The sequence below is a fragment of the Aeromonas mytilicola subsp. aquatica genome (genome assembly GCF_044336385.1).
GTDB classification, from domain to species: Bacteria; Pseudomonadota; Gammaproteobacteria; order Enterobacterales; family Aeromonadaceae; genus Aeromonas; species Aeromonas rivipollensis.
On the sequence record NZ_CP172298.1, the window covers coordinates 4,337,501 to 4,393,941 of the forward strand.

Annotated in this window: 54 protein-coding genes and 3 tRNA genes (2 of these 57 running past the window's edge); 12 read left to right on the plus strand and 45 right to left on the minus strand. The window is 60.1% G+C overall.

Translation table 11 applies throughout. The features are described 5' to 3' along the window. The 22 genes from gmhB to ACFWHB_RS20000 all read right to left on the minus strand — a co-directional run. Positions 1-202: the 5' end (the start) of a D-glycero-beta-D-manno-heptose 1,7-bisphosphate 7-phosphatase gene (gene gmhB, locus ACFWHB_RS19895; RefSeq protein WP_111913571.1), read on the minus strand. The gene continues 341 nt to the left of window position 1, outside the view; 202 of the gene's 543 nt are visible here — the first part of the coding sequence; its start codon is at positions 200-202; the stop codon falls past the left edge of the window. Positions 203-316: 114 nt separating this feature from the next. Further along, positions 317-1,501: an elongation factor Tu gene (tuf, locus tag ACFWHB_RS19900; protein ID WP_106885567.1), complete on the minus strand. Its 1,185-nt coding sequence runs from the start codon at positions 1,499-1,501 to the stop codon at positions 317-319. Between the two features lie 54 nt (positions 1,502-1,555). After that, a complete protein-coding gene (gene fusA / locus ACFWHB_RS19905) occupies positions 1,556-3,661 on the minus strand; it encodes an elongation factor G (protein WP_106885572.1) in 2,106 nt (701 codons plus the stop codon). Positions 3,662-3,736: 75 nt separating this feature from the next. Further along, positions 3,737-4,207 carry a 30S ribosomal protein S7 gene (gene rpsG, locus ACFWHB_RS19910; RefSeq protein ID WP_010675949.1) on the minus strand — a complete coding sequence of 157 codons (471 nt, stop codon included), beginning with the start codon at positions 4,205-4,207 and terminating at the stop codon, positions 3,737-3,739. A gap of 93 nt (positions 4,208-4,300) precedes the next feature. Then, positions 4,301-4,675, minus strand: a complete 375-nt coding sequence (rpsL, locus tag ACFWHB_RS19915; RefSeq protein WP_005306278.1) for a 30S ribosomal protein S12 — start codon at positions 4,673-4,675, stop codon at positions 4,301-4,303. A 182-nt stretch (positions 4,676-4,857) separates the two neighbouring features. Continuing rightward, positions 4,858-5,136 carry a sulfurtransferase complex subunit TusB gene (tusB, locus tag ACFWHB_RS19920; RefSeq protein WP_111913573.1) on the minus strand — a complete coding sequence of 93 codons (279 nt, stop codon included), beginning with the start codon at positions 5,134-5,136 and terminating at the stop codon, positions 4,858-4,860. A 7-nt stretch (positions 5,137-5,143) separates the two neighbouring features. Continuing rightward, on the minus strand, positions 5,144-5,500 hold the full coding sequence (gene tusC, locus ACFWHB_RS19925) for a sulfurtransferase complex subunit TusC (protein WP_395949118.1): 357 nt from the start codon (positions 5,498-5,500) through the stop codon (positions 5,144-5,146). A gap of 9 nt (positions 5,501-5,509) precedes the next feature. Next, complete coding sequence (tusD, locus tag ACFWHB_RS19930) at positions 5,510-5,902, minus strand: sulfurtransferase complex subunit TusD (protein WP_042650612.1); 393 nt, start codon at positions 5,900-5,902, stop codon at positions 5,510-5,512. Between the two features lie 86 nt (positions 5,903-5,988). Next, the gene (locus tag ACFWHB_RS19935) at positions 5,989-6,369 is read right to left on the minus strand and encodes a RidA family protein (protein ID WP_106885569.1); all 381 of its coding nucleotides are present in this window, start codon (positions 6,367-6,369) and stop codon (positions 5,989-5,991) included. Positions 6,370-6,395: 26 nt separating this feature from the next. Further along, on the minus strand, positions 6,396-7,112 hold the full coding sequence (locus ACFWHB_RS19940) for a helix-turn-helix transcriptional regulator (protein WP_025328613.1): 717 nt from the start codon (positions 7,110-7,112) through the stop codon (positions 6,396-6,398). Positions 7,113-7,308: 196 nt separating this feature from the next. Then, positions 7,309-11,613: a DNA-directed RNA polymerase subunit beta' gene (rpoC, locus tag ACFWHB_RS19945; RefSeq protein WP_005325063.1), complete on the minus strand. Its 4,305-nt coding sequence runs from the start codon at positions 11,611-11,613 to the stop codon at positions 7,309-7,311. 90 nt (positions 11,614-11,703) lie between these two features. After that, positions 11,704-15,732, minus strand: a complete 4,029-nt coding sequence (gene rpoB / locus ACFWHB_RS19950) for a DNA-directed RNA polymerase subunit beta (RefSeq protein WP_025328615.1) — start codon at positions 15,730-15,732, stop codon at positions 11,704-11,706. Between the two features lie 222 nt (positions 15,733-15,954). After that, positions 15,955-16,317 (minus strand): 50S ribosomal protein L7/L12, encoded by a 363-nt coding sequence (rplL, locus tag ACFWHB_RS19955; RefSeq protein WP_025328616.1) that lies wholly within the window; start codon positions 16,315-16,317, stop codon positions 15,955-15,957. A gap of 51 nt (positions 16,318-16,368) precedes the next feature. Continuing rightward, complete coding sequence (gene rplJ, locus ACFWHB_RS19960) at positions 16,369-16,869, minus strand: 50S ribosomal protein L10 (RefSeq protein ID WP_025328617.1); 501 nt, start codon at positions 16,867-16,869, stop codon at positions 16,369-16,371. Positions 16,870-17,126: 257 nt separating this feature from the next. Continuing rightward, positions 17,127-17,828 carry a 50S ribosomal protein L1 gene (rplA, locus tag ACFWHB_RS19965; protein WP_041206544.1) on the minus strand — a complete coding sequence of 234 codons (702 nt, stop codon included), beginning with the start codon at positions 17,826-17,828 and terminating at the stop codon, positions 17,127-17,129. A gap of 4 nt (positions 17,829-17,832) precedes the next feature. Next, complete coding sequence (gene rplK, locus ACFWHB_RS19970) at positions 17,833-18,261, minus strand: 50S ribosomal protein L11 (protein WP_016352267.1); 429 nt, start codon at positions 18,259-18,261, stop codon at positions 17,833-17,835. Between the two features lie 134 nt (positions 18,262-18,395). Beyond that, positions 18,396-18,923, minus strand: coding sequence for a transcription termination/antitermination protein NusG (nusG, locus tag ACFWHB_RS19975; RefSeq protein ID WP_197066239.1), 528 nt, complete (start codon positions 18,921-18,923; stop codon positions 18,396-18,398). Between the two features lie 33 nt (positions 18,924-18,956). Then, complete coding sequence (gene secE / locus ACFWHB_RS19980) at positions 18,957-19,328, minus strand: preprotein translocase subunit SecE (RefSeq protein WP_042650611.1); 372 nt, start codon at positions 19,326-19,328, stop codon at positions 18,957-18,959. Between the two features lie 60 nt (positions 19,329-19,388). Continuing rightward, positions 19,389-19,465, minus strand: a tRNA-Trp gene (locus tag ACFWHB_RS19985). Between the two features lie 52 nt (positions 19,466-19,517). Beyond that, the gene (gene tuf, locus ACFWHB_RS19990) at positions 19,518-20,702 is read right to left on the minus strand and encodes an elongation factor Tu (protein WP_106885567.1); all 1,185 of its coding nucleotides are present in this window, start codon (positions 20,700-20,702) and stop codon (positions 19,518-19,520) included. Positions 20,703-20,873: 171 nt separating this feature from the next. Then, positions 20,874-20,948 (minus strand) — tRNA-Gly (locus ACFWHB_RS19995). 38 nt (positions 20,949-20,986) lie between these two features. Continuing rightward, positions 20,987-21,071 (minus strand) — tRNA-Tyr (locus ACFWHB_RS20000). A 263-nt stretch (positions 21,072-21,334) separates the two neighbouring features. Between ACFWHB_RS20000 and coaA the strand changes: the two genes are divergently transcribed. Beyond that, the gene (coaA, locus tag ACFWHB_RS20005) at positions 21,335-22,273 is read left to right on the plus strand and encodes a type I pantothenate kinase (RefSeq protein ID WP_106885566.1); all 939 of its coding nucleotides are present in this window, start codon (positions 21,335-21,337) and stop codon (positions 22,271-22,273) included. Between the two features lie 77 nt (positions 22,274-22,350). On the opposite strand, the gene birA is transcribed toward coaA, so the two are convergent. Beyond that, the gene (birA, locus tag ACFWHB_RS20010) at positions 22,351-23,316 is read right to left on the minus strand and encodes a bifunctional biotin--[acetyl-CoA-carboxylase] ligase/biotin operon repressor BirA (protein ID WP_395949119.1); all 966 of its coding nucleotides are present in this window, start codon (positions 23,314-23,316) and stop codon (positions 22,351-22,353) included. After that, positions 23,313-24,350, minus strand: a complete 1,038-nt coding sequence (murB, locus tag ACFWHB_RS20015; RefSeq protein ID WP_395949120.1) for a UDP-N-acetylmuramate dehydrogenase — start codon at positions 24,348-24,350, stop codon at positions 23,313-23,315. The genes birA and murB overlap by 4 nt, the downstream gene beginning before the upstream one ends. Before the next feature lie 125 nt (positions 24,351-24,475). Between murB and ACFWHB_RS20020 the strand changes: the two genes are divergently transcribed. Beyond that, positions 24,476-25,129 carry a potassium channel family protein gene (locus tag ACFWHB_RS20020; protein WP_106885563.1) on the plus strand — a complete coding sequence of 218 codons (654 nt, stop codon included), beginning with the start codon at positions 24,476-24,478 and terminating at the stop codon, positions 25,127-25,129. Then, a complete protein-coding gene (locus ACFWHB_RS20025) occupies positions 25,126-26,481 on the plus strand; it encodes a TrkH family potassium uptake protein (RefSeq protein WP_395949121.1) in 1,356 nt (451 codons plus the stop codon). The genes ACFWHB_RS20020 and ACFWHB_RS20025 overlap by 4 nt, the downstream gene beginning before the upstream one ends. 63 nt (positions 26,482-26,544) lie before the next feature. Here the strand turns inward: ACFWHB_RS20025 and ACFWHB_RS20030 are convergent, their stop codons facing one another. Continuing rightward, positions 26,545-28,548: a DNA topoisomerase III gene (locus ACFWHB_RS20030; protein WP_163157802.1), complete on the minus strand. Its 2,004-nt coding sequence runs from the start codon at positions 28,546-28,548 to the stop codon at positions 26,545-26,547. Positions 28,549-28,896: 348 nt separating this feature from the next. Between ACFWHB_RS20030 and ACFWHB_RS20035 the strand changes: the two genes are divergently transcribed. Further along, positions 28,897-30,027, plus strand: a complete 1,131-nt coding sequence (locus tag ACFWHB_RS20035; protein ID WP_395949122.1) for a NapC/NirT family cytochrome c — start codon at positions 28,897-28,899, stop codon at positions 30,025-30,027. Between the two features lie 22 nt (positions 30,028-30,049). Further along, complete coding sequence (torA, locus tag ACFWHB_RS20040; protein WP_139743794.1) at positions 30,050-32,530, plus strand: trimethylamine-N-oxide reductase TorA; 2,481 nt, start codon at positions 30,050-30,052, stop codon at positions 32,528-32,530. Positions 32,531-32,670: 140 nt separating this feature from the next. Here the strand turns inward: torA and ACFWHB_RS20045 are convergent, their stop codons facing one another. From ACFWHB_RS20045 to ACFWHB_RS20060, 4 genes are all read right to left on the minus strand, one after another. Then, positions 32,671-33,132, minus strand: coding sequence for a hypothetical protein (locus ACFWHB_RS20045; protein WP_171275252.1), 462 nt, complete (start codon positions 33,130-33,132; stop codon positions 32,671-32,673). A gap of 122 nt (positions 33,133-33,254) precedes the next feature. Then, positions 33,255-34,604, minus strand: coding sequence for a sensor histidine kinase (locus ACFWHB_RS20050; protein WP_025328629.1), 1,350 nt, complete (start codon positions 34,602-34,604; stop codon positions 33,255-33,257). 37 nt (positions 34,605-34,641) lie between these two features. Continuing rightward, positions 34,642-35,298, minus strand: a complete 657-nt coding sequence (locus ACFWHB_RS20055; RefSeq protein ID WP_025328630.1) for a response regulator transcription factor — start codon at positions 35,296-35,298, stop codon at positions 34,642-34,644. An 81-nt stretch (positions 35,299-35,379) separates the two neighbouring features. Next, positions 35,380-35,712, minus strand: a complete 333-nt coding sequence (locus tag ACFWHB_RS20060; protein WP_025328631.1) for a PepSY domain-containing protein — start codon at positions 35,710-35,712, stop codon at positions 35,380-35,382. A 63-nt stretch (positions 35,713-35,775) separates the two neighbouring features. Between ACFWHB_RS20060 and ACFWHB_RS20065 the strand changes: the two genes are divergently transcribed. Further along, positions 35,776-36,024, plus strand: a complete 249-nt coding sequence (locus ACFWHB_RS20065; RefSeq protein WP_111910906.1) for a PepSY domain-containing protein — start codon at positions 35,776-35,778, stop codon at positions 36,022-36,024. On the opposite strand, the gene msrQ is transcribed toward ACFWHB_RS20065, so the two are convergent. After that, complete coding sequence (msrQ, locus tag ACFWHB_RS20070) at positions 36,021-36,659, minus strand: protein-methionine-sulfoxide reductase heme-binding subunit MsrQ (RefSeq protein ID WP_395949123.1); 639 nt, start codon at positions 36,657-36,659, stop codon at positions 36,021-36,023. The two genes, ACFWHB_RS20065 and msrQ, sit on opposite strands and share 4 nt — an antisense overlap. A gap of 97 nt (positions 36,660-36,756) precedes the next feature. Continuing rightward, on the minus strand, positions 36,757-37,761 hold the full coding sequence (gene msrP / locus ACFWHB_RS20075; protein WP_234690739.1) for a protein-methionine-sulfoxide reductase catalytic subunit MsrP: 1,005 nt from the start codon (positions 37,759-37,761) through the stop codon (positions 36,757-36,759). A 370-nt stretch (positions 37,762-38,131) separates the two neighbouring features. On the opposite strand from msrP, the gene ACFWHB_RS20080 reads away from it, so the two are divergent. Next, entirely contained in the window at positions 38,132-38,614 is a 483-nt protein-coding gene (locus tag ACFWHB_RS20080; protein WP_234568784.1) for a DUF1097 domain-containing protein, read from the plus strand. A 43-nt stretch (positions 38,615-38,657) separates the two neighbouring features. On the opposite strand, the gene ACFWHB_RS20085 is transcribed toward ACFWHB_RS20080, so the two are convergent. The 4 genes from ACFWHB_RS20085 to ACFWHB_RS20100 form a co-directional block, all read right to left on the minus strand. Beyond that, positions 38,658-39,938 (minus strand): sigma 54-interacting transcriptional regulator, encoded by a 1,281-nt coding sequence (locus ACFWHB_RS20085; RefSeq protein WP_025328635.1) that lies wholly within the window; start codon positions 39,936-39,938, stop codon positions 38,658-38,660. A gap of 61 nt (positions 39,939-39,999) precedes the next feature. Further along, entirely contained in the window at positions 40,000-40,509 is a 510-nt protein-coding gene (locus ACFWHB_RS20090; RefSeq protein ID WP_025328636.1) for a hypothetical protein, read from the minus strand. Between the two features lie 8 nt (positions 40,510-40,517). Then, on the minus strand, positions 40,518-41,918 hold the full coding sequence (locus ACFWHB_RS20095; protein WP_106885552.1) for a sensor histidine kinase: 1,401 nt from the start codon (positions 41,916-41,918) through the stop codon (positions 40,518-40,520). Between the two features lie 102 nt (positions 41,919-42,020). Further along, positions 42,021-42,113, minus strand: coding sequence for a cytochrome bd-I oxidase subunit CydH (locus ACFWHB_RS20100; RefSeq protein ID WP_106885551.1), 93 nt, complete (start codon positions 42,111-42,113; stop codon positions 42,021-42,023). A gap of 125 nt (positions 42,114-42,238) precedes the next feature. Between ACFWHB_RS20100 and ACFWHB_RS20105 the strand changes: the two genes are divergently transcribed. Further along, a complete protein-coding gene (locus tag ACFWHB_RS20105) occupies positions 42,239-42,787 on the plus strand; it encodes a 2-amino-4-hydroxy-6-hydroxymethyldihydropteridine diphosphokinase (protein ID WP_234676329.1) in 549 nt (182 codons plus the stop codon). 71 nt (positions 42,788-42,858) lie between these two features. Here the strand turns inward: ACFWHB_RS20105 and ACFWHB_RS20110 are convergent, their stop codons facing one another. Then, positions 42,859-43,563: an SDR family oxidoreductase gene (locus tag ACFWHB_RS20110; RefSeq protein WP_111910901.1), complete on the minus strand. Its 705-nt coding sequence runs from the start codon at positions 43,561-43,563 to the stop codon at positions 42,859-42,861. Positions 43,564-43,692: 129 nt separating this feature from the next. Between ACFWHB_RS20110 and ACFWHB_RS20115 the strand changes: the two genes are divergently transcribed. Next, on the plus strand, positions 43,693-44,097 hold the full coding sequence (locus tag ACFWHB_RS20115; protein WP_106885548.1) for a CBS domain-containing protein: 405 nt from the start codon (positions 43,693-43,695) through the stop codon (positions 44,095-44,097). Here the strand turns inward: ACFWHB_RS20115 and ACFWHB_RS20120 are convergent. After that, on the minus strand, positions 44,094-44,630 hold the full coding sequence (locus tag ACFWHB_RS20120) for a DUF2301 domain-containing membrane protein (RefSeq protein ID WP_234568774.1): 537 nt from the start codon (positions 44,628-44,630) through the stop codon (positions 44,094-44,096). The genes ACFWHB_RS20115 and ACFWHB_RS20120 overlap by 4 nt on opposite strands. A gap of 83 nt (positions 44,631-44,713) precedes the next feature. Here ACFWHB_RS20120 and ACFWHB_RS20125 point away from each other — a divergent pair, with 83 nt between their 5' ends. Further along, positions 44,714-45,478 (plus strand): substrate-binding periplasmic protein, encoded by a 765-nt coding sequence (locus ACFWHB_RS20125; protein ID WP_395949124.1) that lies wholly within the window; start codon positions 44,714-44,716, stop codon positions 45,476-45,478. A gap of 196 nt (positions 45,479-45,674) precedes the next feature. Here ACFWHB_RS20125 and asnC read toward each other — a convergent pair whose 3' ends face one another. Beyond that, positions 45,675-46,136, minus strand: a complete 462-nt coding sequence (gene asnC, locus ACFWHB_RS20130; protein ID WP_005324409.1) for a transcriptional regulator AsnC — start codon at positions 46,134-46,136, stop codon at positions 45,675-45,677. A 153-nt stretch (positions 46,137-46,289) separates the two neighbouring features. Between asnC and asnA the strand changes: the two genes are divergently transcribed. Beyond that, the gene (gene asnA, locus ACFWHB_RS20135; RefSeq protein WP_395949125.1) at positions 46,290-47,282 is read left to right on the plus strand and encodes an aspartate--ammonia ligase; all 993 of its coding nucleotides are present in this window, start codon (positions 46,290-46,292) and stop codon (positions 47,280-47,282) included. A gap of 273 nt (positions 47,283-47,555) precedes the next feature. Here asnA and ACFWHB_RS20140 read toward each other — a convergent pair whose 3' ends face one another. The 6 genes from ACFWHB_RS20140 to rluD form a co-directional block, all read right to left on the minus strand. After that, positions 47,556-48,470 carry a c-type cytochrome gene (locus tag ACFWHB_RS20140; protein ID WP_111910898.1) on the minus strand — a complete coding sequence of 305 codons (915 nt, stop codon included), beginning with the start codon at positions 48,468-48,470 and terminating at the stop codon, positions 47,556-47,558. Then, on the minus strand, positions 48,467-49,090 hold the full coding sequence (locus tag ACFWHB_RS20145; protein ID WP_163137528.1) for a c-type cytochrome: 624 nt from the start codon (positions 49,088-49,090) through the stop codon (positions 48,467-48,469). The genes ACFWHB_RS20140 and ACFWHB_RS20145 overlap by 4 nt, the downstream gene beginning before the upstream one ends. 212 nt (positions 49,091-49,302) lie before the next feature. Beyond that, the gene (locus ACFWHB_RS20150) at positions 49,303-50,124 is read right to left on the minus strand and encodes an MBL fold metallo-hydrolase (protein ID WP_395949126.1); all 822 of its coding nucleotides are present in this window, start codon (positions 50,122-50,124) and stop codon (positions 49,303-49,305) included. A 60-nt stretch (positions 50,125-50,184) separates the two neighbouring features. Further along, positions 50,185-52,761, minus strand: coding sequence for an ATP-dependent chaperone ClpB (clpB, locus tag ACFWHB_RS20155; RefSeq protein WP_262112631.1), 2,577 nt, complete (start codon positions 52,759-52,761; stop codon positions 50,185-50,187). A gap of 186 nt (positions 52,762-52,947) precedes the next feature. Then, on the minus strand, positions 52,948-53,685 hold the full coding sequence (gene pgeF / locus ACFWHB_RS20160; protein ID WP_395949127.1) for a peptidoglycan editing factor PgeF: 738 nt from the start codon (positions 53,683-53,685) through the stop codon (positions 52,948-52,950). A gap of 109 nt (positions 53,686-53,794) precedes the next feature. After that, the gene (gene rluD, locus ACFWHB_RS20165) at positions 53,795-54,775 is read right to left on the minus strand and encodes a 23S rRNA pseudouridine(1911/1915/1917) synthase RluD (protein ID WP_005324417.1); all 981 of its coding nucleotides are present in this window, start codon (positions 54,773-54,775) and stop codon (positions 53,795-53,797) included. 116 nt (positions 54,776-54,891) lie between these two features. Between rluD and ACFWHB_RS20170 the strand changes: the two genes are divergently transcribed. Further along, positions 54,892-55,647: an outer membrane protein assembly factor BamD gene (locus tag ACFWHB_RS20170; protein WP_163137524.1), complete on the plus strand. Its 756-nt coding sequence runs from the start codon at positions 54,892-54,894 to the stop codon at positions 55,645-55,647. A gap of 91 nt (positions 55,648-55,738) precedes the next feature. Here ACFWHB_RS20170 and ACFWHB_RS20175 read toward each other — a convergent pair whose 3' ends face one another. Then, positions 55,739-56,441 carry the 3' portion of a CoA-disulfide reductase gene (locus ACFWHB_RS20175; RefSeq protein ID WP_395949128.1) on the minus strand. Its footprint extends 626 nt past the window's final position, so 703 of the gene's 1,329 nt are visible here — the last part of the coding sequence; the start codon falls outside the window, past its right edge — the gene reads right to left on this strand; it ends in the stop codon at positions 55,739-55,741.

Consider the following 56,441-nt stretch of genomic DNA (forward strand, 5'->3'; position numbering starts at 1 on the left):
TCATGAAGTCGTCTTCACTAAAGTAGCCGCGGGCGATGCCGGACTGGTTGGTGACGACGATCAACAGATAGCCCTTCTTCTTCAGCAGCTGCAGGGCTTCGATCACCCCGGGCAGGAAATGGAAGTCATCGACCTGGCTGACATAACCGGTGTCTTCGTTGATGACTCCGTCACGATCCAGAAAAATGGCGGGTTTACTCACGGGCACTACCTCGGTAATAGATGTTTTAAAAGTGTCTCACTGGGGGAATAGCGCCCCAAAAAATAAAAGGGGCAGCCGAAGCCACCCCTTTCATGTGTGCATTTAAAGTATCGATTAAGCGATAACTTTAGCTACAACACCAGCACCTACGGTACGGCCACCTTCACGGATAGCGAAACGCAGGCCGTCGTCCATCGCGATCGGGGCGATCAGGGTAACAACCATTTTGATGTTGTCGCCTGGCATTACCATCTCTACGCCTTCCGGCAGTTCGATGGTACCGGTCACGTCGGTAGTACGGAAGTAGAACTGCGGACGGTAGCCCTTGAAGAACGGGGTATGACGACCACCTTCTTCTTTGGACAGCACGTACACTTCAGATTCGAACTTGGTGTGCGGCTTGATGGAGCCCGGCTTGGCCAGTACTTGACCACGCTCAACTTCTTCACGCTTCACGCCACGCAGCAGGGCGCCAACGTTCTCACCAGCACGACCTTCGTCCAGCAGTTTGCGGAACATTTCAACACCGGTACAGGTGGTAGAAACGGTGTCTTTGATACCGACGATTTCTACAGTCTCACCGACTTTAACGATACCGCGCTCTACACGACCGGTAACAACGGTACCACGGCCAGCGATGGAGAAGACGTCTTCGATAGGCATCAGGAACGGCAGGTCAATGGCGCGCTCCGGCTCCGGGATGTAGGTATCCAGGTGGTGAGCCAGCTCGATGATCTTCTCTTCCCATGCAGCGTCGCCTTCCAGCGCTTTCAGCGCGGAACCACGAACTACCGGCAGGTCATCACCCGGGAAGTCGTACTCGGTCAGCAGTTCACGAACTTCCATCTCGACCAGTTCGAGCAGCTCTTCGTCGTCTACCATGTCGCACTTGTTCATGAACACGATCATGTACGGGATGCCAACCTGGCGACCCAGCAGGATGTGCTCACGAGTTTGCGGCATCGGGCCGTCAGTCGCGGCAACTACCAGGATCGCGCCGTCCATCTGGGCAGCACCGGTGATCATGTTCTTAACGTAGTCGGCGTGACCCGGGCAATCTACGTGGGCGTAGTGACGGATAGCGGTGTCGTATTCTACGTGGGAGGTGTTGATGGTGATACCACGCTCACGCTCTTCCGGCGCCTTGTCGATCTGGTCGAAGGCGAAAGCTTTACCACCGAAGTGCTTGGCCAGCACGTTGGTGATGGCGGCGGTCAGGGTGGTTTTACCGTGGTCAACGTGGCCGATGGTGCCGACGTTTACGTGCGGTTTGTTACGCTCAAATTTTTCTTTAGACACGACGTAGTCCTTCTAGGTTAAACCCGCCTACCGTCGTAGGCGGGGAATCATAAATTACTTGGATTTGCGCTCTTCGATCACGGCCTGGGCGACGTTAGTCGGGGCATCGTGATACTTGGCGAATTCCATGGCGTAGGAAGCGCGACCCTGGGTAGCGGAACGCAGGGCAGTCGCATAACCGAACATCTCGGCCAGCGGCACGAGAGCACGAACGATCTTGCCGGACGGGCCGTCTTCCATACCTTCGATCAGGCCACGACGACGGTTCAGGTCACCGATCACGTCGCCCATGTAATCTTCCGGAGTCTCAACTTCTACTTTCATGATCGGTTCGAGCAGAACCGGGTTGGCCTTCATGAAGCCAGCCTTAAAGGCCATGGAAGCAGCGATTTTGAACGCCAGTTCGGAGGAGTCGACATCGTGGTAGGAACCGAAGTGCAGACGCACGCCCAGATCCATTACCGGATAGCCTGCCAGCGGGCCGGACTTCAGCTGCTCACGGATACCCTTGTCAACACCCGGGATGAACTCACCAGGAATCACGCCGCCCTTGATGTCGTTAACGAACTCGTAGGCTTTGCCTTCTTCCAGCGGGTACATGTCGATCACAACGTGACCGTACTGACCACGACCACCGGACTGCTTGGCATGCTTGCCTTCGATGTCCTTGACGGTATTGCGGATGGTTTCACGGTAGGCAACCTGCGGCTTACCTACGTTCGCTTCAACCTTGAACTCGCGACGCATACGGTCAACGATGATGTCCAGGTGCAGCTCACCCATACCGGCGATGATGGTTTGGCCAGATTCTTCGTCAGTCCATACGCGGAAAGACGGATCTTCCTGCGCCAGACGGCCGAGTGCCAGACCCATCTTCTCTTGGTCAGCCTTGGTTTTCGGCTCAACCGCGATGGAGATTACCGGCTCCGGGAATTCCATACGCTCGAGGATGATCGGCGATTTTTCGTCACACAGGGTGTCACCAGTGGTCACGTCTTTCAGACCGATGGCAGCGGCGATGTCGCCTGCGCGAACTTCTTTGATCTCTTCACGCTTGTTGGCGTGCATCTGAACGATACGGCCAAAACGCTCGCGCTTCTCTTTGACAGAGTTCAGCACGGAGTCACCGGAGTTAACCACACCGGAGTAAACGCGGAAGAAGGTCAGGTTGCCAACGAACGGGTCGGTAGCAATCTTGAATGCCAGAGCAGAGAACGGCTCGTCATCGGAAGCGTGACGCTCGTCTTTGGTGACGCCATCCAGCTTCAGACCGTCGATGGCTGCTACGTCGGTCGGAGCCGGCAGATAGTCAACCACGGCATCCAGCATGGCCTGTACGCCCTTGTTCTTGAACGCGGAGCCACAGGTAACCAGGATGATTTCGTTGTTCAGAACACGCTGACGAAGAGCTTTCTTGATCTCTTCTTCGGTCAGTTCTTCACCACCCAGGTATTTTTCCATCAGGTCTTCAGACGCTTCAGCAGCGGCTTCAACCAGGTTCATGCGCATTTCTTGCGCTTGTTCCAGCAGCTCGGCCGGGACGTCTTCGTAATCGAAAGACACGCCCTGGTCAGCTTCGCTCCAGTTGATGGCTTTCATCTTGACCAGGTCGATAACGCCCTTGAAGTTCTCTTCTGCACCGATGTTCAGTTGCAGCGGAACCGGGGTACCTTTCAGACGGGTCTTGATGTGCTCAACGCAGCGCAGATAGTTGGCGCCGGTACGGTCCATCTTGTTGACGAACGCGATACGGGGAACCTTGTACTTGTTAGCCTGACGCCATACGGTCTCAGACTGTGGCTGTACGCCACCTACGGCACAGTACACCATCACGGCGCCGTCCAGAACACGCATTGAACGCTCTACTTCGATAGTAAAGTCAACGTGGCCCGGGGTATCGATGATGTTGATACGGTGCGGTTGGAACTGTTTACCCATACCGGACCAGAAAGCGGTGGTCGCGGCGGAGGTGATGGTGATACCACGCTCTTGTTCCTGTTCCATCCAGTCCATGGTGGCGGCGCCATCGTGAACTTCACCGATCTTGTGACTTACACCGGTGTAAAACAGAACGCGCTCGGTAGTAGTAGTCTTACCGGCGTCGATGTGAGCAGAGATACCGATGTTACGATAACGCTCAATGGGGGTTGTACGAGCCATTGTCATCCTCTTACTAGGGCACTTGTCCCCAGATAATTAAAGGTGCGCAGAGCCAGAAGACCCTGCGCAAGCGGATTACCAGCGGAAGTGAGCGAAGGCCTTGTTCGCTTCAGCCATACGGTGAACGTCTTCACGTTTCTTGACAGACGAACCCTTATTGTCAGCGGCATCCAGCAGCTCGCCAGCCAAACGCTGAGCCATTGATTTTTCACCACGTTTACGAGCGGCATCAACCAACCAGCGCATTGCCAGGGCATTGCGACGAACCGGACGAACTTCTACCGGTACCTGATAGGTTGCACCACCGACGCGACGAGATTTAACCTCGACCGCCGGACGAATGTTGTCCAGAGCGACTTCGAACAGGGCCAGGTGCTCTTTGCCAGATTTGGTGGCAATGATGTCCAGGGCGCCATAAACGATGGCTTCTGCAACAGATTTCTTACCGTCAACCATTACTACGTTGACAAATTTAGCCAGCAGCTCTGATCCGAACTTGGGATCCGGCAGGATTTTACGCTGACCAACAACACGACGTCTTGGCATTTCAAATTCTCCGTAACTTCAGGGGTTACCCAAAACTAGAAAGTTATCTAACTAGAAACGAATTAACGTTTGGCCTTACTTAACGGAGAACCATTAAGCTTTCGGACGCTTCACGCCATACTTGGAGCGAGCCTGCTTACGGTCTTTAACACCGGCACAGTCCAACGCACCACGAACGGTGTGATAACGAACACCTGGCAAATCCTTGACACGACCGCCACGGATCAGAACAACGGAGTGCTCCTGCAGGTTGTGACCTTCACCGCCGATGTAGGAGGTGACTTCGAAGCCGTTGGTCAGACGTACACGGCACACTTTACGCAGTGCAGAGTTAGGCTTCTTGGGGGTGGTGGTGTATACACGGGTGCATACGCCACGCTTCTGAGGGCACGCTTCCAGCGCCGGCACGTTGCTTTTCACAACGAGCTTGATGCGTGGCTTGCGAACCAACTGGTTAATAGTTGCCATCAAAAGGCTCCTGATAATGACTTCATAAACGTGTGAAAAATCCTCCCCGCAGATACGGGGACGCGAAATTTTATGCCCTGTTGTCTGGGGAGTCAAGATTTATACAATTCGTGCGCCAAAAGGGCAAATGACATCCCGCCATTATTGTGATAACCACCTGAGCTAACAGGCAAAAATCAAAACTAGCCGGCCCAGGTCTGCGGTGATCCCTGTTCGGCGATCAGCTTGATCAGGCCGGCCATGTCGAGTTCCATCCCGATCCTGGGGGACAAGCCCCTCGCCTTCAGGTCTTCCCCCATCACATAGAGGGGGATCCCGTTCAATCGTTCGCACCACTGCGGGGCCGTCGTCGCCACCACGGCGTCCTGCATCAGTACCAGCAGATCCGCGTCCTGACGATAACGCAGCACCTGCTCGAGGTCCTGGCTGAGAAAGGGAGAGTTCAATACCAGCTGTATCATGGGCACCTCAAAAGCTGATGTGGGTGGTGAAGTTGTCCCACTGGTGGCTGATCTCGGCAGGGCTCAGTACTGTCACGGGGATCAGCAGATCCTCTGCCGTCAGACCACGTTCGGCCAGCGACGCCGCACAGACATAGACCTCCTCGACATCGTACAGTTCCAGCATCTTGAAGGTCGGGGCGTAGTGGCGCTGCAATATCCCCTGTGGCGACTGCTCCCTGAGCAATTGCAGCACACCGTCACCGATGAGGAACAGCGCCAGTGATTCCGTCAGCGCAGAGGTGGCCAGCAAGGCATCCAGTCCCTCTCGTCCACTCGCCGTACCGTGGGGACCACGCCGGCAGATAAAGGCTATCTTGGTCATTTCATCCCCCTAGAACTGGACGAAGCGGTCGGCGGTCAGACTGGCCTCGGCTAGCTGACCCAGCCCGCTTAAACGAAACGGGGCCTGCAGATTGAACTGGGTCTTGCCTACCCCCTTAGCCTCGGCTTCATCGAGCACCCCGCGGCGCATGGCGGCGGCGACACACACATCGATGGCAATGCCCTGCGCCAGAGCCAGATCGCGCCACAGCGCCACCAGGTCGGTCTCATCGCTGGCCGGGGCATGCAGACCATTGCCGTTATGGACCCCATCCTGATAGAAGAACAGGTGAGACAGCTGATGTCCCTGCTCGATGAGGCTCAGGGCGAAGCGATAGGCGGTGCTGGCCGTCTGGGTACCATAGGCGGGCCCGGTGACCAGCAGGGCAAAATTCAGACTCATATCCGGACTCCTGCACAGATGTGCATCCATTCTACCTCAAAGACGAAAAAGCCCCTCCTGGGAGGGGCTCTTCCGATGACTCAGACTCAGACATGAGCAATGGCTTCGACTTCGACCAGCACATCCTTGGGCAGGCGAGCCACTTCCACGCAGGAGCGCGCCGGCGCAGCATCACCGAAGTAGCGGGCATAGACCTGGTTGAAGGCCACGAAGTTGTTCATGTCACTCAGGAAACAGGTGGTCTTCAGCACCTTGCTGGTATCGGCACCGGCCGCCTTCAATACTGCAACCAGGTTCTTCATCACCTGCTCGGCCTGCGCCTCGATGCCACCGGCAACTATGTCCATGGTGGCCGGATCGAGCGGGATCTGCCCGGAGGTGAACACCAGGTCACCCAGCTTGGTAGCCTGAACATAAGGACCAATTGCGGCGGGCGCCTTGTCGGTTGCAATCACTTCTTTAGCCATTGTTATCTATCCCCTATCTATGGCGCTTACTCGCTCTCTTCTTCACCCTGCTTGCGCTGTCGGATGTAGAGATACACGGTATGTTTGGAAATATTCAGCTTGTCGGCGACCAGGTTGATCGAGTCCTTGATATCAAATATGCCCTTCTCGAACAACTGGGTCACGATAAAACGATTCTTGGCGTTGTTGGCCACGGAGGGATCGCGGTTGATCTCGTCGATGGTGTTGTCCACCGTCTGGGCAACCAGCTCCTCCACGCTGTTGGCGAAGGTCTCCGGCGATTGACGCTCCACTTGCTGGGGCGTCGGGAAGAATTCGGCCACGAACTCGTGGAAAGGCGCATTGATGTGCAAGTTGATGCAGATAAGACCTATCACCTGCTTGTCGCGGTTGCGGATGGCGATGGTGCTCGACTTCATCAGCGCACCGGTCCGGCTGCGGGCGAAGTAGCTCTGGGTATGATCCTGACCCGTGCTCTCGATGTCCTTGAGCATGCGCAGGGCCAGATCGGTGATCGGCGCTCCCAGGGTCCGCCCCGTGTTGAATCCGTTCGCTATCTTGATCACTGACTCATGCAGATTTTCCAGGGAATGCAGCACCACTTCGCAGTGCTTGCCGAACAGATCGGCCAGGCCCTCGATGAGGCCCTCATATGAACGCAACAATTCCCTGTCTTCGTCTGTAAAAGCGCGACCGCTCAGTTGCTCTTCGGGAAGCAGTACTTCCTCGATACCGACAGCCATGTTCTACCCCTGTAATAACCATTCAACTTTCCCGAGTTTTCAATTGCGGGGGATCAATGTCAACTTTTTTTGATTTTTTGCTCTATAACCTTGCACTGGATCATCCCCTGCCCCAGCCCGGTGCAGCGCACTGCTGGCGGGCGGGCAACAAAAAGGGCCCCTTGAAGGAGCCCTTTTTAATCACTGCAGCTGAAGATTACTCTTCGTCAAAACTGCCGGCTGCGTTGAGCAGATCCGCCAGATTTTGCTGAGCCTCATCGGCAGTCACCTGCGGTACACCGACAGCACGGGCTGCGGCGGCACGCTGGTTGATCCGGGCATGGTGGTAGGCAAAGCCGGTACCAGCCGGGATCAGACGACCCACGATCACGTTCTCTTTCAGGCCACGCAGTTCATCACGCTTGCCGCCAACGGCCGCTTCGGTCAGAACGCGAGTGGTTTCCTGGAAGGAAGCCGCGGAGATGAAGGACTCGGTGCTCAGGGATGCCTTGGTAATACCCATCAGGATGTGACGGAAGGTGGCCGGAGTCTTACCCTCGGCAACCAGCTTACGGTTGGCAATCTTCACACGAGCCACTTCAACCTGCTCGCCTTCGATCAGGTCGGTGTCGCCGGCGCTCAGGATCTCGCACTTACGCAGCATCTGACGAACGATGACTTCGATGTGCTTGTCGTTGATCTTAACGCCTTGCAGACGGTAAACGTCCTGCACTTCGTTGGCGATGTAGTTGGCGACCGGGCTGATACCGCGCAGACGCAGGATGTCGTGAGCAGACTCAGGACCGTCTGCCAGCACTTCACCCTTCTCAACTTTTTCACCTTCAAACACGTTCAGGTGACGCCACTTCGGAATCATCTCTTCGTAGATGTCGCCACCGTCGGTCGGGGTGATGACCAGACGGCGCTTGCCCTTGGTCTCTTTCCCGAAGGAGATGGTACCGGAGATCTCGGCCAGGATAGCCGGTTCCTTCGGTTGACGTGCTTCGAACAGATCCGCAACGCGCGGCAGACCACCGGTGATGTCCTTGGTACCGCTGGACTCTTGCGGGATACGCGCGACCGCGTCACCCACGCCCACGTTGGCACCATCCTCCAGGTTCACGATCGCCTTGCCCGGCAGGAAGTACTGGGCGGCTACATCGGTACCCGGGATCATGACATCCTTGCCGTTCTGGTCGACCAGCTTCACGGTCGGACGCATCTCTTTACCGGCGCTCGGACGTTCGTTGACATCCAGCACGACGATAGAGGAGAGACCGGTCAGCTCGTCGGTCTGACGAGTGATGGTCACACCGTCGATCATGTGTTCGAAGTCCAGGCGACCTGCTACTTCGGTGATGATCGGGTGGGTGTGCGGATCCCAGTTGGCGACGGTATCACCGGCACTCACGGCCTGGCCATCTTTCACTTCCAGGACGGAACCGTAAGGCAGCTTGTGGCTTTCCTTGGTACGGCCCATCTCGTCCATGATGGTCAGTTCGGTAGAACGGGAGGTGATAACCAGCTTGTCTGCACTGTTGGTAACAAACTTGGCGTTCTGCAGCTTGATGCTACCGGTGTTCTTGACCTGGATGCTGCTCTCGGCAGCAGCTCGGGATGCGGCACCACCGATGTGGAAGGTACGCATCGTCAGCTGGGTACCCGGCTCACCGATGGACTGGGCGGCGATAACACCGACAGCCTCACCCTTGTTCACCAGGTGACCACGGGCCAGATCACGGCCGTAGCAGTGGGCACAGTTACCGAAGTCGGTCTCACAGGTGATGGCAGAACGTACCTTCACGCGGTCGACGGAGTTACGCTCCAGCAGGTCACACAGATACTCGTCGAGCAGCGTATTGCGCGCGACCAGGATCTCGCTTTCAGTACCCGGCTTGATCACGTCTTCGGCGACCACACGACCCAGCACGCGCTCACGCAGCGGCTCGACCACGTCACCACCTTCGATCAGCGGAGTCATCCACAGACCTTCGGTCGTACCGCAATCGTCCTCGGTGATCACCATGTCCTGAGCCACGTCAACCAGACGACGAGTCAGGTAACCGGAGTTCGCCGTCTTCAGTGCGGTATCCGCCAGACCCTTACGAGCACCGTGAGTGGAGATGAAGTACTGGAGTACGTTCAGACCTTCACGGAAGTTCGCCACGATCGGCGTTTCGATGATGGAACCATCCGGCTTGGCCATCAGGCCACGCATACCGGCCAGCTGACGGATCTGGGCGGCGGAGCCCCGCGCACCAGAGTCGGCCATCATGAAGATGCTGTTGAAGGAGGCCTGCTCTTCTTCTTCACCCAAGGAGTTGACGTTCCGCTCCTTGGAGAGGTTATCCATCATGGCCTTGGAGACACGATCGTTCGCGCTGGCCCAGATATCGATAACCTTGTTGTAGCGTTCGCCCGCGGTCACCAGACCGGACAGGAACTGGTCCTGGATCTCGGCGACTTCGGCTTCGGCTGCCGCAATGATGTCTTTCTTGGCATCCGGGATGACCATGTCATCGATACCAACGGAAGCACCGGACAGGGCCGCGTAATGGAAACCGGTATACATCAGCTGGTCAGCGAAGATGACGGTGTCCTTCAGGCCCTGCTTGCGATAGCAGGTGTTCAGCAGACGGGAGATGAGCTTTTTGCCCAGCGCCTTGTTGGATACGGATTTGATCCAGTTCTGCGGATTGGCATCCAGATCGGCCTGCTCGGCGGCAGTCAGCACCTTGGGTTCGTCGATCAGCGCGTATTCCATGCCTTTGGGCAGGATCAGGCTCAGGATCGCACGACCAACTGTGGTGTTCTTCATCTCGGTGTGCGGCAGCAGGGAACCGTCTTCCTGACGCAGGTATTCGGTAATGCGCACTTTCACACGAGCATGGAGATCGGCCAGACCGGCGCGATAGACCTTCTCGGCTTCTTTCGGGCCGGCCAGCACCATACCTTCGCCCTTGGCGTTGATACGGGCACGGGTCATGTAGTACAGACCCAAGACCACGTCCTGGGAAGGAACGATGATCGGCTCACCGGAGGCAGGCGACAGGATGTTGTTGGTAGACATCATCAGGGCGCGCGCTTCCAGCTGGGCTTCCAGGGTCAGCGGTACGTGGACCGCCATCTGGTCACCATCGAAGTCCGCGTTATAGGCGGCACAGACGAGCGGGTGCAGCTGGATGGCCTTGCCTTCGATCAGGGTCGGTTCAAACGCCTGGATACCCAGACGGTGCAGGGTCGGTGCACGGTTCAGCAGGACCGGGTGTTCGCGGATCACTTCGTCCAGGATGTCCCAAACGACGGCTTCTTCGCGCTCCACCATTTTCTTGGCGGCCTTGATGGTGGTCGCCAGACCACGGGATTCCAGCTTGCCATAGATGAAGGGCTTGAACAGCTCGAGCGCCATCTTCTTCGGCAGACCGCACTGATGCAGACGCAGGGTCGGACCTACGGTGATAACGGAACGACCGGAGTAGTCGACACGTTTACCCAGCAAGTTCTGACGGAAACGACCTTGCTTACCCTTGATCATGTCGGCCAAGGATTTCAGCGGGCGCTTGTTGGAACCTGTGATGGCACGACCACGACGGCCGTTATCCAGCAGGGCATCCACGGACTCTTGCAGCATGCGCTTTTCGTTGCGCACGATGATGTCCGGCGCCGCCAGATCCAGCAGACGCTTCAGGCGGTTGTTACGGTTGATCACGCGACGGTACAGATCGTTCAGATCGGAAGTCGCGAAACGGCCGCCGTCCAGCGGTACCAGCGGACGCAGGTCCGGCGGCAGCACAGGCAGCACTGTCATGATCATCCACTCCGGCTTGTTGCCGGACTGCAGGAAGGCTTCCATCAGCTTCAGGCGCTTGGTGGTCTTCTTGCGCTTGGTTTCGGAGTTGGTTTGATCCAGCTCCTCACGCATGGTCTTGACTTCACCTTCCAGATCGATGGCACGCAGCAATGCAAGGATTGCTTCGGCACCCATCTTGGCGTCGAATTCGTCGCCCCACTCTTCCAGTGCGTCCAGATAGTTCTCTTCGGACAGCATCTGGCTGCGCTCGAGGTTGGTCATGCCGGGTTCGATCACTACATAGGATTCGAAATACAGCACGCGCTCGATGTCACGCAGGGTCATGTCCAGCAGCAGACCGATACGGGACGGCAGGGACTTCAGGAACCAGATGTGGGCAGTCGGGCTGGCCAGCTCGATGTGGCCCATGCGCTCGCGACGGACCTTGGTCTGGGTCACTTCTACGCCGCACTTCTCGCAGATCACACCACGGTGTTTCAGGCGCTTGTACTTGCCGCACAGACACTCGTAGTCCTTCACCGGTCCGAAGATACGGGCGCAGAACAGACCATCACGTTCCGGCTTGAAAGTCCGGTAGTTGATGGTCTCAGGCTTTTTGACCTCACCGAATGACCAGGAGCGGATCATGTCAGGAGAGGCCAGACCGATCTTGATACTGTCAAACTCTTCGGTCTTGGTCTGAGCCTTCAAAAACTTGAGTAAGTCTTTCACGTGTTTCCCCTGTCAGGAGTCTAACCTCGGCGCCCTACTGCCAAAGCAGCAGGGCGCCCACGTCAATTCTCGAACAATAAGAGCGAGCTCTTACTCTTCGTCCAGCTCGATGTTGATACCCAGAGAGCGGATTTCCTTCAACAGTACGTTGAAGGATTCGGGCATGCCCGGCTCCATACGGTGGTCGCCATCCACGATGTTCTTGTACATCTTGGTACGGCCATTCACATCGTCAGACTTGACGGTCAGCATTTCCTGCAGGGTATATGCCGCACCGTAAGCCTCCAGGGCCCACACTTCCATCTCACCGAACCGCTGACCACCGAACTGTGCCTTACCACCCAGCGGCTGCTGGGTAACCAGGCTGTAGGAGCCGGTAGAACGCGCGTGCATCTTGTCGTCTACCAAGTGGTTCAGCTTCAGCATGTACATGTAACCCACGGTGACCTTGCGCTCGAAGGCGTTACCGGTACGACCGTCGAACAGGGAGATCTGACCGGATTCCGGCAGATCGGCCAGCTTCAGCAAGGCCTTGATTTCGCGCTCTTTGGCACCATCAAAGACAGGTGTAGCAACCGGCAGACCCTTACGCAGGTTACCCGCAAGGGTACGTACGTCGTCATCAGACAGCTCGGCGATGTTCACTTGCTGGGTGTCTTTCTCGCCCAGGTCATAGACCTGTTGCAGGAAGTCACGCATCTCGTGCAGCTCGCGCTGATCCTTGATCATGCGGTCTATCTTCTCGCCGATGCCCTTGGCCGCGAGGCCCAGATGCACTTCGAGGATCTGACCGATGTTCATACGGGACGGTACGCCCAGCGGGTTCAGTACGATGTCGACCGGACGGCCGAACTCGTCATGAGGCATGTCCTCGACCGGGCAGATCTTGGAGATAACACCCTTGTTACCGTGACGGCCCGCCATCTTGTCACCCGGTTGGATGCGACGCTTGACTGCCAGGTAAACCTTGACGATTTTCAGTACGCCCGGCGCCAGATCATCACCCTGGATAATCTTGCGACGTTTGTTCTCGAACTTCTTGTCGAAGTCGGCTTTCAGCTCGATGTGCTGCTCGGCGATCTGCTCCAGCTCGATCTGCTTGGCTTCATCTTCGATGGCCAATTCAAACCACTTGGAACGATCCAGCTTGTTCAGACGATCTTCGCTGTAACCGGCGGCCAGCAGCAGGTTGCGGGAGCGGCCGAAAATGCCGTCTTCCAGGATCTTGAACTCTTCGGTCAAGTCCTTCTTCGCTTCCTTCAGCTGCATCTCTTCGATTTCTTTGGCGCGCTTGTCTTTTTCCACGCCATCGCGGGTAAAGACTTGCACGTCAACCACGGTACCGTACACACCGTTCGGCACACGCAGGGAGGAGTCCTTCACATCGGAGGCCTTCTCACCGAAGATGGCGCGCAGCAGCTTCTCTTCCGGGGTCAGCTGGGTTTCACCCTTGGGTGTTACCTTGCCGACCAGGATGTCGCCGCCCTTCACTTCGGCACCCACGTAGACGATACCGGACTCGTCCAGCTTGGACAGAGCGGCTTCACCCACGTTCGGGATGTCGGCAGTGATCTCTTCCGGACCCAGCTTGGTGTCACGGGAGATACAGGCCAGTTCCTGGATATGGATGGTGGTCAGGCGATCTTCCTGTACCACACGCTCATTCACCAGGATCGAGTCTTCGAAGTTGTAACCGTTCCACGGCATGAAGGCGACGCGCAGGTTTTGGCCCAGCGCCAGTTCGCCCAGGTCGGTAGACGGGCCGTCAGCCAGCACGTCGCCCGCCATCACCGGCTCACCCAACATCACGCAAGGACGCTGGTTGATACAGGTGTTCTGGTTGGAACGGGTGTACTTGGTCAGGCTGTAGATGTCGATGCCGGCTTCGCCTGGCAGCAGCTCATCTTCATTGACCTTGATAACGATACGGGAGGCATCGACGTAGTCGATCATGCCGCCACGCTTGGCCACTACGGTAACACCGGAGTCAACGGCCACGGCGCGTTCCATACCGGTACCTACCAGCGGCTTGTCAGCACGCAGAGTCGGTACGGCCTGACGTTGCATGTTCGAACCCATCAGGGCTCGGTTAGCATCATCGTGCTCCAGGAACGGGATCAGGGCCGCTGCCACAGAAACTATCTGTTGCGGGCTCACGTCCATGTACTGGATCTGGTCGGCGTTCATAAAGGTGGATTCACCCTTGTGACGGCACGGGATCAACTCGTCTTTCAGACGGCCATCTTCGGTGGTCGCGGCGTTAGCCTGTGCGATCACGTACTTGCCTTCTTCGATTGCTGACAGGTAGTCCACTTCGTCGGTGATCACACCGTCGATGACCTTGCGGTACGGGGTCTCGAGGAAACCGTACTCGTTGGTGCGGGAATACACGGACAGCGAGTTGATCAGACCGATGTTCGGACCTTCCGGAGTCTCGATGGGGCACAGACGACCGTAGTGAGTCGGGTGTACATCTCGAACTTCGAAGCCGGCACGCTCACGGGTCAGACCGCCCGGGCCCAGCGCGGAAATACGACGCTTGTGGGTCACTTCGGACAGCGGGTTGTTCTGGTCCATGAACTGGGACAGCTGGCTGGAACCGAAGAACTCTTTGACCGCGGCGGAGATCGGCTTGGCGTTGATCAGATCCTGCGGCATCAGGGTGTCCAGGTCGCCCAGGGAGAGACGCTCCTTGACCGCACGCTCGACACGCACCAGACCGACGCGGAACTGGTTCTCTGCCATTTCACCGACAGAACGGATACGACGGTTACCCAGGTGGTCGATATCGTCCACCTCGTCATTGCCGTTACGGATGTCGATCAGGCGCTTCATGACTTCGACGATGTCGTCTTTGGTCAGCACGCCAACGCCGGTCTCGTCTTCACGACCCAGACGGCGGTTGAACTTCATCCGACCCACGGTAGACAGGTCGTAACGCTCGGAAGAGAAGAACAGGTTCTCGAACAGCTGCTCGGCCGCTTCGCGGGTGGGCGGCTCGCCCGGACGCATCATGCGGTAGATCTCGACCAGCGCTTCCAGACGACTGGAGCTGGAGTCGATACGCAGGGTCTCGGACATGTAGGCACCGTGGTCCAGTTCGTTGGTGAACAGAACCTCGAAGTGCTTGAAGCCGGCTTGGGACAGATTGGCAACCGCTTCCAGGCTCAGGGCCTGGTTGGCAGTCACGACCATTTCACCAGTTTGCGGGTGCGCGTAGTTCTTGGCTGCAACTTTGCCAACAACGTACTCTACCGGCACCTCGATCTGGGTGATGGCGTCTTTTTCCAACTGACGGATATGACGGGCAGTGACACGACGACCGGTCTCAACCACCACGGCGCCATTGGCAATGATGTCGAAGGTCGCAGTCTCACCACGCAGGCGCTCGGGCACCAGATCCATCATCAACTTGCCATCTTTGACCTCGAAACCTATGGTCTCGAAGAAGGTGGCCAGGATTTCTTCGGAACTGAAGTCCAGGGCGCGCAGAATAATGGAGGCCGGCAGTTTACGACGACGGTCGATACGGACAAACAGGTTGTCTTTCGCATCGAACTCGAAGTCCAGCCAGGAGCCACGGTAGGGGATAACGCGGGCGTTATACAGTACCTTACCGGATGAATGTGTTTTGCCTTTATCGTGGTCGAAGAAGACGCCCGGGCTGCGGTGCAGCTGGGAGACGATAACCCGTTCGGTACCATTGATGACAAAGGTGCCGTTTTCGGTCATGAGCGGAATTTCGCCCATGTACACTTCTTGTTCCTTGATATCTTTGACGGTGCCGGCAGCTGCTTCACGGTCGTACAGAACCATACGAAGCTTGACACGCAGCGGCGCGGAGTAGGTCACTCCACGGATCTGGCATTCTTTTACGTCAAATACCGGCTCACCCAGGCGATAGCTGACATACTGAAGCTCAGCACTACCGGAGTAACTGGTGATCGGGAAAACGCTACGGAAAGCGGCCTCTAGGCCATATTCACCTTCCGGGTCAGCCTCGATGAACTGCTTGAAGGAGTCCAGCTGAATGGACAACAGATAAGGCGTGTCCAGTACCTGGTCTCGCTTACCGAAGTCCTTACGAATGCGTTTTTTTTCGGTATAAGAGTAAACCATAGGGTTCCTCAGCTCGCTGATAAGTGACCCACTCTGTCCCGCGGGACAGCTCTGTCTCAACACCGTTTTGTGTTGGCCCGGACGATGAGGCGGTCCGGATTGCTGGTGCACTGAGAGTCGTAAACGGTGTGAAATGCTCTCAGTCTACAGCGCAAAAAGGCTGGTGAACAAACATTCACCAGCCCTAGCCTGTTTTATCAGGCTAATCTACATAAATGCAGATTATTTGATCTCAACAGAAGCACCGGCAGCTTCCAGCTCTTTCTTCAGAGCTTCAGCTTCGTCTTTGGAGACGGCTTCTTTCAGGTTGGTCGGAGCGGCTTCTACCAGGTCCTTGGCTTCTTTCAGGCCCAGGCCGGTGGCAGCACGAACGGCCTTGATGACGGCAACTTTGTTGGCGCCAGCAGCAGTCAGAACTACGTCGAACTCGGTCTTCTCTTCTACTGCTTCAGCGGCCGGACCGGCAGCTACAGCAACAGCGGCAGAAACACCGAACTTCTCTTCCATTGCTTCGATCAGCTCAACAACTTCCATTACGGACATGGAAGCAACGGCTTCGATGATTTGGTCTTTAGTGATAGACATGACAAAAATTCCTGATGTTGAATAAACTCAAACAGCCTAAATAGGCGAGAATCAAGCAGCAGCTTGTTTCTGGTCGCGAACAGCAGCGATAGTACGAACCAGCTTGCCAGCAGAGGCTTCCTTCATGGTAGCCATCAACTTCGCAATTGCTTCGTCGTAGGTCGGCAGCGTGGCCAGACGATCAATTTGTGCTGCGGCGATAAACTCACCGTTAAAAGCGCCAGCCTTGATTTCGAACTTTTGGTTCGCTTTGGCAAACTCTTTGAACAGACGAGCGGCAGCGCCCGGGTGTTCGTTAGAGAAAGCAATCAAGGTAGGACCAGTCAATACGTCGTTCAGGCAACCGAATTCGGTGCCCTCTACCGCGCGACGCAGCAGGGTGTTACGCACAACGCGCATGTACACACCGGCTTCACGAGCGGATTTACGCAGGACGGTCATCTTGTCAACAGTCACACCGCGAGAATCGGCTACAACTGCAGACAGAGCGCCTTTGGCAGCTTCGTTGACTTCAGCAACAATTGCCTTTTTGTCTTCGAGTCCCAATGCCATTGGCTTAACTCCTGGATTGAATCTGAGTCTCATGACTCAGTACTGACACATCCCCCCTACCTTCACAACAGAGGGGAACGATGCGGTAGCAGGATTCCAGAAGAGAAAGAAAACTTTCTCGCTGGGTTTCCGGCACCGTCTACGCAGGAAGGATTAAGGCTTTTCGGCCACCTGCGGTCTTGGACGGAGGTCGAAACCCCCAACCAATCAAGGCGCAAAATTATAGATTAAATTTTGCGCCTTGTAAAATCCATCAATTAGCCCTGAGCTTCCAGAGAAGCTTGGTCTACGGCAACACCGGCACCCATGGTGGTGGAGATGCTGACTTTCTTGATGAAGATGCCTTTGGCGGAAGAGGGTTTGCCCTTTTTCAGAGCAACCAGCAGAGCTTCCAAGTTTTCTTTCAGCTGAACTTCGTTGAAAGAAACCTTACCCAGAGTGGTATGGATGATACCATTCTTGTCATTGCGGTAACGAACCTGACCGGCTTTAGCATTCTTCACAGCTTCAGCAACGTTCGGGGTTACGGTACCCACTTTCGGGTTAGGCATCAGGCCGCGCGGGCCCAGGATTTGGCCCAGTTGACCAACAACGCGCATGGCATCCGGGGATGCGATCACGACGTCGAAGTTCATCTCGCCTTTCTTGACCAGCTCGGCCAGGTCATCCATACCCACCAGTTCAGCACCGGCAGCCTTGGCGGCTTCGGCGTTGGCACCCTGGGTGAATACGGCGACACGGATGTCACGTCCGGTACCGTGCGGCAGTACAGTAGCACCACGTACGTTCTGGTCGGATTTACGAGCATCGATACCCAGGTTAACGGCAACGTCAACGCTTTCAACGAACTTGGCGGTAGCCAGTTCTTTCAGCAGGGCAATGGCTTCGTTGATGGAGTACTCTTTGGTACCGTCAACTTTTTCGCGAATAACGCGCATACGCTTGGAAAGTTTTGCCATTGTCTTAATCCTCCACTACCAGGCCCATGGAACGAGCGGAGCCTGCGATGCAACGTACTTTTGCATCCAGATCGGCACCAGTCATGTCCGGCTCTTTGGTCTTGGCGATTTCTTGCAGCTGAGCAACAGTCACCTTACCAACCTTGTCTTTGTTCGGCTTGGCGGAACCAGACTGGATGCCAGCGGCTTTCTTCAGCAGGAAGGAAGCAGGCGGAGTCTTGGTTTCGAAGGTGAAGGAACGGTCGCTGTAAACGGTGATCACGACCGGAGTCGGTGAGCCTTTTTCCAGCTTTTCTGTACGAGCGTTGAACGCCTTACAGAATTCCATGATGTTCACACCGTGTTGACCCAGAGCAGGACCAACGGGAGGGCTGGGGTTAGCACTGCCAGCCTTAACTTGCAGCTTGATATAAGCTGTGACTTTCTTAGCCATTACGAAAATACCTCAAAAATGGGTTCTAGCGCCTCGGAGACATACTCCTGCAAACGGCTCCCCAACAAATAAAGGGGCAGCGAATTATAGAGATAATCGCTGCCCCTGACAACCGTTAAACGTACAGAGTTTAATCAGCCCTTTTCGACCTGACCAAAATCCAGTTCTACCGGCGTTGAGCGACCGAAGATCAATACAGAGACCTTCACGCGGCTCTTCTCGTAGTCCACTTCTTCAACGGTGCCGTTGAAGTCAGCGAACGGACCATCGGCAACCCGCACCATTTCACCCGGTTCAAACAGGGTTTTCGGACGCGGCTTGTCGTGGGCATCTTGCAGACGATTGAGGATGGCATCCGCTTCCTTATCGGAGATCGGAGCTGGACGATCGGAGGTGCCGCCGATGAAGCCCATCACACGCGGCACATTGCGTACCAGGTGCCATGTGGTCTCGTCCATCATCATCTGGACCAGGACATAACCCGGGAAAAATTTGCGCTCACTCTTGCGCTTCTGGCCGGCACGCATCTCGACCACTTCTTCGGTCGGGACCAGCACTTCGCCAAACAGCTCTTCCATGCCATGCATCTTGATATGTTCACGCAGGGATTTGGCAACCCGGCCTTCATAGCCGGAAAATGCCTGCACGACATACCATCTCATACGTTGTTCACGTTGTTCAGTCATGGCTTTTCCTTACACACCGGTAATCAGGTTGACCAACCAGACCAAGGCACCGTCCAGAATGAACAGCAAGAGCCCCATCACGGCGGTCACCGCCAGCACAATCAGGGTTGTCTGAATGGCTTCCTGGCGGGTCGGCCATACGACCTTGCGGACTTCCAGGCGCGACTCACGAGCAAAAGCCAGTGTTGCCTTACCTTTGGTGGTTTGCAGGGCCACTGCACCTGCAGCAGCGATGACAACGACCACACCCAGGGCGCGGACGGCGGCGACAACGTCAGTGAGCAGGTAATTACCTACCACAGCGGCCGCCAGGATGATGAAAACCAGGCCCCAAAGAAGGGTATCCTTGCTTCCGCCCTGTCCCTCAGAACTAACACTCATACAACCCACCTGTATCTGACGTAACCAAAGACACAAAAGCCCCGTACGAGACGAGGTATATGGCAGGGGCGGCAGGACTCGAACCCGCAACCATCGGTTTTGGAGACCGCTGTTCTACCAATTCGAACTACGCCCCTGCATAAGAAAGCCCCTATTATAGGGGCTTTGCTTTATTTATGTAAGCCAAGATTAAGCGATAACTTTGGCTACAACACCAGCACCTACGGTACGGCCACCTTCACGGATAGCGAAACGCAGGCCGTCGTCCATCGCGATCGGGGCGATCAGGGTAACAACCATTTTGATGTTGTCGCCTGGCATTACCATTTCAACGCCTTCCGGCAGTTCGATGGTACCGGTCACGTCGGTAGTACGGAAGTAGAACTGCGGACGGTAGCCCTTGAAGAACGGAGTATGACGACCACCTTCTTCTTTGGACAGAACGTACACTTCAGATTCGAACTTGGTGTGCGGCTTGATGGAGCCCGGCTTGGCCAGTACTTGACCACGCTCAACTTCTTCACGCTTCACGCCACGCAGCAGGGCGCCAACGTTCTCACCAGCACGACCTTCGTCCAGCAGTTTGCGGAACATTTCAACACCGGTACAGGTGGTAGAAACGGTGTCTTTGATACCGACGATTTCTACAGTCTCACCAACTTTAACGATACCGCGCTCTACACGACCGGTAACAACGGTACCACGGCCAGCGATGGAGAAGACGTCTTCGATAGGCATCAGGAACGGCAGGTCAATGGCGCGCTCCGGCTCCGGGATGTAGGTATCCAGGTGGTGAGCCAGCTCGATGATCTTCTCTTCCCATGCAGCGTCGCCTTCCAGCGCTTTCAGCGCGGAACCACGAACTACCGGCAGGTCATCACCCGGGAAGTCGTACTCGGTCAGCAGTTCACGAACTTCCATCTCGACCAGTTCGAGCAGCTCTTCGTCGTCTACCATGTCGCACTTGTTCATGAACACGATCATGTACGGGATACCAACCTGGCGACCCAGCAGGATGTGCTCACGAGTTTGCGGCATCGGGCCGTCAGTCGCGGCTACTACCAGGATCGCGCCGTCCATCTGGGCAGCACCGGTGATCATGTTCTTAACGTAGTCGGCGTGACCCGGGCAATCTACGTGGGCGTAGTGACGGATAGCGGTGTCGTATTCTACGTGGGAGGTGTTGATGGTGATACCACGCTCACGCTCTTCCGGCGCCTTGTCGATCTGGTCGAAGGCGAAAGCTTTACCACCGAAGTGCTTGGCCAGCACGTTGGTGATGGCGGCGGTCAGGGTGGTTTTACCGTGGTCAACGTGGCCGATGGTACCCACGTTAACGTGCGGTTTATTACGCTCAAATTTTTCTTTAGACATGATCGTCCCTCTAAACTAACGCTGAGTACGCGGTGGCAAGCTAACCACAGAACAGTTTATATGATGGATTTGAATCAGGGGGACAGAGAGGATGGTGCTGGCAGGCAGGTTCGATTGCCGAACTCACCCTAGGGTGTGGCTTTCAGAATTACCTGAGCCATATCAGCATCTTGGAGCGGGCAGCGGGAATCGAACCCGCATCATCAGCTTGGAAGGCTGAGGTAATAGCCATTATACGATGCCCGCATTTCTCTAACCCAAAGAACTCAAACCGCAGAGAAATATGGTGGAGGGAGAAGGATTCGAACCTTCGAAGGCAGAGCCGTCAGATTTACAGTCTGATCCCTTTGGCCGCTCGGGAACCCCTCCGATTGCACGAATGCCACAACGGTAATTCTGCTTGCACCCGTTGTTTTTGTCGCTTTTGCTGGGCAAATAGACGACAGACATCCAAGCGTCGCGCATTTTATGGTAAGGATTTTGGGGATGCAACCACTGCGCCCTGCAAAATGTGCATTATTGCCGGGATCTATGCAAAAAAACGCTCCTCCTCAGTCCCAACCGGACGCGTCCCTTGTCGCTCCCGATCCCTTGGTGTATGGTCGCCCTGCCCAAGAAACAGTGATGACACCATGACGACAGAGCATAACCCCTATTTGCAATTCACCCGCGAACAATGGGCGTTATTGCGCGATGCGGTCCCCCTGACCCTGACCGAGAGGGACCTGCACACCCTGCGTGGCATCAACGAGAAGGTGTCATTGCGCGAGGTGGAAGAGATCTATCTGCCCCTTTCCCGCCTGCTCAATCTCTACGTCAAGGCCAAGCAGCGCCGCAGTCGGGTGCTGGAGCAGTTTCTCGGCCAGTCTCGCGGCAAGGGCACCTACATCATCAGCATCGCCGGCAGCGTGGCGGGGGGAAAGAGCACCACGGCCCGCATCCTGCAAGCATTGCTGGAGCGCTGGCCCGAGCATCCGCGGGTGGAACTGGTCACCACGGATGGCTTCCTTTATCCCAACAAGGAGCTGGAAGAGCGCGGGCTGATGCGCCGCAAGGGTTTTCCGGAATCCTACGACATCCGCCATCTGGTGGAGTTTGTCGCCAACATACGTGCGGGTCACGAGAAGGTCGAAGCGCCGGTTTACTCCCACCTTATCTACGACATCCTGCCCGATGAGAAGAAGGTGGTGGAACAGCCGGACATCCTGATCCTGGAGGGGCTCAACGTGCTGCAGAGCGGCATGGATTACCCCCAGGAGCCCCACAGAGTCTTCGTGTCAGATTTTGTCGACTTCTCCATCTATGTGGACGCCGACGCCGAGCTGCTGCGCGCCTGGTACATAGACCGCTTCCTCAAGTTCCGCAGCGGCGCCTTCTCGGATCCGGACTCCTACTTCCACCACTATGCCAAACTGGCGGAAAGCGAGGCGACCGAAATAGCCAGCAACATATGGCAAGACATCAACTATCTGAATCTGCAAGAGAACATCTTGCCGACCCGGGAGCGGGCCAACCTGATCCTGACCAAGGGACAAGAACACGCCATCGAGCAGATCAAGCTGCGCAAGTGACCGCAGCGGGTCGCCGGATAACGAAGAGGGGGCCCGCAGGCCCCCTCTTCTATTGGGTTCTCATGAGCCAGTCTCGCTCAGTCCCCCCGGCGCAGGGAGATCTCTCCCCCCAGATAGAGTTTGACCCCCTCGTCCGTCTCAAGCCGCAGGGCACCGCGATCGTCGATGCCCCGGGCTATGCCGCGGATCACCTGCTCCCCCATCAACAACTTCACCGGTTGGCCGGCAAAGTAGTCAAGCCGGTTCCAGCTCTCGACGAAGCTAGCCAGACCGCTCTGCTCGAAGGTCTGCATGGCCTCTTGCAGATGCAGGAGTACGCAGGCCGCCAGCTGGTTGCGATCCACCAGTTCGGGCTGAACCTGGCGCAGCTCTGACCAGGCCTGATCGATCTTCTCCCCCTGCTGGCTCGGCATCGCCAGATTGAGGCCGATGCCGATCACCAGATGGCAGCTGGCGCCGGCGCTGCCGCTCATCTCCACCAGTATGCCCGCCAGCTTGCGGCCCTGGTAATAGAGATCGTTCGGCCACTTGAGCTCCACCCCGGGGTAGCCGAGGGATTCCAGCGCCTCCACCACGGCCACCCCCACCGCCAGACTCAGCCCCATGGCGGCCGCCATGCCCTGCTCGAGCCGCCAGTACATGCTGAGGATCAGCTGGCAGCCGAACGGCGAGACCCAGGGCTTGCCACGACGCCCACGACCGGCGGTCTGGCACTCGGCCAGGCAACTCTCGCCGGCGCTCAGCTGGTTGACCCGCTCAAACAGATACTGGTTGGTGGAGTCGATCACCGAGAAGCAGTGTACCGGCGCCATGGGGGCCAGGGCCTGCAGTTGCGCCTGATCATAGAGTGCCATGGGAGCCGCCAGGCGGTACCCCTTGCCGGTCAGGCTGAACAGATCCAGCCCCAGCTCCTTGAGGGCGGCCATGTGCTTGCTCACAGCCGCACGGCTGATGCCGAGCTGCTCCCCCAGCTGTTCGCCGGAGTGAAACTGGCCATCGCTGAGCAGGGTGATCAGGGTCTGTCTGACGGGAGTGAGGGTCATGCCAGCACCTCGTCCAGCCAGGTTTCGCCGGTGAGCCCCATGAAGCGCACCTCGTGCTCCAGCACCACACCGAACTTGTGCTCCACGCTGTCACGGACATGGGCCGCCAGGGCGATGAGCTCCATGGCGCTGGCGCCCCCGAGGTTGACCAGCACCAGCGCCTGCTCCTGATGGACGGCGGCACGGCCGATGGCAAAGCCCTTGAGCCCGCACTGATCGATGAGCCAGCCCGCAGCCAGCTTGGCCTGCCCTTCCCCGGCCGGGTAGCAGGGCATCTGCGGATATTGCCCCTTGAGTGCATCCGCCACCGAGGTTGGCACCACGGGGTTCTTGAAGAAGCTGCCCGCGTTGCCGAGCACGGCAGGGTCCGGCAACTTGGCCATGCGGGTGGCACAGACGGTGTCGAAGATGGCCTGCGCACCTGGGTGCTCGCCGAGGGCCGCCAGGGGGCCATAACCGATCACGGGTTGCCAGGCCTTGGGCAGGCGCAACCCGACGGCGGTGATGAAGTGGGTGTCCTGATAATCGTGCTTGAAGATGCTGTCACGATAGCCGAACTGACAGTCGGCTGCGGCGATGCGCTCCACCTCGCCGCTCTGCCAGTTGAATGCCTCCACATAGGCACAGAACCGGGCCAGTTCGACCCCGTAAGCGCCTATGTTCTGCACCGGGGCCGCACCGACTGTGCCCGGGATCAGCGCCAGGTTCTCCAGCCCATGCCAGCCCTGTTGCAGGGCATGGCACACTAGCTGATGCCACTCCTCCCCCGCCGCCACGTGCAGCAACCAGTGGCTGTCGTCATCCTGCAGCGCTATGCCTTTCATCCGATTGAGCACGACCAGACCGGCAAAATCATTGCAGAACAAGATGTTGCTCCCACCACCCAGCACCAGGCGCGGCAAGGCGCTCAGCTCCGAATTGGCCCGCAACTGGCAAAGATCATCCAACTGGGCCACTTCGGCCAGCCAGAGGCAATGTGCTTCCAAACCCAGGGTATTGAGGGCCGCCAAGGGGGCATGGGGAGTGAGTTTCATCTGCGTGTTCCGACAAGGGCAAGGGCGCAGTTTACCCCAGATCCCCCGGGACGAAAAACCCGGGTACTGTTCGGACTCAAACCGCTGGAGTAAAGTAAGCCCTTCAGCCCGTTGAGGAAGCATGAATGAATAATCAATTCGCCGTCATCGGCCTCGGCCTGTTCGGCAGCGCACTGTGTGAAGAGCTGCAGTTGCAGAATGCCGAGGTGCTGGCCATCGATATCGACGAGAGCAAGACCCGCCAGATAGCAACCCTGTGCAATCACGTCATCGTGGCCGATGCCACCGATGAGGCCACGGTCGCCGAGCTGGGACTGGCCAATTTCGACATCGTCTTCGTGGCCATCGGCGACAGCCTGGAGACCAGCATACTCACCACGCTGGTGCTGAAGGAAGCCGGGGTGAAGAAGGTATGGGTCAAGGCGCGCGACAAGTTCCACGCCAAGATCCTGCAGAAGGTGGGCGCCGACAAGGTGATCAACCCGGAGTGGGACATGGGTCGCCGGGTCGCCCAGAGCATGCTGGACAACCGTCTGTTCGACTATCTGGAGCTGGGGCACGACATGGTGCTGACCGAATTCGTGATCGGTCTGCAACAGAACGGCCGTACCCTGGCCGATCTGCACCTGCTGCAACAAAGCGACTTCCAGTTGCTGGCCATCAAGCGCGGTGAGGTGCTGCACAACGTGCTGACCGGCAAGATGGAGCTGCAGCTCGGTGACATCCTGATCCTGGCCGGCAACAAGCACGCCATCGATCACTGGCTCGACACCCTATGATCAACTGGCGCAGCAACTACGCCTTCGCCCTGTACAGGGATACCGAGTCCCGCTGGAGTGAAGCCAGGCTGATCCTGGGCAGCTTTCTCATCATCTTGCTGGTCGGTACCCTGTTTCTGGTGCAGCCCTCGAGCCACAACGGCGAGGTCACCTTCATCAATGCCCTGTTCACCGCGACCTCGGCCATCAGTGTGACCGGGCTAGGGGTGGTGGATACAGGCACCGCCTTTACCCTGCAAGGACAGATCATACTGCTGATGCTGATGGAGATAGGGGGCCTGGGCCAGATGACCATGACCCTGCTGCTCATCGCCATGTTCAGCAAGCGGGTCGGCCTGCGCCAGCAGGTACTGGCGAAAGAGGCACTGGGCCAGGAGGGATCGGTCAACATCATCCAGCTGGTGAAGCGCATAGTGCTGTTCGCCCTGATTGCCCAGCTGATCGGCACCGCCATCATGGCCATTCGCTGGGTGCCCGAGATGGGCTGGGGCCATGGCCTCTACGTCAGCTTCTTCCATTCGGTCTCTGCCTTCAACAACGCCGGATTCTCGCTGTTTGCCAACAACCTCATCGACTACAGAGACGACCCCATCATCAGCCTGACCATACCAGCCCTGCTCATCCTCGGCGGCCTGGGTTTTACCGTCATCGTCGATCTGGTGCGCAACCGTCGCTGGCGCAAGCTCAAGCTGCACAGCAAGCTGATGTTGCTGATGACTCCGGGGCTGCTGCTGCTGGGCACCCTGATGTTCTGGCTGCTGGAGCACAACAATCCCGCCACCTTCGGCAACGCCGGGCCCGGCGGCCAGCTAATGGCGGCCTTCTTCCAGTCGGCCACGGCGCGCACGGCAGGCTTCAACACTGTGGACATAGGCCAGATGGTGCCCGCCTCCCTGCTGTTCATGATGATGTTGATGTTCATCGGTGCCGGCGCTACTTCGACCGGTGGCGGTATCAAGGTCACCACCTTCGCCGTGGTGTTGCTGGCCACCCGGGCCTTCCTCACCAAGCGTCCCCATGTCACCGCCTTCGGCCGCACCCTGTCACCCCAGATAGTGACCCGTTCCCTGGCCATCATCATCGTCAGCACCATGGTGCTGATGCTGTCGATGTTCCTGTTGATGCTCACGGAGTCACAGCCCTTCGACAAGATCATGTTCGAGACCGTCTCGGCCTTTGCCACCGTCGGCCTCTCGACCGGCATCACCGCCTCCCTGAGCGAGCCGGGCAAGCTCATCCTGGTGCTGGTGATGATCTGCGGCCGTCTCGGGCCGCTGACCCTGGCGCTGATGCTGGCCAGACCGAGCGAGACCCGGATCCGCTACCCGGAAGAGGGCGTCTATACGGGTTAATAACACGCAGTAAAAAGAGCGGCCAATTGCCGCTCTTTTCACTTATCAAAATCGCACAAGCTATTACTTCACCATTTTCTCCCATCTTGATACCAACTCGCGCCCTATTGGCTGAGCCGAAGTAGATGACGTTTTTTTATTGTTCTTTTTAGCTGATGTAGAACCACTATTGCGGCGGCTGAAGCGCCGTTTGCTGGCCCCCGGCGCCTCCTTGGGCAGGGCGCTGAAGCTGGCCCCCGAATCCTGTCTGGCTCCCTCAATCAGGCCGTTAAGCTGCTCGGTGAGCGGCCCCATAAATTGCTGGTAGCTGGCGTGACGCTCGGCGATCCGGCCGAGGTGCTGCTCCCACAGCGCCGTCATGTCCGGCGTCGTTGCTGTGGCAGGCAAGGCCTGGATCAGGGCCCGTCCGGTCGGGGTCGCCTTGATGCTCTTGCCCTGCCGCACCAGGAAGCGGCGCTTGAACAGCAGATCTATGATGCCGGCCCGGGTCGCCTCCGTGCCGAGGCCATCTGTCTCGCGCAGGATCTTGCGGATCTCGGGATCCTGCACATGGCGGGCTATGCCTGTCATGGCGGCCAGCAGGGTGGCGTCGGTGAATGCCTTGGGCGCCTGGGTCATCTTCTCCAGCAGCTCGCCCCGCTCGCACAGCAGCTGCTCCCCCTCTTTCAGGGCGGGCAGGGTACCGGCTTTCTCTTCGTCGTCATCTTCTTCCACCCCCAGCAGCGCCTTCCAGCCCGCCTTGAGGATGCGCCGCGCCTTGGCCTGGAACAGGCCACCGGCGATGCGCAGCAACACCCGGCTGTCGTTGTATTCGAACGGCGGATAGAACTGCAGCAGGTACTGGCGGGCGACCAGGCCATAGAGCTTGCCCTCGTCGGCGGAGAGGCTGGCCAGGTTGCCATGCTTCTCGGTGGGGATGATGGCGTGGTGGGCATCCACCTTGCCGTCATTCCAGGCCTTGCTGCGCAGCTTGCCATCTGCCTCGCTCACTGCCTTGGCCAGGGCCGGGGCAGTGGCGGCGATGGCATCCCGCACCTGGGGTGCCCGATTGAAGTGATCGCTCGGCAGATAGCGGCTGTCGGATCTGGGGTAGGTGATGAGCTTGTGGCGCTCGTAGAGGCTCTGGCAGACATCCAGCACCCGCTTGGCATCCATGCCGAACCGCTTGGCGGCATCGATCTGCAGGCTGGAGAGGTTGTAAGGCAGTGGCGCCGCCTGCTTCCGGGCTTGCTCTTCCACCTCCTCCACCCGGGCTGGCTGACCCTGGATGCGCTCCACCACTTTGGCAGCCAGCGCCCGGTTGAGCACCCGCCCCTCTTCGTCCTGCCAGGGCGCGCAGGCCTCGGAGGGCAGCCACTTGGCACTGAACCCCTCGTTGCGCTCCGTCACTACATGGGCCAGCACCTCGTAGAAGGGTTTGGGCACGAAGGCATCTATCTCGAGATCCCGCCGCACCACCAGCCCCAGCAGCGGCGTCTGCACCCGGCCGACCGAGAGCAGCTCGCTGCAGCCGGCCTTGCGCCCGAGCAGGGTATAGGCACGGGTCATGTTGATGCCGTAGAGCCAGTCCGCGCGGCTACGGGCCAGCGCCGAGACCGCCAGCGGCACGAACTCCTTGTTGTCCCGCAGCTTGTCGAGGGCACGGCGCACCGCGGGGGGATTGAGATCGCTGATGAGGCAGCGCTGCACCGGCTTGAGTTTGGGGTAGCCGAGAAAATCGATCACCTCGTCCACCAGCAGTTGCCCTTCCCTGTCCGGGTCACCGGCATTGACCACGCAGTCGGCCTGCTTGATGAGCCGCTTGATCACGGCAAGCTGGCTCCTGGTCTTGGGCTTGGCCACCAGCTGCCACTGGCTCGGCACTATGGGGAGCTGCTCCATGCGCCACTGCTTATAAGCAGCATCATAGGCATCGGGCTCCGCCTGCTCCAGCAGGTGGCCGATACACCAGGTCACCACGTCTCCCTGCGCCGTCTCGATGAAGCCCTCCCCCTTCTTGTGGGGCTTGGGCAGAACATCGGCGATGGCGCGGCCAAGGCTGGGCTTTTCGGCAATAAAGAGTCGCATGACTGACAAACCTGATCACTGTATATGCAAACAGTATATATCGAGCCTTTCGTAAAGCCCAACACCGGCCCATTCAGAGCCAGAAAGTCGCACTGGAGAGCAAAACGTCGCGACAGCGCCGTTTCCAGCATCATTCGTACGGATATGATGACCAAAAGAGAGCCAAATAAGACTAAACTAACAAAGTTAACCATCTGATATTGATTTAAATTCAAACAAAATCTTATTTATGAAATTTAAAACCAAGAAAAACCAATTTAAAGAATAAAAAGCATAACCGAGGTCAATCCCTCACCCGTCAAGACTACTACTATATTGGTAATACCCGATTCGAAGGACACTGCCGCCATGCTTGGAAAAATGTTGAGAAAGACCTGGTTCTGGCTCCTGTTGCTCGGAGCCCTGCTGGGCGTCGCGGCACTGGGAGTGACAGTCACAGTGCTGCACAAGACCAGCTCCACCGAATTCTGCGTCTCCTGCCACTCCATGCAGACACCGCTCGCCGAGTATCAGGGCAGCGTCCACTTCCAGAACGTGAAGGGGATCCGTGCAGAGTGCGCCGACTGCCACATTCCCAATGAGCCCGCCTCCTACCTCTGGACCAAGATCCGCGCCGTGAAGGACATCTATCACGAGGCGATCGGCACCCTCGACACTCCTGAGAAATACGAAGCCCACAAGCTGCGCATGGCCCAGACGGTCTGGGATCAGCTCAAGGCCAATGACTCCGCCACCTGCCGCAGCTGCCACAGCTACGCCGCCATGGACATTCTGGCCCAGCGCCCGAACGCCCGCGCCGAACACCCGGTCGCCATCAAGGAGGGCCAGACCTGTATCGACTGCCACCGCGGCGTCGCCCACATCATGCCTGACATGAGCGGTCTGGCTGCCGCCGGAGCCAGTGAACTGGCTGCTGCCGCGGCCCAGACTCCGGCCAGCGTCACCACCCGCTACGCCATCGCCACCACGCCCCTGTTCCTCGATGCCAAGGCCACCACGGACGAGGGCACCCTGATGCCGTCGACCAAGGTGGAAGTGCTGGCCAACGACAACGGCCGCTCCCAGGTGCAGATCGAGGGCTGGCAGCAGGACGGGGTGAGCGAGGTGTTCTACGCCGCCCCCGGCAAACGTATCCTGAGCGTGCTGGTCGGCGATGCCGCCAAGCAGGCGCTGGTCACCGGCAAGAGCGAGACCGACAGCGCCACCAACCTCACCTGGCATCAGGTCAAGCTGACCGCCTGGGTGGACGAGGCCCAGCTCATCGGCGATCAGGGCAAGCTGTGGCAATACGCCTCCACCCTGATGTCCAACAACTGTACCGGCTGCCACGGTCTGACCGCGCTGGATCACTTCAATGCCAACCAGTGGATAGGCGTCATCAAGGGCATGGAATCCCGCACCTCCCTCACCCCGGAGCAGGCTCGCATGCTGACCCAATACGTGCAGAAACACGCCAGTGACATGAGCGCGGCACACTAAGGCTGGAACAGAGGAATTCGATATGACTTTTTTCAATGATCAACAGACCAATCTGTCCCGCCGCAGCCTGCTCAAGGGCCTGGGGGCCTGTGCAGCACTGCCCCTGCTCGGTGCCCTGTTCCCGAAACACGCCCTGGCCCAGGCCATCAGCACGGCGCTGGAGCAGTTCCCCACCCTGGTCCCCGCCCAGAAGGGCATACTGACCGGCGCCCACTGGGGAGCCTTTGAAGCCATAGTCGCCGATGGCCGCATGGTGCGGGTCCAGCCGGTGGCCGATGATCCGGCACCGAATGACCTCATCGACATGGCGCCGTTCCAGGTCCATGCCAAGAACCGCATCAAGTACCCCATGGTGCGCAAGAGCTGGCTGGAACACGGCCCGGGCGCCAAGCCGGAGCTGCGTGGCGCCGACGAGTGGGTGCGGGTGAGCTGGGAGCAAGCCATCGAACTGGTGGCCGGCGAGATCCAGCGGGTCCAGCGCGACTTCGGTCCCCAGGCGATCCACGCGGGCTCCTACGGCTGGAAGAGTGTCGGCATGTTCCACAACAGCCGTACCCTGCTGCACCGCCTGATGAACCTCAGTGGCGGCTTCACCGGCTATGCCGGTGACTACTCCACAGGCGCGGCCCAGGTGATCATGTCCCATGTGATGGGCTCCATCGAGGTGTACGAGCAGCAGACCGCCTGGCCCAACGTGGTGGAGCACGCCGAACTGGTGGTGCTCTGGGGGGTCAACGCCCAGGTCACCCTGAAGAACAGCTGGAACATGCCGGATCACGAGGGCCAGGCCGGTTTCAAGGCCCTGAAGGAGAAGGGCACCCGCGTCATCAGCATAGATCCCGTCTACAACGAGACCGCCAAGCTGGCCAACGCCGAGTGGATAGCCCCGAACGCCTACACAGACGTGGCCATGATGCTGGGGGTGGCCCACACCCTTTATAGCGAGAAGAAGCACGATCAGGCCTTCCTCGATCGCTACGCCGTGGGCTTCGACAAGTTCCTCGACTACCTGCTCGGCAAGGACGACGGTCAGCCGAAGAGCGCCGAGTGGGCGAGCAGCGTCTGCGGTGTCGAGGCCAAGGTCATTCGTCAGCTTGCCCTCGACATGGCCGCCAAGCGCACCATGATCATGGCCGGCTGGGGCATGCAGCGTCAGCACCACGGGGAGCAGCCGAACTGGATGCTGATCACCCTGGCGGCCATGCTCGGCCAGATCGGCCTGCCGGGGGGTGGCTACGGCTTCAGCTACCACTACTCCTCCGGTGGCAGCCCCACCGCCAAGGGTGGAATCCTGGCCGGCATCTCCGCCGGCAACGCACCCAAGAACAGCCCGGCACCCATCCCGGTGGCCCGCATCGCCGACTGTCTCGCCAACCCCGGCAAGACCATCGATTTCAACGGCCGCAAGGTGACCTATCCGGACATCAAGCTGGTCTATGTGGCGGGCGGCAACCCCTTCCACCACCATCAGGACACCAACAACCTGCTCAAGGCCTGGCGCAAGCCGCAAACGGTGATCGTCCACGAACCCTACTGGACCGCCACCGCCAAGCACGCCGACATAGTGCTGCCGGTCACCACCAGCTACGAGCGCAACGATCTGGAGATGGGGGGCGATTACTCCCAGCGCTATGTGTTCCCCATGCACCAGTGCGTGCCCCCCCAGCACGAGTCCCGCAACGACTTCGACATCTTCAGCGCCATCGCCGCCAAGCTGGGTGTGCAGGAGCAGTACACCGAAGGTAAGGACGAGATGCTGTGGCTCAAGCAGATGTACGACGGCATGGCCGCCCAGGCCCGGGGTGCCCGGGTGGCGCTGCCGCCGTTCAGCATGTTCTGGGAGTCCAACAACTACATTCGCTTCCCGATCCCCGAGGCGAACCGCCAGTGGATCCGCCACGCCGATTTTCGCGAGAACCCGCTGCTCAACCCGCTCGGCACCCCGTCCGGCAAGATAGAGATCTTCTCCAACACGGTAGCGGGCATGGGTTATGCCGACTGCGCCGGCCACCCCAAGTGGTATGAACCCAAGGAGTGGGTGAAGAGCGAGGTGGCAGCGCGCTATCCGCTGTCCCTCAACACCTCGCACCCCACCCAGCGACTGCACTCCCAGCTCGACAACACCCCGCTGCGGGACAAGTTCGCCATCGCCGATCGGGAGGCCATACTGATCCACCCGGACGACGCCAAGGCACGCGGCATCCAGGATGGGGACCTGGTGCGCGCCTTCAACGAGCGCGGCCAGATCCTGGTGGGGGCGCTGCTCTCGAAAGACATTCGCCCCGGCGTGGTGCGGATCTGCGAAGGGGCCTGGTTCGATCCGGCCAAACCGGGCGAGGTGGGCGCCATCTGCAAGAACGGCAACGTCAACTGCCTGACCTTCGACGAGGGCTCCTCCAGCCTGGCGCAAGGCAACTGCGGTCACATGGCCCAATTGCAGATCGAGAAGTACAGCGGGCCAGAACTCGTCAACACAGCCCATGAGGTACCGGCCCACGCCTGATGCCCGACTGAAAACAAAAACGGCGCCATAAGGCGCCGTTTTCTATATCGCGGTTTTCGGGGTGACTCAGAAGTATCCCTCCACCATCTACTCTTGTGCACACACCACCCGCTTTGCCGCCGGAGCGCAGACATGGTGGATCAGAAGTCTCCCTCAACCATGTACTCTTCCGCACACTCAACGAGCTGAGGCCAGAGATCTTCCGGCACCCAGGCTTCGGGGTCATCCTCGTCCCCATCATACTGGGTCCAGAAGAAGGCGCGCAGGCCGCTCGCGAAGTCGTCGCTGATCTCGGCCAGCTCCGAGAGCGGCCCCAGCCAGGCGATGCGGCGCAAGCCGGAGGCGAGATCGTTGATGGCATCCATCAGGGTGTGATCGTCCTGACTCTGCTCCACCAGCAGGGTGAAGCGCTCGCGGGCGCTCTCGGTCTGATCCTCATCCAGTTCGCCCACATCGGCCAGCAGATCGACAAAGTCCTCCAGCAAGAACTGGATCAGGGACTCCCTGTCCTCAAACCACTGGATCTGGGCCCCCTTGGTACCCAGCACCGAGGCATCGAACGAATCATCGAGATGGCACAGCGCCCATGGATCGTCAGTCATTGCTACCCTTCCTACCGCTTGAAATAAGGACCCTATCTTATGCCTGGTGCGCCCCCCATGCTACCTCGGAGGACGACCCGGGCCCAAGCGGCCCATGCCGGGCCGCCTCACTCATCTGTGCATCAACCGTCGACCCTGGCCACCTTGGGCAGCGAGAGCGAGGCTGCCAGCCCCCCCAGCTCGGCCCGCCCCATGATGAGGCTGCCACGATAGGCCTCAGCCAGGTCTGACACTATGTTGAGGCCGAGCCCGGAGCCAGGCACCTTCTCGTCGAGGCGCACCCCGCGCAGCACCGCCTTGGCTATCTGATCCTCGCTCATGCCGGGGCCATCGTCCTCGATACGCAGGGTGATCCAGCCCCCCAGCTCGGCGCTGGAGATGCGCAACTGGCTGGCGGACCATTTGAAGGCGTTTTCCAGCAGATTGCCCACCATCTCGTCGAAGTCCTGCTCCTCCACCCCGACCGCCAGGTTGGCCGGCACCTGCAGGTCCACCGTCTTGCCCGGGTAGAGGCGGGAGAAGGCGCGGCAGATGTACTCCACCCGCGCCCGCACCGGGGTCGAGACCCCGAGGATCTTGGCGGCGCCGGTGACCCGCGCCTTGCCGAGGTGATAGTCGATGTGGCGCTGGATCTGGTCGAGCTGCTCGCCGATGGCGGCCTGATCCTCGGGGGGCAGTTGGGCCACCTGATTGCGCATTATGCTGAGGGGCGTCTTGAGGGCGTGAGCCAGGTTGCCGGTGTGGGAGCGGGCTCGCTGCAGCAGCTCGCTGTAGTGGTGCAGCAGCCGGTTGATGTCTTCCACCAGCGGCTGGATCTCCAGCGGATAGCGCAGTCGGAACCCCTCCTGATGGCCCTGGTGGACCCGGCCCAGCTCGCGGCGCAGCAGATGAAGCGGACGCAGGCCGTAGACTATCTGGAACATGAAGCCCAGCACCAGGCCGGCGGCGGCGAAGCCGAGACCGAGGAAGAGGCTGATCCGGGTCTTCTTCAGGGTCTGGGTCAGGGCGCTGCTGTCCTTGGCCATCACCAGGGTAAACACCTTGTCAGATCCCGGCAGCAGCACAGTGCGGGTCATGATCAGCAGGGGCTCCTTGTTGGGCCCCTTGCCGACGAAGAGATCCGGATCCCCGAAGGCCGACTTCAGGCCGTGGGCGCTCAGGTGCACATCCCACAGGGAGCGGGAGCGGCTGACCACCGCATCCCCCAGCTCAAGCTGCCAGTAATAACCGGAATAGGGCTGGCGGAAACGGGGGTCCGCCATGGGCTCGGTGACCACGGGCAGACCGTCGGGCTGGATCTCCAGGCGAGAGAGCAGATCGTAGAGCTGCAACCTCAGGCCGTCGGCTTCCGCCTCCTGCCAGTAGTTGCGCATCATGGTCTGCAGGCTGAAGCCGGTGGCGAACAGGAAGAGCCCGCACCAGACCAGGGCTATGGCCACCAGCCGTCCCCGCAGGGTACGCACCAGCCTCATTCAATGACCCCCTGCCGTGCTGGCATCAGCGTCCGTCTCACTCGTTGATCCGGTAGCCGAGACCGCGCACCGTCTCGATCAGATCGGCGTGGGTCTTCTTGCGGATCCGGCCGATGAACACCTCGACGGTGTTGGAGTCGCGATCGAAATCCTGGGCGTAGATGTGGTCGATCAGCTCGCTGCGCGACACCACCTTGCCCCTGTGCTGCATCAGATACCCCAGCACCCGGAACTCGTGGGCGGTGAGCTTGATGGGGGTGCCTTCGTACCATACCTGGGACGCCGCCATGTCGAGGCGCACCCCGCCTATCTCCAGGATGGAGCTGGCATTGCCCGCCGCCCGGCGCACCAGGGCCTGCACCCGGGCCACCAGTTCGGCGACCTGGAACGGCTTGGTGAGGTAGTCATCGGCCCCGGCGTTGAGCCCTTCTATCTTCTCGTGCAACTGGCCACGGGCGGTCAGCACCAGCACAGGGGTGTCTATCCCCTTGCTGCGCCACTCCTTGAGCACGCTCAGACCATCGCGACCCGGCAGGCCGAGATCCAGAATGATGGCGTCATAGGGTTCGGTCTCGCCGAGAAAACCCGCCTCGTTGCCATCGTGGCAGAGATCGGTCACAAAGCCGGACAGGCGCAGCTGTTCCGCCAGCTGGCCTGCCAGGATCTTTTCATCTTCAACTATCAGAATTCGCATAAATGGGTATCCAAAGCAGAGTTGCGCCTGTCGCGGCGGCGATTGGGAGACTAGTCATCAGGGCGGGGAGCATAGGGCGGATCACTCCTCCTCCGGGGGCGGGCGAGGCTCGAACAGGCGCTCCAGATGATGGCCCTTGAGCCACACCATCTCCAGGTTGTCGGCGCGATAGCCCACCTTGATGACGCTGTTCTCGTCGTCGATAAGCCTGAGCTCATAGAGCCAGACCCCGTCCTCCTCCCCCAGATCGACGCGCAGCACGCGCACCGGCAGGCGGGAAGCCACCTCCATCAGCTCATGAAAAGGCCGGATCCGCCCCTCGCTGACCGCCTGTTGCAGCAAGGCCTCATTCGGCTGGGCCGCCTGGACCAGCATCGGCAGCAGCAATCCAAGCAGGGGCAGCGCGCTATTCATGGGTGATTCATCTCTCAAAACCTAACATAATGCCGTTTATAGTGTGCCAGCCATGAATCCGGAATGAATATGATCCCACGCAGTATCCTGCTGATCCTCTGCCTTTTTTCCACCCTTGGCTGGGCGGCTCAGACGCGTCTCGACATGCCGGCCCTGGTCAAGCTGTTGCTGGCCCAAGGGTACCACGACATTCGGGAAGTCGAGCTGGAAGGGGACAAATTCGAGGTGGAAACCCTGGATGCCGACGATCGGCGGGTGCAACTGCAGGTCGATGCCTACAGCGGAGAGATCACCAAAAAAGAGGCCGATTAGGCCTCTTTCAGTTTCTGGCGTTGCTGCCGGCGCTGGCGCCAGGGACGCAGTAGCTTCTCTCGCCGCGGCCACAGCAGAGCCATCGCCAGCAACAGGTAGATGAGGGGCTCCTGCCAGCCACTCTTGACCGACCACCAGTAGTGCACAGGCACCAGCAGGGCCACCGCATAGATCCAGTTGTGCAGCTTCTGCCAGGCTGGCCCCATGCGCCGCAGCAGGGCCGGGATCGAGGTGATGCTCAGCGCCAGCAACAGCAGCAAGGCCAGCGCCCCGACCACTATGTAGCTGCGCTTCACCAGCTCGCCGCCGATCAGACCCCAGTCAAACTGCAGATCCAGCCCCAGCCAAACCATAAAGTGCAACCCGGCCCAGGCCGCGCACCAGAGCCCGAGGGGGCGGCGCAGCTTGATGAGCTGACCCTGACGCCAGCGTTTGGCCAGCGGCGACACCAGCAGGGTGAGCAGCAGCAGGTGCAGGGCACCCTTGCCGAGGTAGTGGGTCAGCCCCTGTACCGGATCGCCCCCCAGCAACCCGGCCGGCACCGCATAGCCAAGCCAGAGCAAAAAGCCCAGCGAGGCCAGGTGTACCAGCAGGCGCAAGCCGTTGATATGGGCTGTTTTCAGTCTCGGCGTCATATCGCAGTTCCCGTTATGTTGTTCCCACCCCTCATCCCCAACCCTTCTCCCACAAGGGGAGAAGGGGGCAAGACACCGTTCGGGCAGAGCGTCAGTTTCAATACCATTTGCGCAGATCCATCCCCTGATAGAGGGAGGCCACCTCGTCGCCATAGCCGTTGAACATCAGGGTCGGCTGGCGCTTGGCGCCGAAGATGCCCCCCTCGCCGATGAAGCGCTCGCTGGCCTGGCTCCAGCGCGGGTGATCCACTTCGGGATTGACGTTGGCATAGAAACCATATTCGTTCGGTGCCAGCAGGTTCCAGGTGGTGGGCGGCATCTCCTCCACCAGGCGGATGGAGACTATGCTCTTGATGCTCTTGAAGCCGTACTTCCAGGGCACCACCAGCCGGATGGGTGCCCCGTTCTGGGCGGGCAGCGTCTTGCCGTAGAGCCCCATCGCCAGGAAGGAGAGCGAGTTCATCGCCTCGTCGAGGCGCAAGCCCTCCACATAGGGGTAATCGATGCCGCCGCCGAGGGAGCGGGAGGCCTGTCCCGGCAACTGCTCGGGATCATAGAGGGTCTCGAACGCCACGAACTTGGCGCGACTGTTGGGCTCGGCCCGGCGGATCAGATCCGCCAGCGGGATGCCGCTCCAGGGCAGCACCATGGACCAGGCCTCCACGCAGCGCAACCGGTAGATCCGCTCCTCCAGGGTGCTCTTGTTGATAAGATCCCACACATCCAGGGTGAAGGGTTTGGCCACCTCCCCCTCTACCTTGAGCGTCCAGGGCTCGGGTTTGAGGTAGTGGGCGTTGCGGGCCGGATCCCCCTTGTCGGTGCCGAGCTCGTAGAAGTTGTTGTGACTGGTGGCCTTCTCCAGCGGCGTCAGGGTCAATCCGTCCTGCCGGGTCGCAGCCTTGTAATTGAGTGGTTTGGTGGCAGGTGCCGGGGTCGACTCCTCGGCGGAGAAGAGATCCAGCAGGCTGGCCTGGGTGGGAAATGCCAGGGTGGCGGCACTCAGTCCCAGCCCTTTCAGAATGAGTCGGCGATCCTGATAGACGGCTTCCGGCGTGACATCCTGTTCGGTGAGGTGATGAGAGGAACGGCGCTTGATCAACATGGAAAACTCCCGGGGCGATGAGGCTGACAACCATAAGACCCGCCCCGGCCGAGTTTTATTTCACACAAATTTACATGGGCTGGTAAAGCGGCAGCGCCTTGGCCATGGTGCCGACCAGGAACAGCAGAATGAATACCAGCAGGGGGACTATCACGTTTGGCGCCATCAGACTCACTCCATGAGCAGGACAGGGCCTCTAACTATGGTCGAAGGCCAAGAACGCCTCCAATGAATTTTTTTCGCGAGCGCAAGCGTATTCCCGAGTTGAAAAGAGTGACGGAGATCACACACAATCCGGCCCCTGCTTGCCGCCCCCTCGCCTAAGGGTAGGCTGCCTCCTTTTCCGAATCCAACCACTGAGAGTCATGTCATGAGCCCATTGATCGCCATCGCCATCACGACCGGGATCCTCTCCGCCGTCTGGGGCGGACTGGCCGCCGCCCTCGGCCTCATCTCCTGGGTCGGCTTCCTCGGTTGTACCAGCTATTTCGCCTCGAGCGGCGGTTACAGGGCGCTGCTGCAGACCCTGCTGTGCAATGCCACCGGCATGCTGTGGGCACTACTGCTGATCCACGGCGAAGGCTGGTGGGGGGCTGGCATGGCGGGCTATCTGATGACGGGTGTGGTGGCGACCCTGATGTGCGTGCAGGCCAAGCAGCAGTGGCTTGGCTACATTCCCGGCACCTTCGCCGGTTGCTGCGCCACCTTCGGGGCGGCGGGGGAGTGGCGGCTGATCCTGCCATCCTTGGTGATAGGCGCACTCTTTGGCTACCTGATGAAGGCGAGCGGCCTCTGGCTCTCCGACAAAACCCGGAAGGCCCAGGCCGCGAACAGCGCGGTCGATCCGGCCTGAACAAGGGGAACGGCCCGTCGCTGACCGGCCGCTCCCGCCTCGCTTATCCCTTCGATTTGAAGTTTGCCGCCTCGATACCGTGCCGATTCAATAACTTGTAGAAATCGGTACGGTTTCTTCCCGCCATGTTGGCCGCCAGGGTCACATTCCCTTCGGTGGTGCGCAGCAGGCGGATCAGATACTCCTTCTCGAACTCGGCGCGCGCCTCGTTGAACGAGGGAATGCCGCCGACACCACCGCTCAGGGCCGACTCCACCATGGCGGCGCCGATTACCGGGCTGCAGCATAGGCTGGCGAGCTGTTCCACCACTCCGTAGAGCTGACGGACGTTGCCGGGCCAGGCCGCCGCAGCCAGCAGGGCCAGCGCCTCCGGCGAGAAGCCGAGGGCGGCGCAGTTGTCGTGGCGACTGCGATAGTCGTCCAGCGCCTGGCGCGCCAGCAGGGGGATGTCTTCGCTGCGGGCGCTGAGGGGCGGCAAGGTGATGTTGGCCACGTTGAGGCGGTAGAAGAGATCCTCCCGAAAACGCCCCTCCTCCATGGCGGTGACCAGATCCTGATGGCTGGAGCTGATGACCCGCACCTCGGGGGTGCCCTGACCATATTCCGCCAGCACCTGCAGCAACTTGGCCTGCAACGACTCCGACAGATTCCCTATCTCGTCGAGGAAGAGGGTCGCCCCCTTGGCCTGCTCGAACAGGCCGGACTGTCCATCCTCGCCAAACAGCTGCAAGTCCAGCACAGGCCAGGGCAGCGCGGCACAATTGATGGTGTGCAGCGGCTGGTCACGACGACGACTTGCCTGATGCAGCGCCTGGGTCATCACCCCCTTGCCGGAGCCCGAAGGCCCCAGGATCAGCACGGGCACCTCCATGGTGGCCACGCTGCTCGCCTGGATAAGCAACTGCTCCATCTGGGGGTTGCGGGTCTGGATGAGGGACTGCCACTCATGCTGCTGTTTCGGGCGGGTCAGACTTAAGGCGTGCTCTATGGTGACCAGCAGCTCGTCCTTGTCGATGGGCTTGGTGAGAAAGCTGAACACCCCGGAACGGGTCGCCTGGATGGCGTCCGGGATGGTGCCGTGGGCGGTCATGATGATGACCGGCATGCCGAGCCACTGGGCCTGGATCCGCTCGAACAACGCCAGTCCGTCCATGCCCCCCATCCGCAGGTCGCTCAGCACCAGATCGGCCCGCTGCTGACGCAACCTGTCCAGCGCCCCCTCGGCGCTGTCGGCTGTATCCACCTCGTAACCCTGACTGCGCAGGCGCATGCTCATCAGCTTGAGCAGGCTGGCATCGTCGTCCACCAGCAGAATGCGACTCATGCTCTCACCCCTTTACCCTGAAGATCTGTTGTGGTTCCCCGCCTTGCACGCCCTCGGCATGTCATGGCTGGGCGCCCCCATTGAGCTTGCGCTGGTTGAGCTGTTCGTCGATGGCGGAGAGCTGCTCTATCTGGCGGCGCAGACGCTGCACCTCCTGGCTCTGATCGTCGCGGCGACTGTCACGGGCCAGCAGCTCCTCACCGAGGGCTATCCAGCTGCGCAGGAAGGCCTGGGCATCCAGGCCGAGCTCGGGCAGCAGGGCCTTGAGCCGATCCAGCCCGGCCCGGCGGCTCGCCACCGACTCGGACGGATGGGTGTTGACCATGGCCAGGCTGACCCGGCTCTCGAGATCGGTGGCACCGGCCAGCCGCTCGCGCTCCTGCGCCCGCTGCTGGGGGCGGCTGGCCAGCAGCCAGTCCGAGTATTGCAGGCGCACCTGCATCTCTTTATTGGCAAACTCCATCCGCTTGGCGAGGACCTGCTCCGAGGGCTCGGTCAGGCTGCGCGATGGCAGCAGGGAGCAGCCTGAGAGCAGGCTTATCATCAATACGGGTACAACGAATCGTTTCATCTTGAATTTCACTTAAGATCCAACCGGAAACAGACATCAGCCTGTTTATCCTCAATTAATTTAAGCTCGCCCCCCAGACTCATCGCCGACTCGCGGGCAATGGAGAGGCCCATCCCGGATCCTTTCAACAACCCCTGGCGCACTATGCTGCCCTGCTCGAAGGGCTCGAAGATCCGCTCCCGCTCGTTTGGCGGGATGACGGGCCCTTCGTTGGCCACTTCCAGCCAGCTGCCGTTGGCATCCTGGCCGGCACGGATCCAGATCTGGCCACCCTTGGCGCCATAACTGACCGCGTTGGAAAACAGGTTGTCGAGGATGAGTCGCAGACGATAAGGCTCGGCCTGCAGGCTGATGGGCTCGGGCGGCAAGTGTACACTGATTTGTTTGGATTCCAGCGCCAGCCGGTACTCCGCAGACAATTCTGACAACAAGGGAGCCAGCGGCACCGCCGTCAGGCTGAACACCTCCTGCTGGCTGAGACGGTTGAAGTCGAGCAGGCGCTCGATCAGGGTCTGCAACCGACGGCTGTTCTCCTCCAGCATCTGGCAGATCTCCTGCTGATCCCCGTTGAGCGGCCCCACCAGCTGTTCGGAGAGCAGATCCGCCCCCTCCCGCAGCACGGCGAGGGGTGTCTTCAGCTCGTGGGATACATGGCGCAGGAACTGATACTTCTGCTGTTCCAGCTCCTTTAGCTTGTCGTGCAGCCAGCCGATCCGCTCTCCCAGCAGCACCAGTTCGGCGGGGCCATCCACCGGGCGTTTGTCCGGCTCGACACCGGCTCCCAGGCTCAGGATCCGCGACTCAATCTGACGCACGGGGTGGATGATAAGGTAGGTAAACAGCAGCACCAGCAACAGGCTGAGCCCCGCCACGAAGCCGCTCACCCACCAGATCTCCTTCCGCAGTTCGGCGATGGCCGCCCGCATTCCCGCCACATGCTCATCGACCTGGCTGCGGGTGACCACTTCCAGTTGCTGGTTGAGCTCGTTGAACTGGGTGAAGTTGGGGCTGGTCGCTTCCTGTCTGGCCTTGCGCAGATCCTGCAAGCCATCCAGCCAGGCCAGGATGGCCTCGAGATCTGTGTAGGCGGCGGCATCCGGGATGGATTGCCGGTGAGTGGCGAGCAGCTCGCGATAGCGGGCCAGCTGCTGCTGATAACTGCCGAGGATGCGTTCGTCCCCCAGCACCGCATAGCGGCGCAAGGTGCGCTCCAGATCGATGGCCTGGGTGGTGAGCAGGGTCGCCCGGCGGGTATCCCGCACCGCCCGCTCCATCTCGTCGCTGGTCAGCTGGCCCAGATGGGAGAGCGCCTGGCTGTCGTGCCAGATCATGCCCCCCAGGGGCATCAGCACCAGCACGAAGCCCATCAATACCACCTGGAGCAGGGAACGGGGCCGAACCTTGGTCATCTTCTGCTGTCTCGATTCTTCATGGGTGGGCCAGCATATCCGCACTCCATGAAAAAGCAAAACCGGCCAGGGGGCCGGTTTGGTTGCACTCGGGGTCAGGATTCACGCCAGACCGACGGACGCCAGGCAGATTATCAGGATCACTGCCAGGGCACCTGAGGCGGTCAACAGCGCCCACTTCATCTCTACACTCATATGAACCTCCTTTCTGCCAATCAGAGTTGGATCACAACAGATAACGGCATGTTAATTCATAGTGAATCCGATAACCGTGAGCTGCGTATATATTTCAGACGAGCCCAACCCAAGGAATGGCAACCATGTTTTACCTCTGCAGCATTGGATCCAATCTCGACCCCACCCAGCATGTCAGCCAGGCCGTGGAAGAGCTGCTGGCGCGCTTCGGCCAGCTGCGTCTGAGTTCGGTGATCCAGACCAAACCGGTGGGGATGCAGTCGCGCCATGACTTTCTCAACTGCCTGTTCGTCGTCCAGAGCGAGCTCTCCGCCGCCCAGCTGAAGGCCGAATTCGTCACCATGGAGCTGGCCCATGGGCGGGATCGCAGCAATCCCCTGTGCAAGGTGACAGACAGGCCCCTCGACATCGACATCCTGGCCAGCCATGAGAGGGATGCCTTCGCCGGGGTCGGGGTAGATGCCTATCTCAGGGATCTGCTGGCCGAGATGTATGAGGGGGGACGGGTCGGCGCCCACAAGGTGGCGCTGCGTCTGCAGACCAGCAAGGTGTTTGCGCAGCAGAGCTTCGGCCAGCAGCCCGTCGCCCTGCGCCAAGCTGCCGAACAGCGTCAGGAGTTGCCCGCCATGCACCCGGACCTGCCTGCCCATCAGGCAACCATTCGGCCCAACTAGGCGCCCGGCACAGGGCGGCGTACGCCCGAGCAAGCTTTCGCCAGCTCCAGCTCCATAGCCCCTCATGACGCCTAGATGACGGCGAGGGCCCGGCCACCGTCCACCCGGATGCTGGCCCCCGTCATATAGTCGTTTGTCATCAAGAGCCTGACTGCCTGCCAGATGGGCTCCAGCCCCCCCTCCCTCGCCAGCGGCGTCCGGGCCAGCACCTGCTGGCGCCAGGCGTCCCCATGCTCGTCGAGGAACAGTATGGGGCCGGGCTCTATGGTGTTGACCCGCACTGCGGGTGCCAGCTCCCGGGCAAAGCTCATGGCCAGCGAATGCGCCCCGGCTTTGGTGGCCACATAGGCGGCGAACTGGGGCGCCGGGGCATGAATGTAGATGTCGGTGATGTGGATGATGCTGGCGTTGGGATTGCCTGCCAGCTTGGGGGCCAGCGCGCGGTTCAGCTGAAATGGCGCCGCCATATGTACCCGGTAGAACTGTTCGAATTGGGCCAGCTGCACCGCAGGATCCGCCGCCTGTGGCTCGAAGGCGGAGGCGTTGTGGATGATCAATGCCAGATCGTCATGGGCTCCCAGCACAGTGACAAGGCGGGCCACATCCTCTTCCACGGCGAAATCCGCCTGCACCAGCTCTACCCCCAGTGCTCGCAAGCGGGCCAGCTCGGGCCGCTCGCTGCGATAGCTGCCCGTCACCTGCCAACCCGCGGCCACCAGCTGTTCGCACAGGTAGAATCCCAGCCGACGGCCGCAGCCCGTTACCAATGCACGCATAACCTCTCCTTTTGTCAGTGCTTGCCGACCCGGGGACCTGCCTATCAATCTCCACGGCACAAGCCATTGGCCCCGTCCGCCGTCCAGGGGACATAGTGACACCACTTTAACCCTTTTGGAGCCACCCAGATGCTGCAGATCCGCAATCACATGAGCCGCCTGACCCACTCCCTCAGCCCGCAACTCGGCCTGGCCGAGGCCCTCGACAGACTCCATCAGGCCGATGCGAGCGGCCTGCCGGTGCTGGACGATCAGAAACGGCTGATCGGATTTCTCTCCGAGCAGGACTGCATCCCCAGCCTGCTCACCGGCAGCTATCACTGCGACAGCCGCACCCGGGTGGAGGATCTGATGAGCCGCACCCCGCTGTTCGTCAGCCCGGACGACAGCATCCTGGATCTCGCCCGCCAGATGACGGGGGCCAGGCCCAAGGTCTATCCGGTGCTGGAAGGGGGCAAGGTGGTCGGCATCATCAACCGCCGGCAGGTGATGCAGGCCCTCAACGCGCAGATGAAGCAGTGCCAGGCCACCTAGAGCTGGTAGCGTCTCCGATCGCCGATATCGAAATGCAGGGGCATGCGCCACTTGGCCAGACTGAGCAGGCCGAGCAGCAAGCCGCTCACCAGGGCAACCAGGGCCGTGGCCCAGGCGAAGCGGGTCCACTCCAGCAGCCATAGCAGGGGTAACAACAGAGGCAAGAGCCTGATACCCGGGATGGCGAAGCAGAACTGCTCCTTGAACGCCAGGCCACTGAGGGTGGCCAGGGCCGCCCCCAGCACCAGAAGGGCAGGAGCGCCGCAGGCGGCCAGCATCAATCCGCCCCAGGCCAGCCCCTGCAGGAGAAACCGGACCCGTTTGTCATAAATGTGCAGGCAGAACCCACACAGGCCGCTGGCCACCACCAGCATGGTCAGCCAGACGGCGGGGGACAAGGGCACCGGTCCTCCCAGCAAGCCAACCCCTCGACACAACAGCAGCAAAGCTGTCAGACTCAGACCGAGACGATAGAGACAGACAGAGAGCCTGTCGATGCCATCCAGTTCGCTTTCTACTTCAGGGTTTGCCATCCGGGGTCGTCTCTATTGAGGTATCTGCCGGTCACTATACCCCGTTGCGCATAAACCAGCCCCGAGTGTTCAGGAGATGTGATTTGCGAATCTTGCTCGTGCTCTGCTTGCTGCTGCCCTGCTGGCTGTCGGCCAGGGAGCTGGTCATTGGCGGCCTTCTTGAGCCCCCCCTGAAGTGGCTGGATGAGACAGGACAGCCACGGGGGCTGGATGTGGATCTGGTCACCACCATCTTTGGCGTCCTCCAGATCCCCATCAAAATAGAGCTGCTCGATTCCGGTGCCAGACTCACCCGCAACGCCGAGGGCGGTGTCTATGACCTGCTGCTGAGCCACTCCTACAAGCCGGAGCGAACGCGATACCTGCTCTACCCCAAACAGGCCCATATCCGCCACAGCTGGCACTTCTTCGTGCGCAAGGCCGACATGAGCAAGATCCACTACCAGACCCTGGCCGATCTCAAGCCCTGGCGCATAGGTGTCACCAAGGACTTCTCCTACACCCCAGAATTGACGGCGGCCATGGCCGATCCTGCCTATCGCTTCCAGGCGATCCCCATCAACCAGTTGCAACTGCGCAAGCTGATCGCCGGGCGCATCGATCTGGTCCCCATGTCCCTGGTCACCGCCTTCACCCAGATAAGGGAAGAGGGGCTGGAGGGCAGGCTCGGCTACCTGCCAAAACCCCTCAAGACCAGTCCCTACTTCAATGTCTGGACCCGCTCCCGGGCCGATGCCGACACCCCGGCCCTGATGGCGGCCTATGACGCCGAACTGCTGCACATGAAGCATGACGGCCGCCTCAAGGCCCTCTACGACAAATACGGCATCCCCTATCTCGAGCCCTGATCTCGAAGTCAGGGCTCCACGTCTCTCAATATCGGGTTCTGCAACGAAATGTGCGTTTCGCATGGGGCATGGATCTCGTACTGCCCTCCATGCACTGCCCCCTCAGGGCTTCACGTCTCTCAGGATGGGATTTTGCAGCGAGATCAGGGTTTCGCATGGGGCATGGATCTCGCACTGCCCTCCATGCACTGCCCCCTCAGGGTTTCACATCTCTCAATATCGGGTTCTGCAACGAAATGAGCGTTTCGGTGGACTGGATCTCGTCTATGGTCTGGATCTTGTGGATAAGCACAGTCTGCAACTCGTCGATGGAGCGGGTCATCACCTTCATGAAGATGCTGTAGTGGCCCGTGGTGTAGTAGGCCTCCACCACCTCGTCCAGCGCCTGCAACTTGGCCAGGGCCGAGGGATAATCCTTGGCGCTCTTGAGGTTGATGCCGATAAAGCAGCAGACGTCGTAACCCAGCTTCTTCGCGTTCACCTGCACCCGGGTCCCCTCTATGATCCCCGCCTGCTTCATCTTCTCCACCCGCACATGAATGGTGCCCGGGCTGACCGCCAGCTGTTTGGCCAGCTCGGCATAAGGAATGCGCGCATTCTCCATCAGGGCGGTGAGGATGGCCTGATCGAGATTATCGATCCGATAATTTTCCGACACTTTTTTGCACTCCCGTTGACGATGTCTCAGTAAAAACCCGGATATTTTGAACAAAAAAATGCGTAAAGCCTATTTCTATTATCGAATATTGAATTTAGTGCGCAATCTGTTGAAGAATCGCCACATCCAACGGGTTTGAAACAGGTATTTCCCATGAAACAGCACTACATTCGCAGCCAACAACAGATCAGCTTCGTCAAAGAGATGTTCTCCCGCCAGCTCGCCCAGCAACTGGGTCTGATGGAGGTGCAAGCCCCCATTCTGAGCCGGGTCGGTGATGGCACTCAGGACAACCTCTCCGGCCACGAGAATGCGGTGCAAGTGAAGGTGAAGACACTACCCGAACACAGCTACGAGGTGGTGCACTCCCTGGCCAAGTGGAAGCGCCATACCCTGGGTCGCTTCGGCTTCGGCCCGGGTGAAGGCATCTACACCCACATGAAGGCCCTGCGCCCGGACGAAGACAGACTCACCCCCATCCACTCCGTCTACGTAGATCAGTGGGACTGGGAGAAGGTGATGCCAAGCGAGCGCCGGGATCTCACCTATCTGCAGGAGACGGTGCGCGGCATCTGGGCCGCCATCAAGGCCACAGAGCGCGCGGTCTGCGCCGAACACGAGCTGACCCCCTTCCTGCCAAGCGAGATCCAGTTCCTGCACAGCGAAGAGCTGCTGACCCGTTACCCGGACCTCGATGCCAAGGGGCGCGAGCGGGCCATCGCCAAGGAGTTGGGAGCCGTTTTCCTCATCGGCATCGGCGGTGCCCTCTCCCACGGCGAGCGCCACGACGTGCGCGCCCCTGACTATGACGACTGGAGCAGCGAGAGCGAACTGGGTCTGGCGGGTCTGAACGGCGACATCCTGGTGTGGAACCCTGTGCTGGAAGACAGCTTCGAGATCTCCTCCATGGGGATACGGGTGGACGCCGAGGCCCTGCGCCGCCAGCTCGCCATCACAGGGGACGAGGATCGCCTGCAGTACGACTGGCACCAGGATCTGCTGGCCGAGCGGATGCCGCAGACCATAGGCGGCGGTATTGGCCAATCCCGTCTGGCCATGCTGTTGCTGCAAAAAGAGCACATAGGTCAGGTACAAGTCGGTGTCTGGCCATCCGAGATGAAGGCTGCCATTGCGGGCATGCTGTAAGCAGATTGATGGCATCCGGCAACCCATGCCGAATGCCGAAGGTGTGTGGCGGTGCGGACTGAAAGAGCGCAGTCCGGACAGGCTGTAAGCAGGACGGTCATCCTGGATGATCCGCTGCGAAACCGGGGCTTGCCCCTGCGACCCGTTCAACCCACGCAAGGTCGCATCGAATACATTCCTCCCGGCAATCTTTGGATTGCCGTTTTTTTTGCCTGCACCCGAGCGGCCCATGAAAAAAGGGGCCTGAGCCCCTCTGCAGTCCTGCCTCGGCCCTCAATACGCCTTGCTGCCCAGCAGGTGGCCATCCACCGGGGAAGGCAAGCCGTACTGGGAGTAGGTGCCATGGAACGCCTTGGTGGTCTGGCCGAGATCCCCCTTGAACCTGGGATCCTGAGGGCGCTCATGGCTGTTGATGTAAAGGGAGACATCCCAGGCCTGCTGATCGCTCAGGCTCCCCCCCTGGGAGAGCGGCATGTTGCTCTTGATGAAGGCGGCCGCCTTGTCGATGCCGTGCATGCCCGCGCCCCAGTTGTAGCTCTCCTTGCCCCACAGGGGCGGGAAGACGTAGCGATCCGCCACCTTCTTGCCCTCCCCCTCACCGCCGTGGCAATCGGCACAGCGCTCGGCATAGACGCTCTGGCCCCGCTTGAAATCGGGGGCCTGGGGAGGGGTGGCGATGGTGAAGAAGTTGCGCCCGGGCAGCTTGTCGCTGATGGGGGCACCGCTCGCCAGCCAGTAGGAGTAGGCCACCAGATCCCGGATCGCCTGACTGTCATAGGCGGGGGGCTGGCCCTCTCTGGCATTCATCGAGTAGAGGAAGCAGCCTTGCAGCCGATCCTCATAGGTGTTCACCTTGTTGTTCTTCTTGCGATAGGCGGGGTAGGCCGGATAGGCCCCCCACATCGGACTGGCACCGGCAATGATGCCGGCCCCCAGGTGGCAGTTGCTGCACTGCAAGCCGTTCCCCGGCTGGCCCTGCCCCTTGAGCTGCTGGGTGTTGACGAACAGGCTGTAGCCACGCTTGATGGCCGCGCCCATCTCCCCCTCCGGCACGGCAGACCAGTCGGGCACCTTGTGATAGTTGCCATCGGGTGCCTTCTCCCCGAGCGGGACGCTGAACTGATCCTCGAACGCTGCGCCATGAGCCAGACCGGCCAGCAGGCAGGCCATCAGATATGCATGCTTCATTTCGCCACCCCCTGCGCCGCGAAGTAGTTGGCCACGGCGTCCATTTCCGCCTCGCTGAGCGACTTGGCGATGGCAGGCATGGAGCCCATGGCGCCGAGCGGGCGCTTGTCGGCCTTCCAGTAGATCAACTGCCGCTTGAGGTAGGCGGGATCCTGACCGGCGAGACGGGGAAACAGGGGCATGACGCCGACGCCACTCGGGCCATGGCAAGCCACGCAGGCTGGCAGATTACGCTCAGGTTTGCCGGCCAGGGCCAGCCGCTCCCCCGTCTCCATGTCCCCGGGCCACTTGTCGCCGCTCCAGTGCAGGCTCACCTCCCTGGCGGCAGCCTGGCCGGCAAAATGGCTGGCCGCCCGGGCTATCTGCTCGTCGCTCAACTGGTAGATGATGGGATTCATGAAATCGCTGACCCGTTTGCCGCTGCGAAAGGCACGCAGTTGCTCGGTCAGGTAGGCCTCCGACTGTCCCCAGAGATTGGGGATGTTCGACTCCTTGGGCACGCCGTTCATCCCGTGGCAGGTGGCGCAGATCTGGGGCACATCCTGGGTTGCTTGCTCCCCCTGCACCGCCAGGGGCACCAGGCTGCTGCACAGCAACATGAGCGAAAATCGTGTTCTCATCGGCAAAGGCTCCCTCTCCTGACAATGACAATAGCGTCATTAATGGTATGAAGCCTATCACTACAATTCGATGACCAATAGTTATCGCCATGTTAACGCCAACATGCTGCGACAATAAAAAACGCCAGCCCGAGGGCTGGCGTGGTTCTGGCCGATGGCCTCATCGTCACCGCCGCAGTGCTGGTTGGGCTAGCTTCCCACCTCGCTCAGGCTCACGGGAACACATGTTCAAAACCCGCCCCTATCTGGGTTTGCCTAGGCAGCCCCACCTTCCTCTTGCCGGTACAGTGGCAGGCAAACAGCTTCTCCACCGCTTCCTCCTGCAGATAGGTTCCCAGCGCCTCTGCCCGTTGCGGGCCGGAAAACTTCAGGTGCAAGCCACCTATGACGGCATGCACCCGCTCGTCGCCACACACCTCTTTGGCCCACTGGACGATGTTTTCGACCCCGGAGTGGCCGCAGCCGATGAAGACAATCAGACCCTGCTCGCTCTTGTAGGCCAGCGCCGAGTCGTCGCTGATAAGATCCTTCTCCACTCGACCACCTCGCAATATGTAGCCAAGCAGGGAAGGAGCCGCCTTGTCGCGCCGCGCGATGCTCCCGAGAAACACCAGTCGCTCGGACAGCCAGACCGGCTCGGCCGAACAGTGAGGGATCAGCCCTCTCGTCGCCAGTTGTCGCGGATCCAGGTCGCCCGAGAGGCGGTAGAGGTTGTAGCGTCGGGGCAGCAACGGCAGGAAGTAGCCCCGCTCATTGAACACATCCGGACAGGCGATCAACGGGATAGGATCGGAATATACGGGCAGGGAGCCGATGCCGCTCACATGGTCGTAATGACCGTGGGACAGCACCACATGGGTGAGAGAACCGAGATCGACCCCCATCACCTCGGCATTGTGGCGCAGCGCCCGGCCCCGACCGCTGTCGAACAGCACCCTGAGGCCATCGCACTCCAACAGCAACGACAGTCCCTTTTCAGGCAGGCAGCCGGGTAGATGAACATCATCATCCACCAAGACGGAAAACTTCAGCATCTCAATCACCCTGAAAACAAAACGCAGGCACAAGGCCTGCGTTTTTCATCGATGACACCATCATGGCTGGCTCATGGTGAGCCCGTTGCTGTCGGCACCCAGCAGCAACTTCTTGCCGGGGATGACCCGGCCGCTGAGCAGCGCCTGGGCCAGCGGGTTCTCCACCTTCTGCTGGATTGCCCGCTTGAGGGGTCGCGCCCCGTAGACGGGATCGAAACCGGCGTGGACCAGCTTGGTCAGCAGTTCCTCGCTCACCTCCACCTCGAAGCCCTGGGACTCCAGACGGCCCATCAGGCTCTTGAGCTGGATCCGGGCGATGGACTTGATGTGATCCTCGTCCAGCGGGTGGAACACCACAGTCTCGTCGATCCGGTTGATGAACTCCGGGCGGAAGCTGCGGGTCAGAAGCTCCATCAGCAGGGCCTTCATCTCCTCATAGTCCTTCTCGGCGTAGTGCTCCTGGATCAGATCCGAGCCGAGGTTGGAGGTCATGATCACCACGGTATTGCGGAAATCGACGGTGCGGCCCTGACCATCGGTCAAGCGGCCATCGTCCAGCACCTGCAGCAGTATATTGAACACATCCGGGTGCGCCTTCTCCACCTCGTCCAGCAGGATCACCGAGTAGGGGCGACGGCGTACCGCCTCGGTGAGATAACCCCCCTCCTCGTAGCCCACGTATCCCGGAGGTGCCCCCACCAGCCGCGCCACGCTGTGCTTCTCCATGAACTCGGACATGTCGATGCGCACCATGGCATCCTGGGTATCGAACAGGAACTCCGCCAGCGCCTTGCACAGCTCTGTCTTGCCCACCCCGGTCGGCCCGAGGAACAGGAAGGAGCCGATGGGGCGGTTCGGATCGGACAGTCCGGCCCGGGAGCGACGGATGGCGTTGGAGACGGCGTCCACCGCCTCTTCCTGGCCGATCACCCGGCTGTGCAGTTGCTCTTCCATCCGCAGCAGCTTGTCCCGCTCCCCTTCCAGCATCCGCGCCACCGGAATGCCGGTCCAGCGCGCCAGGACGTCTGCGATCTCCACGTCGGTGACACGGTTGCGCAGCAGGCTGGTCTCCTGCATCTCGGCCTGAGTGGCGAGATCCAGCTGTTTCTCCAGCTCGGGGATGCGGCCGTATTGCAGCTCGGACATGCGGCCAAGATCCCCGGCCCGGCGGGCCACTTCGAGATCCTGACGGGCCTGCTCCAGCGCCGCCTTGATGTGCTGGGTACCGGCAAGGGCGGCCTTCTCGGCCTTCCACACCTCTTCCAGCTCGTTGTATTCCCGCTCCTTCTCGGTCAGCTCCTGGTTGAGCAGATCGAGGCGCTTGCGGCTGGCATCGTCGTCCTCCTTCATCAGCGCCTGCTGCTCCAGCTTGAGCTGGATAATGCGCCGCTCCAGCCGGTCCAGAGACTCGGGCTTGGAGTCTATCTGCAGCCGGATGCTGGCCGCCGCCTCGTCGATGAGATCGATGGCCTTGTCAGGCAGCTGGCGATCCGCGATGTAGCGGTGGGACAGCTGGGCCGCCGCGACTATGGCAGGGTCTGTGATCTGCACATGGTGGTGCAGCTCATAGCGTTCTTTAAGGCCGCGCAGTATGGCGATGGTGTCCTCCACCGAGGGCTCCTCCACCAGCACCTTCTGGAAGCGGCGCTCAAGGGCGGCGTCTTTCTCCACGTACTGGCGATATTCGTCGAGGGTGGTGGCACCGACGCAGTGCAGCTCACCGCGCGCCAAGGCCGGTTTGAGCATGTTGCCCGCGTCCATGGCCCCCTCGCCCTTGCCGGCGCCGACCATGGTGTGCAACTCGTCCACGAAGAGGATGACATTGCCCTCCTCCTTGGCGAGATCGCTTAGCACCGCCTTGAGCCGCTCCTCGAACTCGCCGCGATACTTGGCACCGGCCACCAGGGCCCCCATGTCGAGGGACAACACCCGCTTGTTCTTGAGCCCTTCCGGCACCTCGCCGTTGATGATGCGCTGGGCCAACCCCTCGACGATGGCTGTCTTGCCCACACCGGGGGCACCGATCAGCACGGGGTTGTTCTTGGTGCGGCGTTGCAGCACCTGTATGGTGCGGCGGATCTCTTCATCCCGGCCGATCACAGGGTCGAGCTTGCCGAGTTCGGCCCGCTCGGTGAGGTCTATGGTGTACTTCTCCAGCGCCTGGCGGTTCTCCTCGGCGTTGGCATCATCGATCTTCTTGCCGCCACGGACCTTGTCGATGGCCTGCTCGAGTTTTTCCTTGGTCAGGCCCTGGGCGCGCAGCAGCTCCCCCAGGTTGCCCTTCTCGTCGAGAGCCGCCAGCACGAACAGCTCGGACGAGATGAACTGATCCTTGCGCTGCTGGGCCAGCTTGTCGCAGACGTTGAGCAGACGACCGAGGCCGTTGGAAAGTTGCACGTCCCCTTCGACGCCGCTCACCTTGGGCAGGCGGTCGAGCTCCTCGCCGAGACGGGAGCGCAGGGCATTGATGTCCATCCCGGTCAGGGTCAGCAGCGGGCGGATGGAGCCGCCATCCTGATTGAGCAGGGCTGTCATCAGGTGGACGGGTTCGATGAATTGGTGGTCACGACCCAGTGCGAGAGACTGGGCATCGGAAATAGCGACTTGGAATTTGCTGGTCAGGCGATCGAGGCGCATTGCACTCCCCCTTTGAAACAGACACGCCGCTTGCGCGGCAAACAACATGATCTTCTGACAAGGTAGATGAGGCCCGTACGGGTTATTTCAAGGGTTGAGGCTGGTTATTTTTTCTGCAAAACGGGGAGGAGGCCGGATCCCCGCCCCTCCCACGCGGATTTGGTCTTGAGAGGGGCGGGTGATTACTTAGCGGGCCAACCAGATGATGGAGGCCATGCGGCCGGTCTGGCCGTCGCGGCGATAAGAGTAGAACTGATCGCCGTCGCTGAAGGTGCAGAATTCGCCGCCATAAACGGCGCTCACGCCGGCGCGGGCCAGTCGCAGCAGGGCCAGCCGGTAGATATCCGCCAGCCATTTCCCCTCGTTGACTGAAGGTACGAAAGCGGATTCGGCTTCGGCCTGCTCCGCCATAAAGGCCTCGCGCACCTCGCCACCCACTTCGAACGCCGTGGGGCCTATGGCCGGGCCGAGCCAGGCCAGGATCTCCCCCGGCTCGCAGCCCATGGCGGCGATACTGGCTTCCAGTACTCCCTCCTTCAGCCCACGCCAACCGGCATGAGCGGCTGCCACCACTGTGCCAGCCCGGTCGCAGAACAACACAGGCAGGCAGTCGGCTGTCATCACTATGCAGGCCTGCCCGGCTTGCTGGGTGCAGGCCGCATCGGCATCCGGTGCCCCGTCGTATTCGTTGCTGACGGGGTGGACGGCGATGCCGTGCACCTGGTTGAGCCAGTTGAGGGGCCCGGGGATCTGCGCCGCCTGCTGCAGGCGGGCACGGTTGGCCTCGACCCGTGCCGGCTCGTCCCCCACATGGGCCCCCAGGTTGAGACCGGCGAAGACCCCTTCGCTCAGGCCACCATCCCGGGTGGTCGACAGGGCCCTGACATTGCCAGGAGCGGGCCAGTCGGGTTCAATCCAGTTCATCTGTGACTCCTTCCATTCACGGATATAAAAACGGGGCTCCTGAAAGGGAACCCCGTTTGGTATCTCTTAGGGCCGGACGGCGGCAGAAACCGACGCAAGCCCTATTGCATCAGCTCCAGACCAAATCGTCCGGGTTAGCGAGCGTATCAGCCCGCAGCACTTCCATCAGATCCAGCATGTCTTGCGGCGTGGCAGAGTGCCACTCCATGACTTCGCCGGTGATGGGGTGAGCCAGCTTCAGCATGGTGGCGTGCAGCGCCTGGCGGTTGAAGTTGCGCAGGGCCAGGGTCAGCTCCGGAGTCGCATTTCGCAGCAGGCGCAGACGGCCACCGTAAGCGGGATCCCCTACCAGCGGGTGCTTGATGTGAGCCATGTGGACACGGATCTGGTGAGTACGACCGGTCTCCAGACGCAGACGCAGACGGGTGTGGCCACGGAACTTCTCGTGCACCCGGTAGTGGGTCACGGACGGACGACCGTTGGGCACCACAGCCATGTGGGTACGCTGGGTCGGGTGACGACCGATGGGGGCATCCACGGTACCGCCTGCGGTCATGTGACCGATGGCGACGGCTTCGTACTCACGGGTGATCTGACGCGCCTGCAGCGCCTCCACCAGATGGGTCTGGGCCGGAATCGTCTTGGCAACCACCATCAGACCAGTGGTGTCCTTATCCAGACGGTGCACTATGCCGGCACGGGGTACCTCGGCGATGCCGGGGTAACGGTGCAGCAGGGCGTTGAGTATGGTGCCATCCGGCGTGCCGGCGCCCGGGTGAACCACCAGGCCGGCCGGCTTGTCGATCACCAGAATGTGTTCATCTTCATAGACGATGTTGAGGTCGATGTTCTGGGCATCCCAGCGGGTGTCATCTTCCAACTCGACATCTACATGTACCTGCTGCCCGGCCACCACTTTCTCGCGCGGGGTATTGGCAACCTGACCGTCCAGGGTCACTCTGTCCTGTAAAATCCACTCCTTGATGCGGGTGCGGGAGTAGTCTGGAAACAATTCGGCCAGGGCCTGGTCGAGTCGCTGCCCGAATTGGTGATCCTGGAATTCGCCTGTCAGTTCAATATGCTGGCTCATGTATGGTCTCTTGAGCGGGGGTATCAATTCGAAATAATCCGGGTATTCTAGCTTTTCTTTTAGCCAAGCATAACGGATACTTTGCCAATTTCGTGGAAATGGACCGGATGTTGTTGATGGGAAAGAAGTCTCGCCTGCTGATGTCGCTCGCCTTGGTCGCTACGCTGATCACTGGCTGTTCCAGCACCAAACCCAAGGTTCCCGACGAACCGCCGGAAGTTCTGTACCAGAAAGCCCGTCTCAAACTGGACACAGGCAACTACCTGAATGCCATCGAGTTGCTGGAAGCGCTGGACTCTCGTTACCCGTTCGGCGCCTACTCCAACCAGGTGCAGCTCGATCTCATCTACGCCTACTACAAGCAGGATGATACCGCACAGGCGATCGCCAATATCGACCGCTTCATCCGCCTCAACCCGGCGCACAAGAACATCGATTACGTGTTCTACATGCGCGGTCTGACCAACATGGCGGCGGATTACAACTTCTTCCAGGACTTCCTGGGCATAGATCGGGACGACAAGGACCCCTCCTACGCCCGTCAGGCCTTCCAGGACTTCAAGACCCTGCTGCAGAGCTACCCCAACAGCAGCTACGCGGCCGATGCCCGTGCCCGCATGGTCGGTCTGAAGACCCGCCTCGCCCGCTACGATCTGGGGGTGGCCGAGTATTACGTGAAGCGTGATGCCCTGATCGCCGCCGCCAACCGCGCCAAGCTGGTGGTCGAAACCTATCCCGACACAGTCGAGACAGAGAAGGCACTGGAGATCATGGTCAACGCCTACGATACCCTGAAGATGCCGACCCTGGCCCGCCACGCCCGCGAAGTGCTGGCCAAGAACTACCCGGACAATCGCCTCGGCCGCGGCTGAGCATGACGGGAACAAAAAAACCGATGCCAAGGCATCGGTTTTTTTATGGGCACTATCCGGGCGCCATGACTGACGCCCCGGGATGCCTGCCCTACTTGGCTACGTTGCCCGCCACGTTGAGCACGTCCCAGGTGCGGGAGAAGGGCGGTGCATAGGCGAAGTCCAGCATGCCGAGCTGATCCGTGGTCACCCCCATGGTGATGGCCACCGCCAGGGCATCGATGCGGTGTACCGCCCCCTTGTGACCCAGGATCTGGCCCCCCAGCAGCCGCTTGCTGCCCGCCTCATAGACCAGCTTGACGTGAATGTCTGACTGACCCGGGCAGTAGTTGGTGTGGCACTTGTCCTTGATCACCACGGTGCGGTAGTCGATGCCCAATTGTTGGGCCTCTTTCTCAGAAAGTCCGGTACGACCCGCCTCCAGCCCCAGCACCTTGAGCGCCGCGGAGCCCAGCGTGCCCGGAAACTCCTGGCCGGCGCCGGCCAAGTTCTCCCCCACCATGCGCCCCAGCTTGTTGGCTATGGTGGCGAGCGGCACATAGACCTGCTGCTGCTTGACGCTGTGCCAGACGCTGGCGCAATCCCCCGCCGACCAGACATTGGCCAGCGAGCTGCGGCCCTGACGGTCGACCTTGATGGCGCCATTGCCGAGCCGCTCTATGCCGGTGTCGGCCAGGAACTCGGTGTTGGGCCTGACCCCGGTGCAGACCACCACTATATCTGCCTGGTACTCACCCTGGTCGGTACGCACGCCGGTCACCCGGCCATCCCCCAGCAAGGCTTGGACGCGCTCC

Bases quoted from the DNA above. Each gene is read 5' to 3' on its own strand.
- ACFWHB_RS20060 (WP_025328631.1), bottom strand. From the start codon at position 35,712: ATGAATAGCGCGCTGCCCCTGCTTGGATTGCTGCTGCCGATGCTGGTC.
- ACFWHB_RS20030 (WP_163157802.1), bottom strand. From the start codon at position 28,548: ATGCGACTCTTTATTGCCGAAAAGCCCAGCCTTGGCCGCGCCATCGCC.
- ACFWHB_RS20090 (WP_025328636.1), bottom strand. From the start codon at position 40,509: ATGAAACGATTCGTTGTACCCGTATTGATGATAAGCCTGCTCTCAGGC.
- ACFWHB_RS20100 (WP_106885551.1), bottom strand. From the start codon at position 42,113: ATGAGTGTAGAGATGAAGTGGGCGCTGTTGACCGCCTCAGGTGCCCTG.
- ACFWHB_RS20020 (WP_106885563.1), top strand. From the start codon at position 24,476: ATGAATAATCAATTCGCCGTCATCGGCCTCGGCCTGTTCGGCAGCGCA.
- ACFWHB_RS20045 (WP_171275252.1), bottom strand. From the start codon at position 33,132: ATGACTGACGATCCATGGGCGCTGTGCCATCTCGATGATTCGTTCGAT.
- rplK (WP_016352267.1), bottom strand. From the start codon at position 18,261: ATGGCTAAGAAAGTCACAGCTTATATCAAGCTGCAAGTTAAGGCTGGC.
- ACFWHB_RS20170 (WP_163137524.1), top strand. From the start codon at position 54,892: ATGGGAAAGAAGTCTCGCCTGCTGATGTCGCTCGCCTTGGTCGCTACG.
- ACFWHB_RS20025 (WP_395949121.1), top strand. From the start codon at position 25,126: ATGATCAACTGGCGCAGCAACTACGCCTTCGCCCTGTACAGGGATACC.
- ACFWHB_RS20080 (WP_234568784.1), top strand. From the start codon at position 38,132: ATGAGCCCATTGATCGCCATCGCCATCACGACCGGGATCCTCTCCGCC.
- ACFWHB_RS20105 (WP_234676329.1), top strand. From the start codon at position 42,239: ATGTTTTACCTCTGCAGCATTGGATCCAATCTCGACCCCACCCAGCAT.
- secE (WP_042650611.1), bottom strand. From the start codon at position 19,328: ATGAGTGTTAGTTCTGAGGGACAGGGCGGAAGCAAGGATACCCTTCTT.
- fusA (WP_106885572.1), bottom strand. From the start codon at position 3,661: ATGGCTCGTACAACCCCCATTGAGCGTTATCGTAACATCGGTATCTCT.
- ACFWHB_RS20050 (WP_025328629.1), bottom strand. From the start codon at position 34,604: ATGAGGCTGGTGCGTACCCTGCGGGGACGGCTGGTGGCCATAGCCCTG.
- ACFWHB_RS19935 (WP_106885569.1), bottom strand. From the start codon at position 6,369: ATGGCTAAAGAAGTGATTGCAACCGACAAGGCGCCCGCCGCAATTGGT.
- rpsG (WP_010675949.1), bottom strand. From the start codon at position 4,207: ATGCCAAGACGTCGTGTTGTTGGTCAGCGTAAAATCCTGCCGGATCCC.
- msrP (WP_234690739.1), bottom strand. From the start codon at position 37,761: ATGTTGATCAAGCGCCGTTCCTCTCATCACCTCACCGAACAGGATGTC.
- torA (WP_139743794.1), top strand. From the start codon at position 30,050: ATGACTTTTTTCAATGATCAACAGACCAATCTGTCCCGCCGCAGCCTG.
- ACFWHB_RS20140 (WP_111910898.1), bottom strand. From the start codon at position 48,470: ATGAAGCATGCATATCTGATGGCCTGCCTGCTGGCCGGTCTGGCTCAT.
- tusD (WP_042650612.1), bottom strand. From the start codon at position 5,902: ATGAGTCTGAATTTTGCCCTGCTGGTCACCGGGCCCGCCTATGGTACC.
- coaA (WP_106885566.1), top strand. From the start codon at position 21,335: ATGACGACAGAGCATAACCCCTATTTGCAATTCACCCGCGAACAATGG.
- ACFWHB_RS20145 (WP_163137528.1), bottom strand. From the start codon at position 49,090: ATGAGAACACGATTTTCGCTCATGTTGCTGTGCAGCAGCCTGGTGCCC.
- ACFWHB_RS20065 (WP_111910906.1), top strand. From the start codon at position 35,776: ATGAATATGATCCCACGCAGTATCCTGCTGATCCTCTGCCTTTTTTCC.
- tusC (WP_395949118.1), bottom strand. From the start codon at position 5,500: ATGACCAAGATAGCCTTTATCTGCCGGCGTGGTCCCCACGGTACGGCG.
- ACFWHB_RS20150 (WP_395949126.1), bottom strand. From the start codon at position 50,124: ATGCTGAAGTTTTCCGTCTTGGTGGATGATGATGTTCATCTACCCGGC.
- nusG (WP_197066239.1), bottom strand. From the start codon at position 18,923: ATGAGATGGTATGTCGTGCAGGCATTTTCCGGCTATGAAGGCCGGGTT.
- ACFWHB_RS20035 (WP_395949122.1), top strand. From the start codon at position 28,897: ATGCTTGGAAAAATGTTGAGAAAGACCTGGTTCTGGCTCCTGTTGCTC.
- pgeF (WP_395949127.1), bottom strand. From the start codon at position 53,685: ATGAACTGGATTGAACCCGACTGGCCCGCTCCTGGCAATGTCAGGGCC.
- rluD (WP_005324417.1), bottom strand. From the start codon at position 54,775: ATGAGCCAGCATATTGAACTGACAGGCGAATTCCAGGATCACCAATTC.
- rplJ (WP_025328617.1), bottom strand. From the start codon at position 16,869: ATGGCATTGGGACTCGAAGACAAAAAGGCAATTGTTGCTGAAGTCAAC.
- ACFWHB_RS19940 (WP_025328613.1), bottom strand. From the start codon at position 7,112: ATGGCTGTCGGTATCGAGGAAGTACTGCTTCCCGAAGAGCAACTGAGC.
- rpoB (WP_025328615.1), bottom strand. From the start codon at position 15,732: ATGGTTTACTCTTATACCGAAAAAAAACGCATTCGTAAGGACTTCGGT.
- tuf (WP_106885567.1), bottom strand. From the start codon at position 20,702: ATGTCTAAAGAAAAATTTGAGCGTAATAAACCGCACGTTAACGTGGGT.
- ACFWHB_RS20115 (WP_106885548.1), top strand. From the start codon at position 43,693: ATGCTGCAGATCCGCAATCACATGAGCCGCCTGACCCACTCCCTCAGC.
- rplA (WP_041206544.1), bottom strand. From the start codon at position 17,828: ATGGCAAAACTTTCCAAGCGTATGCGCGTTATTCGCGAAAAAGTTGAC.
- ACFWHB_RS20110 (WP_111910901.1), bottom strand. From the start codon at position 43,563: ATGCGTGCATTGGTAACGGGCTGCGGCCGTCGGCTGGGATTCTACCTG.
- murB (WP_395949120.1), bottom strand. From the start codon at position 24,350: ATGAAACTCACTCCCCATGCCCCCTTGGCGGCCCTCAATACCCTGGGT.
- birA (WP_395949119.1), bottom strand. From the start codon at position 23,316: ATGACCCTCACTCCCGTCAGACAGACCCTGATCACCCTGCTCAGCGAT.
- ACFWHB_RS20095 (WP_106885552.1), bottom strand. From the start codon at position 41,918: ATGACCAAGGTTCGGCCCCGTTCCCTGCTCCAGGTGGTATTGATGGGC.
- ACFWHB_RS20085 (WP_025328635.1), bottom strand. From the start codon at position 39,938: ATGAGTCGCATTCTGCTGGTGGACGACGATGCCAGCCTGCTCAAGCTG.
- rplL (WP_025328616.1), bottom strand. From the start codon at position 16,317: ATGTCTATCACTAAAGACCAAATCATCGAAGCCGTTGCTTCCATGTCC.
- ACFWHB_RS20055 (WP_025328630.1), bottom strand. From the start codon at position 35,298: ATGCGAATTCTGATAGTTGAAGATGAAAAGATCCTGGCAGGCCAGCTG.
- clpB (WP_262112631.1), bottom strand. From the start codon at position 52,761: ATGCGCCTCGATCGCCTGACCAGCAAATTCCAAGTCGCTATTTCCGAT.
- tusB (WP_111913573.1), bottom strand. From the start codon at position 5,136: ATGATACAGCTGGTATTGAACTCTCCCTTTCTCAGCCAGGACCTCGAG.
- ACFWHB_RS20120 (WP_234568774.1), bottom strand. From the start codon at position 44,630: ATGGCAAACCCTGAAGTAGAAAGCGAACTGGATGGCATCGACAGGCTC.
- rpsL (WP_005306278.1), bottom strand. From the start codon at position 4,675: ATGGCAACTATTAACCAGTTGGTTCGCAAGCCACGCATCAAGCTCGTT.
- msrQ (WP_395949123.1), bottom strand. From the start codon at position 36,659: ATGACGCCGAGACTGAAAACAGCCCATATCAACGGCTTGCGCCTGCTG.
- asnA (WP_395949125.1), top strand. From the start codon at position 46,290: ATGAAACAGCACTACATTCGCAGCCAACAACAGATCAGCTTCGTCAAA.